This is a genomic window from Pseudomonas sp. YA1 (genome assembly GCF_058680555.1).
Map to the genome: position 1 here is coordinate 277,223 of NZ_JBZWBG010000004.1, position 55,979 is coordinate 333,201.

Here is a 55,979-nt window from a genome sequence, read left to right on the forward strand (position 1 = left end):
CGCCGTTCGCCCGTCATCCCGAGGTGACGTTGCGCCACCTGCTGAACTGGTCTTCCGGGCTGGACTGGCAGGAGGACTACGAGTTCGCGCCATTGAAATCCTCCGTGGTGGCGATGCTCTACACCCGTGGGCGTGACGACATGGCCGGCTTCGTCGCCGAGACCCCGCAGGCCCGGCCGCCGGGCCGGCGTTTCCGCTACTCCAGCGGCGACAGCAACGTGCTGGCGGCGGCCCTCCACGGCATGCTCGGCGCGGACTATGCCGAGTACCCCTGGCGCGCGCTGTTCGAGCCGCTGGGCATCCGTTCGGCGGTATGGGAGCGAGACGCCGCCGGCACGTTCGTCGGCTCGTCGTACGTCTACATGAGCGCCCGCGACCTGGCGCGCGTCGGCCTGCTGATGCAGCGCCACGGGCGCTGGCGCGAGCGGCAACTGCTGCCGCTGGCATGGGTCGAGTTCAACCTGACGCCCTTCGCCCGCTACCGGCCGAGTGCGGAAGAGGAGGGCGAGGCGGTACCGGGCGGCCAGTGGTGGTTGAACCGTGCGGTGAAAGGCGCGCCGGCGCCCTGGCCGGACGTCGCCGAGACCGCCTTCGCCGCGCTCGGCCACTGGGGCCAGGCGCTCTACGTGCTGCCCGAGGAGAAGCTGGTGATCGTGCGCTACGCCGACGACCGCGACGGGCGTTTCCGCCACAACGAATTCCTGCGCCTGGCACAGGCGGCGTTCGCCGGGGAGGCGCGGCCATGATCCGTCGCCATCCCTTGCTCTTCCTGTTCGTCCTGGGGCTGCTCGCCGCCCTCGCGTGGGCCTGGCAGAACCGCATCCACCTGGCGGCCTTTCCCGCCATCATCGGCGCCTACACGGCCAAGGAGTACTGCTCCTGCCGCTACGTGATGGGGAACTCCGCGGACTATTGCCGGGCCTATACCCAACAGTACGTGCCGATCAGCGGCTTCTTCGACGACGAAGCCCGCCGCCGGGTGACCGCCCGCGGCCTCGGCAGTACGCAGACGGCCGCCTGGCTGGGCCCGCGCGAGGGATGCCGGCTCATGCCCGAGGCGGACAGGCTGCCGGACTGACCGGCGGCGCATGTCGGGGCGCGGGGCGAGGGACGGCGCCGGCCCGAAGCCGGAGGTGGAATGCCTGTTGTATTGTGTGTCCTGTTGTTGCTCCTCAGCCCGCTGCTGTCGGCGGCGGAATGGCAACTGGAGCCGGATTACTCGCGGATCAGCTTCGTTTCCGTGAAACGCGCGAAGATGGCCGAGGTGCAGCGCTTCGACCGTCTCAGCGGCCAGATCGACAAGCAGGGCGTCGCGCGCATCGTGGTGCCGCTGGGCACCCTGGACAGCGGCCTGGCCCTGCGCGACGAGCGAATGAAGGACAACTTCTTCGAAACCTCGCGCTTCCCCGAGGCCACCGTGGAGAGCCGCCTGGACATGGCCGGCTTCGACGACCTGCGGGTCGGCCAGTCGCGGGTCGAGAAGCTCGACTTCACCCTCGACCTGCACGGCCAGCAGCGCCGCCTGAAGGCCGACGTGCTGGTCACCCGCCAGGGCGAAGGGCTGGTCCAGGTGGCGACCCTGGAGCCGGTGCTGCTGAAGCTGCTCGACTTCGACCTGGAAGAGAAGCTCAAGCCCTTGAAGGACATGGCCAATATTCCCTCGATCACTCCCGAGGTTCCGGTGTTCGCCGTGCTGAACTTCCGCGAAGTGCCGCCGGAACAGTTCTGACGCGCCGGCGGAGGGCGGCGCGGGCCTTGGGTTCCACCCAGTGGAACCGCCTTCCGTTGTCCTTCGCCGCGCGCCGCGCTTAGCTGTGACCACGCCCGGCCGGCCTTGCGTCCGGGCCTCCCGCCAACAAGACCGGAGCGCAATCCGGCCAGAGGAGAGACGGCATGGCTCGACATCGACACATCGTGGCCTGGCTCGAGGAGGTCGCCGACGACCTGCGTAGCCTGCGCCAGGACATCCACGCCCATCCCGAACTGGGCTTCGAGGAGCGACGCACCGCCGCGCTGGTCGCCGAATGCCTGCGCGGCTGGGGCTACGAAGTGCACGAAGGGATCGGCCGCACCGGCGTGGTCGGCGTCCTCCGCCAGGGCGACGGCACGCGGCGGCTCGGCCTGCGGGCGGACATGGATGCGCTGCCGATCGTCGAGGCCACGGGGCTCGGCTACAGCAGCTGCCACGGCGGGCGCATGCACGCCTGCGGCCACGACGGACACACCGCGATGCTGCTCGGCGCGGCACGCTACCTGGCGGCGACGCGGCGTTTCGACGGCACCCTGGTGCTGATCTTCCAGCCCGCGGAGGAGGGCCAGGGCGGCGCCGAGGCGATGCTCGCCGACGGGCTGCTGGAGCGCTTTCCCTGCGATGCGCTGTTCGGCATGCACAACATGCCGGGACTGGAGGCTGGGCACCTGGGCTTCCGCGCGGGACCGATGATGGCTTCCCAGGACCTGCTGAGCGTCACCCTGGAGGGCGTCGGTGGCCACGGTTCGATGCCGCACCTGAGCATCGATCCGCTGCTCGCCGCGTCGAGCGCGGTGATGGCCCTGCAGAGCGTGGTGGCGCGCAACGTCGATCCGCAGAAGGCCGCGGTGGTCACGGTCGGCGCATTGCAGGCCGGCGAGGCGGCCAACGTCATACCCCAGCGCGCCGTGCTGCGCCTGAGCCTGCGGGCGCTCGACGGCCAGGTGCGCGAGCAGGTGTTGCAGCGGGTTCGCCAGATCATCGAGTTGCAGGCCGCCAGCTATGGGTGCCAGGCCAGCATCGAGCACTATCCGGCCTATCCGGTGCTGGTCAACAGCGTCGAGGAAACCGAGTTCGCCCGCCAGGTCGGGGTCGAGCTGGCCGGCGCGGAGCAGGTCGACGGCGCCACGCCGAAGCTGATGGGCAGCGAGGACTTCGCCTGGATGCTACAGCGCTGCCCCGGCAGCTACCTGTTCATCGGCAACGGCAGAGGACGGCCGATGGTGCACAACCCGGCCTATGACTTCAACGACGACATCCTGGTCCGGGGCGCGGCCTATTGGGGCGCGCTCGCCGAGACCTGGCTGGCCGCCCCCCGGGGCGTCCGGCCTTGCGACTGACTGCCGCCATTAACGGCGCGGCCTGAGCCGCGCCGGCATTCCCCCGGTTACCAGGAGATTCCCATGCACGCTTGCCCGAGCGGTACCTCGCGTACCCGCCAGGTGGCGGCTGCCGTGATCGGCAACGCCCTGGAGTGGTACGACTTCATCGTCTACGGCTTCCTTTCCAGCCTGATCGCCAGGCTGTTCTTCCCCTCCGGCGACGAGTACACCTCGCTGCTGATGGCCCTGGCCACCTTCGGCGTCGGTTTCTTCATGCGTCCGGTCGGTGGGGTCCTGCTCGGCCTGTATGCCGACCGCAGGGGACGCAAGGCGGCGATGCAACTGATCATCCTGCTGATGACGCTGTCCATCGCGATGATCGCCTTCGCCCCGACCTACGCGGCGATCGGCGTCGGCGCGCCGTTGCTGATCGTGATCGCGCGAATGCTGCAGGGTTTCGCCACCGGCGGCGAGTACGCCAGCGCCACGGCTTTCCTGGTGGAAAGCGCGCCGCCGCACCGGCGCGGTCTCTACGGTTCCTGGCAATTGTTCGGCCAGTGCCTGGCGGTCTTCGCCGGTGCGGGGATGGGCGCGCTGGTCACCCATTGCCTGGACGCCGAGTCCCTGGAGAGCTGGGGCTGGCGGGTGCCGTTCCTGTTCGGTCTGCTGATCGGTCCGGTGGGATTGTGGATCCGCCGCTACATGGGCGAGACCGAGGCCTTCCTCGAAGCCATCCGGGAGCCCGGCGAGCGCCAGGGGCTGCTCGGCGTGCTGCGCGAATACCGGCGCAGCGTGCTGGTGAGCATGGGCCTGACGGTGATCGGCACGGTGTCCTTCTACGTGGTGCTGGTGAACATGCCGACCTTCGCCCACAAGCAGTTGGGCCTGCCGCTGGACGAGGTGTTCATGGTGCAGATGGCGGCGGTGGCGCTGATGACCCTGGTGATCCCGTTGGCCGGCGGACTCTCCGACCGGGTCGGGCGGCGCCCGGTGCTGTTGGTCGCGACCCTGGCCTTCATGCTCATGGTCTATCCGCTGTTCGCTTGGGTCGCCGCGGCGCCGAGCCTGGGGCGCCTGCTGCTGATGCAACTGTTGCTGTGCACGGCGATCGGCGGCTTCTTCGGCCCGGCGCCGACCGCGGTGGCCGAGCAGTTTCCGGTGCGGGTGCGTTCCACCGGCCTGGCGGTGGCGTATAACCTGGCGGTGATGCTGTTCGGCGGTTTCGCTCCGTTCATCGTCACCTGGCTCACCGAGGTCGGCGGCTCGCCAGTGGCGCCGGCGTTCTACGTGCTCGGCGCGGCCTTCCTCGGGCTGCTCGCCACCCTCTATCTGCGGGAGGGCGCGACGCCCGCCCCGCGCCCCCGTGAACCGGCCCTGGGCAAGCCGGCAAGGAGTCTGTGAATGAGCGCCACCCGCCATCGAAGCGACGGCCACGAGGAAATCGTCGCGCTTGACGCGCTGCCGCTGTCCGCGGCGATCCGCCGACGCGAACTGTCCTGCCGCGAGGTCATGCAGGCCTACCTGGCGCAGATCGAACGGTTCAACCCGCGGGTCAACGCCATCGTCTCGCTGCAGGCGGAAAGCCGTCTGCTCGCCCAGGCCGACGAGCGCGACCGGCAACTGGCGCGCGGCGAATGGCTGGGCTGGATGCACGGCATGCCGCAGGCGATCAAGGACCTCGCCGCCACCTCCGGCATTCCTACCACCCTGGGTTCGCCGCTGTTCGCCGGGCAGGTGCCGGAGCACGACGCCATCGTCGTCGAGCGGGTGAAGAGCAGCGGTGCGATCGTCATCGGCAAGACCAACGTACCGGAGTTCGGGCTCGGCTCGCAGACCTACAACCCGCTGTTCGGCACCACCCGCAATGCCTACGATCCGGCGCGGATCGCCGGCGGCAGCAGCGGTGGGGCGGCGGTGGCGCTGGCGCTGCGCATGCTGCCGGTGGCCGACGGCAGCGACATGATGGGTTCGCTGCGCAACCCCGCCGCCTACAACAACGTCTACGGCTTCCGCCCGTCCCAGGGACGGGTGCCGCACGGCCCGCAAGCGGAACTGTTCGTCCAGCAACTGGCCACCGAAGGCCCGATGGGGCGCAGCGTGGCCGACCTGGCCCGGCTGCTGGCCACCCAGGCCGGCTACGATCCGCGCTGTCCGCTGTCGTTGCGCGACGATCCGCGCAGGTTCGCCGACGACCTCAGGCGCGATTTCCGCGGAGCCCGGCTCGGCTGGCTCGGCGACTACGCCGGCTACCTGCCGATGGAGGAGGGCGTGCTGGAGCTTTGCGAAGCCGCGCTGGGCGATTTCGCCGAGCTGGGCTGCGACGTCGAGGCGTGCCTGCCGGACTATCCCCTGGAGCGCCTGTGGCGCACCTGGCTGGTCCATCGCCAGTGGCTGGTGCAGGGCTCGCTTGGCGAGCTTTACGCCGATCCCGCACGGCGCGTCCGGCTCAAGCCGGAGGCGCAGTGGGAAGTGGAGTCCGGGCTCGGCCTCGGCGCCGCCGAGGTCTATCGCGCCTCGCTGGATCGCAGCGACTGGTATCGGGCGCTGGCGCGTCTGTTCGAACGTTACGATTTCCTCTTGCTGCCCAGCGCCCAGGTGTTTCCTTTCGATGCAGAAACGGCGTGGCCGCGGCAGGTCGCCGGGCGACCGATGGACACCTATCACCGCTGGATGGAGGTGGTGATCGGCCCGACCCTGGCCGGTTTGCCGGCGATCAGCGTACCGATCGGCTTCGGCGCGGCGGGCCTGCCGATGGGATTGCAGATCATCGGCCCGGCGCAGGCCGACCTGGCGGTGCTGCAACTGGCCCATGCCCACGAGGGCCTGACCCGTTGGGTCAGCCGCCGTCCGCCGGCGATGCTCGAGGCTCCAGGGGGCATCGACTAGGCCGCGGAGCAACGCTGGCGTATTCGCAGATTCTTCCTACATGACCTGGGCCTGCATCTTGCTTTGCCATAACGGTCTGTCGACGGTGGAGGTGTCGTCATGCCGGAAAGAGAAGAGGCGGGAACCGTGCGTTCGGTGGAGCGGGCGCTGGCGATCCTCGATCTGCTGGGCCAGCACCAGGCGCTGGGGCTCGAGGAACTGCATTACCTGACCGAGCTGCCCAAGGCCACGGTGTCGCGGCTGCTGCATACCCTGCTGGAGCAGGGCTGGCTGTACCGCGGCTTGACCGACCGGCGCTACCGGCTGCGTTCCACCCGCCTCTACGGTGACGCCGCCGAGCGCTTCCGCTGCCAGGTGGTGGAGCGTTCCGCGCCGCTGCTGGTGGAGTTGAGCGAGCGCACCGGGCTGGTCGCCGATTTGTCGATTCTCGACGGCGACCGCCTGCTGGTGGCGGAAAGCTCGGTGCCCGGCGTCCTGCGCAAGCGCTACCCGGCCAACCGGCTGGTGGTCGGCCAGCACGCCAGCCTGTTCCATTCGGCCATGGGCAAAGCCTGCCTGGGCGAACTGGCAGACAGCGAGGTGCGCCGCCTGGCGCGCCAGCACCAGGTGGACGAGGACCTCTGGTTGCGCACCCGCGAGCAGGCCCACGGCCAGGGCTACGGCGAGCGTACCGAGGGACACTGGGAGTATCCGGTGCGCCTGCCGTTCCTGATCCGCGCGGTGGCCTTGCCGGTACGCGCCCAGGGTCGCCTGCTCGGCAGCGTGGCGCTGCACTGGCCGCGCGACCAGGATTGCGTCGAACGGGTGCGCCGCCGGCACCTGGGAACCCTGGCCGATACCGTCAGTCAGTTGCAGCACGCGCTCGACTGACGCGGGAGTTTGCCTGCTCCCAGGCGGCCGGTTTAAGGTGGCGCCGGACGCAAAGGGAGCCCGCATGCACAAGTTGATCTGCCTCGGCCTGGCCCTCCTGGCCTTGCCGGTCCAGGCCGCCTGGTACCTGGACTACGAGTCGTCGCGACTCAGTTTCATCTCCACCAAGAACGCTACCCTTTCGGAAGTCGGCCGTTTCCTGGTCATGCACGGCAAGGTCGACGACAAGGGCCAGGCGCGCCTGCGCGTCGAGCTGGACTCGGTGAGCACCGACATCCCGCTGCGCGACGAACGCATCCGCGAGCATCTGTTCGAGACCAAGCGCTTCGCCGAGGCGGAGATCACCGCCCAGCTCGACCTGGCGCCGATCGTCGAGCTGGCCGACGGCGTGCAACTGGAAATGCGCCAGCCGGTGACCGTCAGTCTGCATGGCAAGCGCAAGAGCTACGCCAGCGACCTGTTGGTGACCCGCCTGGACGAGCATCGCTTCCAGGTGGTGACCCTGTCGCCGCTGGTGCTGGACGCCGCCGACTTCGACCTCGCCCCCGGCATCGAGACCCTGCGCAAGCTGGCCGGCGCCGGCAGCATCGGGCTCTCGGTGCCGGTCGGCGCCGTGCTGATCTTCACTTCGCGGTGAGCGGCCCGGTCTTTCCCTGGCGCAGCGACAACCGCTTCGCCCTGCTCAATGACGGCGTGCGGTTCTTCCCGCGCATGCTGCTGGCCATCGAGGCGGCGCAGCGGAGCATCGAGCTGGAGCTGTACCTGGTGGAAGACGGGCATTGCGCCGAACTGTTTCTCGTCGCCCTGCTGGATGCCCGCCGTCGGGGCGTCGCCGTGCGCTGCCTGTTCGACGGCTTCGGCTGCCTCGGCCTGGGCAGCGCCTGGATCCAGCGCCTGCGCGAGGCCGGCGGCGAACTGCGGCTGTACAACCCGCTGCGCTGGAAGCTGACCGGCGGCAATCTCTACCGCGACCATCGCAAGCTGCTGCTGGTGGACGGGCGCCTCGGCTATGTCGGCGGCGCCGGGATCACCGACGAATTCTGGGAACCGGTCAGCGACGTCAGTGCCTGGCGCGAGGTGATGGTCGAGATGGACGGCCCGGTGGTGGCGGACTGGGCCGCGCTGTTCGAGCGGCAATGGCTGGCCTGTCTCGAAGAGAAAGCCTGGAAGCCCCGTGAGAGCATGACCCTTACCCGTCTTCCGCCGCAGCCGGGGGCGGCCCGCGGGTTGGGCCGGGTGGCCTACGCCGATGCCCGCCAGCACCGCGACATCCTGCAATCGCTGGTCCGCGCGCTAAACGGCTCGCGCCGGCGGATCTGGCTGGCGACGCCGTACTTCCTGCCGACCTGGAAGGTTCGCCGGGCCCTGCGCAAGGCCGCCCAGCGCGGCGTGGAGGTGCGCCTGCTGCTGGCCGGGCGGCTCACCGACCACGCCCCGGTGCGCTATGCCGGGCAGCGCTACTACCCGCGCCTGCTGCGCGCCGGCGTGCGCATCCACGAATACCAGCCGCGCTTCCTGCACCTGAAGATGGTCATGGTCGACGATTGGGTGAGCGTCGGCTCCTGCAACTTCGACCATTGGAATCTACGCTTCAACCTCGACGCCAATCTCGAGGCCCTCGACCCGGACTTCACCAACGAGGCGGCGGCGAGCCTGTTGGCGGACTTCGCCGATAGCCGCGAGGTGACCCTGGCGATGTGGCGCGCGCGGCCCCTGTGGATGCGCCTGCACCAGCGCCTGTGGGGTTGGCTGGACCGGGTGGTGGTGAATTTCCTCGACCGCCGGCGCTAGGCAGCGGCCGTTCGTAGTCGCTGGCCGGCCCGGTGAAACTTGCCAGGGAGCTTGCGGGTCTACCCGGGACCGCCCATTACAATGACAAAGGAGAGATGCGTGGCAACGCCCGACTCCAAGGAACGTTTCATCGGACTGGAATGGTTGCGCTTCCTGCTCGGCCTGTACGTGGTGGTGTACCACACCCTGCATACCTATCCGAAAGAGCAGAAGTTTCCCGGTCTCGATGAACTCACCAGCCTGGGGTTCTTTGCCACCAGCACCTTCTTCGTGCTCTCCGGCTTCCTCCTGGCCCATGTCTACGCGCGCAGCGGCCGGTTGCGCGAAAACGCCCGCAGCTTCTGGACCAAGCGACTGTCCAATCTCTATCCGCTGCACCTGTTCTCCCTGCTGCTGTCGATCCTGGTGCTGCTGGCCCTCAGCCACCTGGGAATCGGTCCCGAGCTGGACAAGGCCACCCCGCGCTTCGTCATCTACGACACCAACGAAGTGCTCGGCCGCACCCACCCGGAACTCTTCCTGCACTGGATGAGCAACACCGAACTGTTCGTCAACAGCATCCTGCAGATCCTCCTGCTGCAGGCCTGGAATCCCTATTACCTGACCTTCAACGCGCCGTTGTGGTCGCTGTCGACGCTGATGTTCTTCTACCTGGCGTTTCCCTTCGTCGCCCCGCGGCTGATGCGCAGCCGGCACAAGTGGAAGGTGCTGGCGCTGGTCTGGCTGGTCTACCTGATCCCGCCGGTGCTGGTGGTAGCCAGCGAGAGCTACGGGATCCCCTGGACCGGCCTGCTGCACCGCAATCCGTTGCTGCGCCTGCCGGAATTCCTTGGCGGCATCCTGGCCTACGGGTTGTTCCGCGGCTACCGCGACCGCGGCATGGTGCCGGGACGCGGCCTGCTGGCCGGGCTGGTGGCGCTGGTGGTGGCGGCCTTCCTGGTGGCCGACTACCTGTTCACCCAGGGCGCCAAGCATTGGTACTTCCTGCTGCACAACGGCCTGCTGCTGCCGGCCCAGTTGCTGCTGGTGTGCCTTTGCGCGCTGCCCGCCGACCCGAAGAGCGCTTTCGTCCGCCACTGGTCGCCGCGCCTGGGGGCCGCCTCGCTGTCGCTGTTCGCCCTGCATGTGCCGATGTTCACCCTGTTCTCCCGTAGCGAGCGCCTTATCGCCGTGCCGGGGCGTTGTCTCGACGACTGGCGCGCCTGCACCGAGGCGGCGGCCGCGCTGCCATCGTCGCTGCTCTACTACCCGCTGTTCCTGGTCCTGCTGGTGGCGTTCTGCGTACTGTTCCAGGAGCGCGGCGTGGTGCCGGTGCGCAAGTGGCTGGTGCGCCGGCTGATGCCGGCGCCGGCGCTGGCCAAGGTGCCGCGCCCGGCCTGAGGCCGTTCTCCCGGCGAACCGGACTTTCGACGGGTGGCAGGCCCGGCCCGGCTGGTTATGCTGCGCGGATAACCATAAGAAGAGGGATGGAGCATGCTGCGCAGCCTGTCGCTGGCCCTGTCGATCGTCGCGAGCCTGGTCGGCTGCAGCACGCCCGGCGCGTTCTTCGGTGCGGTGGACGGACCGGCCTTCGTCGCCCATCCGAGCGCCGATGCCAGCCACGCCACCGTCTACCTCTACCGTCCGCGGAGCCAGTGGGCGGACGAGGAACTCGAGGCGCCGGGGATCTTCCTCAACAACGAATTGATCGGCAGCCTGCCGAGCAACGGCTACCTGGCGTTCGAGTTCGAGACCGGCAGCTACAAGCTGGAAATGCGCCGGCCGCTGGCGGGCAGCTTCTGGACCCTGTTCGCCGACGGTCCGATGGATTTCACCCGCATCGCCAGCTTCATGCTCGAGGCCAGGGCCGGCTCGGTCTACTACCTGCGCTACGACGAACTCAACCCGCCACCGAAGAGCGAGCACCCGGCGGGTGAGGGCGATGGCCCGCTGCAATTGGTGGCGGCCGATCTCGGCGCTGCGGAAATCGGCGCTACCCACCAGGTTCAGGAGCCCATGCAGTTCGCCGCCAGCGGCTACCGGAAACGCGTGCAGCGCTCGTTCTGGGAAGGCGTCGGGCGGGCCCTGGACAAGATCGGCATCTGAACCCGGCACGCGTGTAGTAACCGTCTATTACCCGCGTCCCCCTGCGGATTGGCTACCTTAGGTGCATCCCCGGTATGACCGGGCCCTGCCCGAAGGAGTGCGCGTGATGGCTGCGAAGAAGATCCTGATGCTGGTCGGCGACTATGCCGAAGACTACGAAACCATGGTCCCGTTCCAGGCCCTGCAGATGGTGGGCCACCAGGTGCATGCGGTGTGTCCGGACAAGCGGGCCGGGCAAAGCGTGCGCACCGCCATCCACGATTTCGAAGGCGACCAGACCTACAGCGAGAAGCCGGGCCACAACTTCACCCTCAATGCCGACTTTGCCCAGGCCCGCGCCGAGGATTACGATGCCCTGCTGATCCCCGGCGGCCGCGCCCCCGAATACCTGCGCCTGAACGAGCAGGTGCTGGCTCTGGTGCGTGCCTTCGACGCCGCGCGCAAGCCGATCGCCGCGGTCTGCCATGGCGCCCAGCTGCTGGCCGCCGCCGGCGTCCTGCAAGGGCGGGCGTGCAGCGCCTATCCGGCCTGCGCCCCGGAGGTGCGGCTGGCCGGCGGCGAGTACGTCGACATTCCGTCGGACCAGGCCCACGTCGACGGCCACCTGGTCACTGCGCCGGCCTGGCCGGCGCATCCGGCGTGGCTGGCGCGCTTCCTCGAGGTGCTCGGCACCCGTATCAGCCACTGAGACCCAGGAGACCCCCGCGCATGTGCGAACTCTATGTGAAAGCCGACCCGATCCTCTATGAATCGCGCTCGCGTTCCTTGCGCATCCGCGGGGTGGTGACCACCCTGCGCCTGGAGAACCAGTTCTGGGACATCCTCCGGGAAATCGCCGAAGGCGAGGGCCTGAGCACTAACCAGTTGATCACCAAGCTCTACGAGGAAGTGATGGACTATCGCGGCGAGGTGCTCAACTTCGCCTCCTTCCTGCGTGTCAGTTGCACCCGCTACCTGGCGCAGCGGCGCGAGAAAGTCGCCGAGCTGAGCCTGGTCGGCCAGCGCGCCCAGGCCTGAGGCGAGGGAAGACGCGACCGGGGTGAAGCGTTTAGGCTGGTCGCACTTCCTCCCCCGATCCGGCGTCGCCTCGTGAAATACTCCCTGCCCACCACGGCCACCGCGCCGTTCTGTCCCTCGGCGGTCAGCCACAGCGTGGCGGTGCCGGCCGACGCCTCGCCGCTGCGCAAGCTGGCGCTGTTCGTCGGCCCCGGCCTGCTGGTCTCGGTCGGCTACATGGACCCCGGCAACTGGGCCACCGCCATCGAGGCGGGCTCGCGCTTCGGCTACGCGCTGCTGTTCGTGGTGGTGCTGGCGAGCTTTTCCGGGATGCTCCTGCAAAGCCTCTGTTCGCGCCTGGGGATCGCCACCGGCCGCGACCTCGCGCAGCTCTCCCGGGAGCGCTACCGCCCTGGCGTGGCGCGTGGCCAATGGCTGCTGGCGGAACTGTCGATCGTCGCCACCGACCTTGCCGAGGTGCTCGGCGCGGCGCTGGCCTTCCACCTGCTGCTGGGAGTCTCGATTACCACCGGGGTGGTCCTCACCGCCTTCGATACCCTGATCGTGCTGGCCCTGCAGGGCGCCAACTTCCGCCGCCTGGAGGCCATAGTGCTGGGGCTGATCGCGACCATCGGCGCGTGTTTCTTCGTCGAACTGGTGCTGATCGGCCCCTACTGGCCGGATGTCGCCGCCGGCCTGCGGCCATCCTGGGACACCCTGAGCAGCCAGGAGCCGCTGTACCTGGCGATCGGCATCCTCGGCGCGACGGTGATGCCGCACAACCTCTACCTGCATTCGTCCGTGGTGCAGACCCGGGTCAGCGGCGACGACGCGGCGAGCAAACGCTCGGCGATCCGCTTTTCCCGGCTCGACACCATCGGCTCGCTGTCCCTGGCGCTGCTGGTCAATGCGGCGATCCTGATCCTCGCCGCCGCGGCTTTCCACGGCAGCGGCCACACCGAGGTGGTGGAGATCCAGGACGCCTACCACCTGCTCGACCCGCTGGTGGGCGGCGCCCTGGCCAGCTTCCTGTTCGGCTTCGCCCTGCTGGCGGCGGGGCAAAGCTCGACCTTCACCGGCACCATTGCCGGGCAGGTGGTGATGGAGGGTTTCCTCCGGGCGAAGATTCCCTGCTGGCAGCGGCGCCTGATCACCCGGGGCCTGGCCCTGGTGCCGGCCTTGATCGGCGTGCTCTGGCTGGGCGAAGGCGCGGTAGGCAAGCTGCTGGTGCTCAGCCAGGTGGTGCTCAGCCTGCAATTGCCGTTCGCCCTGTGGCCGCTGATTCGCTTCAGCAGCGACCGGAACCTGATGGGGGAGTTCGTCAACCCGCGCTGGATCAGCGCGCTGGCCTGGTCGTTGTTCGGCCTGATCTCGGCGGCGAACCTGACCTTGCTGTATTTCTGGTTCGGCTGAACCAAGGCGCCTGCGGCGCTGCCAGCCCAGGCTCCGGCCAGTGGCCGTACGAAAAAGCCCGGCGCGGGGCCGGGCTTTTCCAGGGACGGAGCAGGCTTACTTGACCTCGACCGCCAGGCTTTCGGCGATCTTCTTCTGCCAGACCGCTGGGCCGGTGATGTGCACCGACTCGCCGTTGGTGTCAACCGCGACGGTGACCGGCATGTCCTTCACCTCGAACTCGTAGATCGCTTCCATGCCCAGTTCGGCGAAGGCCAGCACCTTGGACTTCTTGATCGCCTGGGCGACCAGGTAGGCGGCGCCGCCGACGGCCATCAGGTATACCGCCTTGTTGTCCTTGATCGCCTCGATGGCGATGGGACCGCGCTCGGACTTGCCGATCATGCCCAGCAGGCCGGTCTGTTCGAGGATCTGGCGGGTGAACTTGTCCATCCGGGTGGCGGTGGTGGGACCGGCCGGGCCGACCACCTCGTCGCCGACCGGATCGACCGGGCCGACGTAATAGATGAAGCGGCCTTTCAGGTCCACCGGCAGCGTTTCGCCCTTGTTCAGCATGTCGACCATGCGCTTGTGCGCGGCGTCGCGGCCGGTGAGCATCTTGCCGTTGAGCAGCAGGGTCTCGCCCGGTTTCCAGCTTTGCACCTCTTCCGGGGTGATCTTGTCCAGGTCGACGCGGCGCGCGGACGGGCCGGCTTCCCAGACGATCTCCGGATAGGCGTCGAGCGACGGCGCTTCCAGTTCGGCGGGGCCGGAGCCGTCGAGCACGAAGTGGGCGTGGCGGGTCGCGGCGCAGTTGGGGATCATGCACACCGGCAGCGAGGCGGCGTGGGTCGGGTAGTCCATGATCTTGACGTCGAGCACGGTGGTCAGGCCGCCCAGGCCCTGGGCACCGATGCCCAGCTGGTTGACCTTCTCGAACAGCTCCAGGCGCAGTTCCTCGATGCGGTTCTGCGGGCCGCGGGCCTTCAGTTCGTGGATGTCGATCGGGTCCATGAGGACTTCCTTCGCCATCACCGCTGCTTTCTCCGCGGTGCCGCCGATGCCGATGCCGAGCATGCCCGGCGGGCACCAGCCGGCGCCCATGGTCGGTACGGTCTTCAGCACCCAGTCGACGATCGAGTCGGACGGGTTGAGCATGGCCATCTTCGACTTGTTCTCCGAGCCGCCGCCCTTGGCCGCGACATCGACTTCGACCTTGTCGCCGGGAACGATGGAGTAGTGGATCACCGCCGGCGTGTTGTCCTTGGTGTTCTTCCGCGCGCCGGCCGGGTCGGCCAGGATCGAGGCGCGCAGGACGTTCTCCGGCAGGTTGTAGGCGCGGCGCACGCCTTCGTTGATCATATCGTCGACGCTCATGGTAGCGCCGTCCCAGCGCACGTCCATGCCGACCCGGACGAACACGGTGACGATCCCGGTGTCCTGGCAGATCGGGCGGTGGCCGGTGGCGCACATGCGCGAGTTGATCAGGATCTGCGCCATGGAGTCGCGGGCAGCCGGCGATTCTTCGCGCAGGTAGGCCTCATGCATGGCCTGGATGAAATCGACCGGGTGGTAGTAGGAGATGAACTGCAGGGCATCGGCGACGCTCTGGATCAGGTCGTCTTGCTTGATCACGGCCATGGAGCACGGTCCTCTTCAGGCGGGTAATTCGGATGCGGGGCAGGGTCACGGAGCCGGCCGCAGCCGAGGAGCGCGCCGGTCAGGCACCGGCGCAAAAAAGGCGCGACAGTATAGCCGTTCCGGCGAGACGGGCGCACGCGCCGACGATCAGACCTTGGTCGGCCAGCCGGCTGGTCGGCCGATAAATCCGCGGTCCGCTAGCTGGCAGTTCGTTCGACTAGGCAACCCGCAGGGGGCAGGGTACATTGCGGCCAGGTGCCATTACGGGACGGAGCCCATGCGCACAGACAAGCCTCCTCTGAAACAGCGTGCGCTGCAAAAGCTCTTGCTCCGCCGGTTCGGCATGGCCGCAGGCACCTACCTGCTCGGCCTGGTCCTGCTCTGGCTGGCGCTACTCAGCGGCTTCTACCGCGCAGCGCCGACCACCGCGGCGGCCAGCACCACCCTGGTGGTGGCTTGCCAACTGGCCTTCCTCTGGCTGTTCGCCAGCGGTCGCAACCTGCGTTACGCCGATCCCAGCCTGACCGAGCCGCAGGTGCTGGTGGCGATCGCCTGGCTGACCTATTTCCTCTATCACGTCGACAGCCTGCGCGGCACCTTCATGGTGTTCTACGTGCTGGCCCTGCTGTTCGGCGTGTTCCAACTGCCGCCGCGGGTCTTCGCCCGCTGTGCGGCGCTGGCGTTCATCGCTTTTTCCGGCATCTACCTGGTAGAGGCCTTGCAGCAGCGTCTCGAGCTGCCGGGCCGGGCTGCATTGCAGGTGCTCGTGATGTTCATCGTAATGGTCTGGCTGAGCCTGTTCGCCAGCTACATACAGGCGATGCGGCAACGCATGCGCCAGCGCCGCTATGCCTTGCAGGCGCACCAGGACACGCTGCGCGGCATGATGCGCCAACTGGAAGACCTGGTGGCCACCGACGAACTCACCGGGCTGTTCAACCGCCGGCATTTCATGCGCCTGGCCAGTCGGGCGCTGGAAGACCTGCTGCCGAACCGGCAGCACGGCCTGGCGCTGATCGACCTCGATCACTTCAAGCGGATCAACGACCGCCACGGCCACGCCGCCGGCGATCGGGTCCTGCAGACCTTCGCCGCGGTGGCGCGTTCCTGTCTGCGCGATGGCGACGTCCTGGCCCGTTACGGCGGCGAGGAGTTCGTCCTGCTGCTGCCCCACGCCGACGCGGAGCAGCTGGAAAGCTGTTGCGAACGCCTGCGCCTGGCGTTCGAACAGGCGGAACCGGTCGGGGTCACGGTGGATACCCTGAGCCTTTCGGTGGGCATGACCCTGCTGTATGCCGACGACGATCTCGACGAGGCCTTGCAGCGGGCCGACCAGGCGCTCTACCGTGCCAAGCGTGGCGGACGAAACCGCTGCGACGCCACCTGGGAGGTCACCAGTGCCTGACATACGGGTCGGCGAGCGACGCCTTGCCGTCGCCGCCGGCAGCAACCTGCTGGATGCGCTGCTCGCCGGCGGCATCGCCGTGCCCCATAGCTGCCGCGCCGGCAGTTGCCACGCCTGCCTGGTGCATTGCCTGCAGGGCGAGGTGGAAGACACCCTCCCGGAGGCGCTCGATCCGGTACGGCGCGAAGCGGGCTGGCGGCTGGCCTGTCAGTGCCGGGTGCTCGGCGACCTCGTGTTGCAGCCTTTCGATCCTGAGCACGACGGGCTGCCGGCCAGGGTCGTCGCCTGCCACTGGCTGGGCGATGTGCTGCGCCTGCGCCTGGAGCCGGAGCGGCCCTTGCGCTATCGCGCCGGGCAGCACCTGCTGCTGTGGAGCGACGATGGCGTGGCGCGTCCCTATTCGCTGGCCAGCCTGCCCCACGAGGACCCGTGGCTGGAGTTCCACATCGACTGTAGCGCCCCCGGCGCGTTCTGCGACCGCGCCCGGCGCCTGGCGCCTGGCGCGCTCCTGCGCCTGGGCGAACTGCGCGGCGGGGCGCTGCGCTACGAACCCGACTGGCAGGAGCGACCGCTGTTGCTGATGGCCGCCGGCACCGGGCTGGCGCCGCTCTGGGGGATACTTCGCGAGGCCTTGCGCGCGGAACACCAGGCGCCGATCCAGTTGCTGCACCTGGCGCGCGACCACTACCTGGCGAGCGAGTTGGCGGAGTTGGCCGGGCGCCATCCGCAACTGCGCGTCAACCTGGTGTCGGCGGCGCAGTTGCCCTCTGCCTTGGCCGATCTCCGCCTTGTTCCGCGGCGCAGCATGGCCTTACTCTGCGGCCAACCCGCCAGCGTCGAACGCTTCGCCCGGCATCTCTACCTGGCCGGCGTACCGCGTAGCCAGACCCTGGCGGACCTGTTCCTGCCCCACGCCTGACGCGGCGCCGGTGGCGGTGCCTTGCAGCCATTGCCGCGGCCTTGCGCCGCATCCCTGGAGTGACGATGAGCGAGCTGATTCGGGTCGAACGCGAAACGGGGCTGCTGACCCTGCGCCTGGACCGCCAGGACAAGAAGAACGCGCTGACCCGCGCGATGTACAGCCGGATGGCCGAGGCGCTGCTGGAGGCGCAGGCCGATACGGCTGTGCGGGTGGTGCTGATCACTGGCGGCGACGCCTGCTTCACCAGCGGCAACGACATCCTCGACTTCCTCGAGCAACCGCCATCCCTGCGCGACAGCCCGGTCGGCCGCTTCATGAGCGCCCTGCTGGAATTCCCCAAGCCGGTGATCGCCGCGGTGAACGGACCGGCGGTGGGTATCGGCACCACCCTGCTGCTGCATTGCGACCTGGTTTTCGTCGGTCGCAATGCGCGATTGAAGATGCCGTTCGTCAACCTCGGCCTGACACCGGAGTTCGGCTCGAGCCTGATCCTGCCGCGCATGCTCGGTCATGCCAAGGCTGCGGAATTGCTGATGCTCGGCCAGGACTTCAGCGGCGAGCAGGCGGCGGCCTGGGGCCTGGCCAATGCGGCGCTGGAGGATGGCGCCACGGTGCTGGAGCACGCCCGCGATGCGGCCCGGCGCTTCCTGCACCTGGCGCCCTCGGCGGTAGTGGAGAGCAAGCGCCTGATGAAAGCGCCGTTTATCGAGGAGCTTCGCCGGGTGATCGCCGAGGAAGGCGATATCTTCAGTACCCGTCTGCGCTCGCCCGAGGCGATCGAGGCGCTCAGCGCCTTCATGCACCGGCGCCAGCCGGATTTCTCCAGGTTCGCCTGAGTGGGCCAGCGGAGCGCCGATCCGCCGCGACGCGGCTGAAACGGCGGATAACCGCGTGGCGGTTATTCGCCCTACACCACGTTGGGTTAGCGGGGTGCCGGTCCGTAGGGCGGATAACGCCCCAGGCGTTATCCGCCGCGACGTGCGCTTATACCAGCAGGTCGCCGACGTGCAGCACCTTCATGGTGTTGGTGCCGCCCTGGGCGGTGTAGCTGTCGCCCTTGGTCAGGATCACCCAGTCGCCCTTGGTCACCACGCCGCGCTTGAGCAACTCGTCGACCGCGGCCTGGCTGACTTTCTCCGCCGGCAGCGCCGCCGGGTCGAAGGGGACGGTTTCCACGCCGCGGAACATCGCCACGCGAGCCTGGGTCTCGCGGTGCGGGGAGTAGGCGTAGATCGGTACCGACGAGCGGATGCGCGACATGATCAGCGGGGTGAAGCCGCTTTCGGTCAGGCAGATGATCGCCTTGATCCCCGGGAAGTGGTTGGCCGTGTACATCGACGCCAGGGCGATGCTCTCGTCGCAGCGGTCGAAGGTCTGGCCGAGGCGGTGGCTGGATTTCTGGCTGGTCGGGTGCTTCTCGGCGCCCTGGCAGACGCGGGCCATGGCTTGCACCGCTTCCACCGGGTACTCGCCGGCGGCGCTTTCCGCCGAGAGCATCACCGCGTCGGTGTAGTCGAGCACGGCGTTGGCCACGTCGGAGACTTCCGCGCGGGTCGGCATCGGGCTGTGGATCATCGACTCCATCATCTGGGTCGCGGTGATCACCACTTTATTGTTGCGGCGGGCGTGCAGGATGATCTTCTTCTGGATGCCGACCAGCTCGGCATCGCCGATTTCCACGCCGAGGTCGCCACGGGCCACCATCACCGCGTCGCTGGCACGAATCAGGCCGTCGAGGGCGTCGTCGTCGGCGACCGCCTCGGCGCGCTCGATCTTGGCCACCAGCCAGGCCTTGCCACCGGCCTCGGTGAGCAGGCGGCGGGCGTATTCCATGTCCTTGGCGTCGCGCGGGAAGGAAACGGCCACGTAGTCCAGGTCCATGTCCGCGGCCAGCTTGATGTCGGCCTTGTCCTTGTCGGTCAGCGCCGGCGCGGTGAGACCGCCGCCGCGGCGGTTGATGCCCTTGTGGTCGGACAGCGGGCCGCCGATCAGCACCCGGCAGCGCAGTTCGTCGGCGGCGACTTCCTCGACCACCATCACCACCCGGCCGTCGTCCAGCAGCAGTTCATCGCCGACCCCGCAGTCCTTCACCAGGTCCGGGTAGTCGATGCCGACCACTTCCTGGGTACCGGCGTCGCGGGCGTGGCTGGTGGAGAAGCGGAACTTGTCGCCGACCTGCAATTCGATGCGCTTGTTGGCGAACTTGGCGATGCGGATCTTCGGTCCTTGCAGGTCGCCGAGCAGGGCGACGAAGCGGCCGTGCTTGGCCGCCAGTTCGCGCACCAGCCTGGCGCGGGCGCGGTGTTCATCGGGGGTGCCGTGGGAGAAGTTGAGGCGGGCGACGTCGATCCCGGCCAGGATCAGTTGCTCCAGCACTTCCGGGGAATTGCTGGCTGGGCCGAGGGTGGCGACGATTTTGGTGCGGCGAACGGACATGCAAAGGACTCCTTGGATAACGCTGGCGTGCAGGCTACCACCGGCGAGGCTCGGCGGCGACTGCGGAGTCATACTATCTGCATCAGATGTCATTTGTCGGTTTGAGCACCAGCAGGTCGCATTCCACCTCCTCCAGGACGCGTTCGGCGGTCTGCCCGATCAGCGCGTTGTCCAGGTGCCCCCGGGCGACCGCGCCCATCAGCAACAGGTCGATGTCGTTGGCCCGGACGAAGTCGGGGATCGCCTGCTCGGCATAGCCGGCCAGCAGGTGGCGGCGCTCCGCGGCGATCTCCGGGTAGGCCGCCAGCAGGTCGTCGAAGGCCTGGCGGTGACGTTCCTCATGTTGCAGCACGAAACGCTCGTAGCCGGCGAGCATTTCCGCGTCGAACAGCAGGCTGCGCGGCATCGCCGCGTGGGTATGCAGGTAGTCGGCGCGCAGCCCCAGGCTGGCTTCGAGCTGGCGGGCGGCGGCGATCAGCCGGTGATCGAGGGCGGCCGGCTTGTCGCTGGCATGCAGTGGGTCGAGCGCCGCGCACAGGCGCTGGCCGCGCCAGGCGTCGTGATGGACCAGCCAGAGCGGCTGCGGGCAGTGGCGGATCAATTGCCAGTCGCTGTTGCCCAGTAGCAGGCGGCGCAGCAGGTTGTGCTTGCGGGTGCTCTTGAGGACCAGGTCGGGCCGGGTTTCGCCGACCCGTTGCAGGACCATCCGGTCCAGCGGCTTGCCCCACTGGGCCTCGACCTGAGTGCGGATGCCGGCCTGCTGCAGCGGCATGGAAAGCTGCTCCAGCCAGGTGACCCGTTCGTCCAGGTAAAGGTCGCGGGCACGCTGCAGCGAGTGACTGTCGAAGAACAGCCCGCCGTCCAGCGCCGGGTTGAAGTCGCACAGCAGCAACTCGACGCTGGCGCCGCTGCGTTCGGCGATCCACTGGGCACGGGTAAGGGCCGGCTGTTCGTCGCTGCTCGGATCGACGACCACCAGCAGGTTATGCAGGTTCATGGCAACGCTCCTGGCACTGGGCGGGAATGCCATTGCAGACCAGGCGCCGCGACGGGCGCTTGATCTGGGTCAGTCCGGCGGGGATCAGCGCGGTTGCACGTTGAGCGCCTGGTCGAGGTGCCGGCTGGCCTTGTTCGACAATTCGCCTTCAGGATAGTCGAGCAACTGGCGGCGCAGGTATTCGATGGCCTTGTCGCGGTTCGGGTGCGGGTTGTCCGGCGCCAGGTACATCAGGCCGAGCTGGTAGAGGGCCTTTTCCTTTATACCGGCAGGAATCGCCGGATCGTTGACCGCCAGCAGGTAGAGTTCGGCGGCTTCGTCGACGCGATCCTTGAGCACCGCGCGGCGCGACAGCAGGGTCATGTCCGGGTCGAGGCTGGTCTTGTAGAGGTCGAGGTTCTGCTGCGGCTTCCAGGTGGCGAGCAATTCGCGGGCGCTCTTCTGCACCGGCTCCCTGGCTCGCTGGCGCATCGCCAGCAGGCGCGCCTGGGCATGCTCGGCGGCGTGGGTGCCGGGGAACTCGCGGACCACGCGCTGGAAGTAGTCGGTGGCCTTGGCGTCGTCGCGCTGGTCGTTGTAGCGGCTCATGTAGATCAGGCCGATCTGGTACAGCGAGATACCGCGCACCTCGGCGCTGTAGCGGCTATTGTCGTAGCCGGTGAGGTAGAGCTTCTCCGCCTCGGCGCTCCTGTTGTCGCGGATCGCCATGGCGCTGTAGGTCAGCAGGTCGCCTTCCTCCTCGATGGCGGCGGTCATGCGGTTGCTCTTCATCTGCTTGTATTCGGCGACTTCGCCAGTGGTCACCTGGGCGACGAACAGCGGCGTGGTCGGCGAGCAGGCGGCCAGCAGCGACAGCAATGGGAGCAGGACGAGACGGCGGGCGAAGCGCATGGCATCTCCTTGGCGCCAGGGCGAGAGCCACCCCAGTCTAGTCAGGCCCTTCAGTCACGCCAATACGCGCCGATACAGTTCCCAACGGAGGATATGCCTATGCGAAGCTTGATCGTTGCCTGCCTGGCGCTGAGTGCCACCGGTTGTAACAGCTGGTCGCTGAACAGCGACCTGAACGGGGCCTACCGCGCCTACGACAAAGGCGATTGCGCACAGGTGATGCTCGACCTGTCGCGGGCCGAACGGCGGATTCGCGCGCGGCCCTACCTGCAGCCGGAAATCTCGCTGCTGCGCGGCCAGTGCCTGGAACGCCAGAGCCTGTTCGTCGACGCGGCGCAGACCTACCACTTCATCATCGCCCGTTACCCCACCAGCGAATATGCCTACCGTGCCAAGGCGCGGCTGGAGACCTTGCGTCAGCTGGGCCGGCTGAACGAGACGCCGGCCTCGGCCAGCGCCGTGCCGACCCGCCTGTAGGCGGCCGGGAGACTGGACGGGCGTTCAGGCTGACCGTCGGTCGCATGGGACCCCGGTCGATCCGGTAAGCTTCGTCCTGGATTTCACGGAGGAGGTTCGCATGCGTGCCCTGTGGTTCTGTGTCGCCCTGATGCCCGTGCTGGCACAGGCGGACATCTATCGCTGGACCGATGCCCAGGGCAAGGTACACTTCTCCGCCACGCCACCGGCCGGCGCGCAACGCGTCGAAGTCAGGCCGCAGGTGGTGGAACGTGACGCCGCGACCCGCCAGCGCGAGCAGCGCACCCAGGAGTATTTCGATGCTCGTCGCGAGGAACGCACCGCCGCCGCCGAACGCGCCGGCCAGCGCCAGGCTGCGCTGGCCGAGGAATGCGGGCGCTTGCGGCAACAGTTGTCCCAGCTCGAACGCGGCGGCCGCTTCTATCGGCAGGACGCCGGCGGCGGGCCGGTTTACCTGAGCGATGCCGAGCTGGACGCCATTCGTCGCGAACTGGCCTCGCGGGAGTCCGAACGCTGCCGCTGAGCTTGTTCCCCGAGCGCCGGCATCGTCATACTGGACTGCAAATCATAGCGAAATGCCATTATGGGTCTTCAACGACATATCCAGCGCCATCAGTTGCCCAGCTACCTGAAGGTGTTCAATCGCATCACCGACAAGCCGATGGGCTACATCGGCAACGTCTCCGAGGACGGCCTGCTGCTGATCAGCCAACTGCCGATGCTGGTCGGCGCGCGTTTCGAACTGCGCCTGAAGGTTCCGGGACTGGGCGGTCGCCCGCAATGCGTCGATTTTTCCGCCGACTGCCGGTGGACCTGCGAGGACGTCACGCCCGGTCATTTCGATTCCGGCTTCCACCTGCTGGCGCCGCCCGCCGAATTCCTCGAACTGGTGGAGGCGCTGCGCCGCTACTTCAGTTTCCCCCGCCAGCCGCAGTCGGTCTGATCCGTCAAAGCACGCCGGCGCGCTTCCAGCCCAGGTAGCGGCTGATCAGCTCCGGCCCGAGTTCGCTGGGACGCGCATCGAGCACTGGCACGCCGTGGGCCGCGAGCTTCTCGTGGAGGCCGTTGCGCGCATTCAGGTAGTCGATGGTGCCGGTGTAGGCGAGCGCCTGCTCGTAGCGGGCGACCGGCTCCTGGCGCAGGGTGTCGAGCACTTCCTCGCGCAGGCTGGCGACCAGCACCCGGTGCTGGCGGCCCAGGCGTTTCACCGCGCCGAGCAGTTCTTCGTCGTCCTCGTCGCGCAGGTTGGTCACCAGGATCACCAGGGCCCGCCGCCGCTGGCGGGACAGCACCGCCTGCACGGCTTCCGGGAAGTCGGCGGGACGCTGGCTGGTCTGCAGGTCGTAGACGGTGTTGAGCAGCGCGCCGAGCTGGGCGCTGCCCTTGCCCGGCGGGAGGTGCCGGCGGTCGTCGCCGGCGAAGGTCATGGCGCCCACCGCATCGCCCTGGCGCAGGGCCACGTAGGCCAGCAGCAGGCTGGCGTTGAGGGCATGGTCGAAGTGCGACAGGTCGCCGTCCTGGCTGCGCATGCGGCGGCCGCAGTCGAGCAGGAAGAGGATCTGCTGGTCGCGTTCGTCCTGGTATTCGCGGGCGATCGGCGTGCGTTTGCGAGCGGTGGCCTTCCAGTCGATCTGGCGCAGGGTGTCGCCGTCGCGGAATTCGCGCAACTGGTGGAACTCCAGGCCGAGGCCGCGGCGCTGGCCGCCGCGTACGCCGATCTGGTTGAGCCAGTGGTCGACCGCCATCAGTTCGGCGCCGTAGAGGCGGGCGAAGTCCGGGTAGACGCGGGTCTCGCCGCGTGCTTCCAGGTAGCGGCGCTGCCGCCACAGGCGCAGCGGGCTGGGCAGTTCCAGCTCGCAGCGGGGAAACACGAAGTGACCGCGGTTCAGCGGCCGCACCCGGTAGCCGACCTCGGTGCTTTCGCCCGGGCGCAGTTCGACCTCCTGCGGCAGGTACTCGAAATCCATGCCGGCCGGCAGGTGATCGAACAGGGTCAGGCGAACCGGACGCCGATAGGTGTGCTGCAGATGCAGGCGCACTTCGCTCCAGCGCCCCAGCGGCAGGTTGCCGCTGAGCTGGCGGCTCAGCTTCGGCACCGCCTGGCGGCGCGCCCACAGGGCGTCCAGCAGGCCGAGCAGGAGCAGCGCGGCGAGCGCCGCCCACCAGAATGTATGCAGTTGCGCAGGCAACCGCTGGCCGAGCGCCGACAGGCTGCCCAGGCCGATGGCCAGCAGCAGGAGCGCGGCGAACAGCGCCAGCAGGGCGCGCGATGGCTTCATACGCGGGGGGCCGGTACCTGGTCGAGCAACTGTTGCAGGACCTGGTCCACCGACAGCCCCTCGATGTCCAGCTCCGGAGACAGCCGGACCCGATGGCGCAGGACCGCCAGGGCACAGCCCTTGATGTCGTCCGGCACCACGAACTCGCCGCCGCGCAGCAGCGCCCGCGCCCGGCCGCAACGGACCAGGGCGATCGACGCGCGAGGTCCGGCGCCGAGGGCCAGGCCCGGCCAGTTGCGGGTGGTGCGGGCCAGGCGCACGGCATAGTCGAGGACCTGGTCGTCGATCGGCAGGTCGCTGGCGATCCGCTGCAGGGCGAGAACGTCCTTGTCCTTCAGCAGCGGCCGCAGGTTGGCCACGTCGAGCATGTCGCTGCGCGCGGAGCGGGTCACCTGGCGCACCAGGGTCTGTTCCTCGGCTTCGGCCGGGTAATCGATGCGCAGCTTGAGCATGAAGCGGTCGAGTTCGGCTTCCGGCAGCGGATAGGTGCCTTCCTGCTCGATCGGGTTCTGCGTCGCCAGCACCATGAACGGCTGCGGCACCGGCAGGGCGCGTCCTTCCAGGGTGACCTGGCGCTCCTGCATCACTTCCAGCAGGGCGGCCTGGGTCTTGGCCGGCGCGCGGTTGATCTCGTCCGCCAGCAGCAGGTGGGTGAACACCGGCCCCTTGCGCAGCTTGAACTGCTCGCTGGCGAGGTCGTATACGGCGTGGCCGGTGACGTCGCTGGGCATCAGGTCGGGGGTGAACTGGATGCGCGCGAAGCCGCCGTCGAAGCAGCGCGCCAGGGCGCGTACCAGCAGGGTCTTGCCGAGCCCCGGCACGCCTTCCACCAACACGTGGCCGCCGGCGAGCAACGCGGTGAGCACATCGTCGATCACCGCGCCCTGGCCGATCAGGGCTTTCTGCAGTTCGCTGCGCAGGGCCTGGGCCAGCTGGCTGGCGCGCTGGCGCTGGAGCGCCGGGTTGGGCGTGGTGCTCGGTTGTTCGGGCGTCTGTTCGCTCATAGGGCATTCCTGAGGCTTTGCAGGTGGGCGACCTGGCGGGTGAAGTCGGCAGCGGAAAGGCGCTGCGCCGGATATGGGCGCATGGCCTGGCTGATGGCGCTGGGTGGCAGGCGGGTCATGCGCCCGAGGATCTGCCATTGCTCGGCGACGCCGAGCTGTTCGAAACCGGGGTGGCGACGCCGCGCCCTGCGCAGGATGTCGCGTTGCAGACCGTGCAGCAAGGCGACGTGGCCGCGCTGGCGGAGGAGGAAGTCGGCGCCGGCGCGCAGGTGTTCCTCCAGTTGCCGGCGCGAACGGCTGGCCACCGGCTGCAAGGGACCCTGGCGCAGCCCTGCGCGCCACAGGCCAGCGAGCAACAGCAGCAGCGCTGCCGCCAGGGCCTCGGGGAAGTGGCGGGCGAGCAGGGTGGCGAGGCTGTCGCGTTCGGCGCGGTAGAGCAGGGTCACCTGGTTGTCCTGGGTCAGGTACCAGAGCAGCCAGGCGTTGTCGTACTGCTCGATGTTGCGGTTCTGCCAGATCCAGGCGTCGGTGAGCACCGTGACCAGGCCCTTGCCGTGCTGCATCTGCAACAGGTGGGTGGCGTCGCCGCTGTTGGCCCAGGCGTAGGCGTGGTTCTGCGGATCGTAGAGGTGGTAGTCGGGATCGAAGCCGATGTAGGCCGGCGAGCGCTCGTTTTCCAGGTACAGGCGGGTCAGTGCGGAATAGTCCGGCACGCTGTCGGCGGGCTCTTCTTCCTCGCCGGCGGCTTCCTCCGGCGGCGTTTCGGTCGCATGGTCGTCGACGCTACCTTCGTCGGCGTCGGCGGTTTCCTCGCTGGCCCGGTCCTGGCTGTCGTCGAAGTCCTCGGTCAGGTACTGGCGGATATCCAGGCTGTCGAGCAGCAGGTCGCCGCTCTTCTTCTCGTCCTCGTCCCACAGGCGTTCGGCGATCAGCACCAGATGCCCGCCCTGCTCGCTCCATTGCAGCAGGCGGCGCGCCTGGCCGGGAGTCATGCCGGAGCGGCTGCCGAGCAGGAGCAGGGTATGCCCGGAGGGCGGCAGTTCCTTGAGGACCTCAAGGCCGTCGGCGCGGCTCACCGTGACCCCCTGCTTGCGCAGGAACAGTTCGGCGGCCAGGTAGGGATTGCGCCGGGCCTCCGGCGATGGGCCGAGGTCGATCGTCTCCGTATAGGGTTGCAGGCGGCTGGCCAGGAAGATCGCCAGCAGCCCGGCCAGCAGCAGGAGCACGGCAAGCAACAGGAAGCGCGCGCGCCGGCTCATCATGGCTTGGCTCCCGCGGCGAAAAGGCTGCGCCAGCCATCGCAGAGGCGCTGGCGAGCGTCGTCGGCCGGCAGCCGGTGGCCGTAGGCGAGCGCCTGCCATTGGGCGGTCAGCAGTTGGCTGTAGTGCAGCAGCGGCCGTTGTTGCTCCAGTCCTTCGACCAGGCGCAGGACCTCGCCCTCGGTATGGGAGCCCTTCAACGGCAGGCGGTAGTCATGCAGCAGTCGGCTGAGCAGCCCGCGGTAGAGCAGGCCGAGGGCTTCCCGTGGTTTCTCGTTCCAGAGCCGTTCGGCGTTGCCGGCGATGTCGTCGGGCAGGCTTTCCGGACTGAGATCGAGGCCGAACATCACCGTCGGCGCTTCGCGGCGGGCCCGTTGCGGCAAGCCCAGGTTGCCGACGAACAGGCGCAGCCATTCACGGTAGCGCCAGACCAGCAGGAACACCGCGCTGAACAGCAGCGCCCAGAGCAGCACTTCGATGACCTGCGCCGCGTGACGGAACGGCACCCAGTTGGCCAGGGCCTCGAAGAATGCCTTGAGCCGCTCTTCGTCCTCCTTGCGGCTGTCCTTTTTCTCGGTCTTGTCGCCGAAGCGCCAGCCCGTAACGGTCTCGCTGTTCTTGAACGGCGCGCCGTCGACGATCGCCCGGATCTGCTTGCCGGCCTGTTCGCTGTTGAGTTTCTGCCGCAGCAGGCGGGCCTGCTCGGGCGGCAGCTCGGCGTCGCCGGCGCTGGCGGCGGCCGCCGGCTCGGCGTAGGCGGAAGGGGCGGGCAGACAGGCCAGCGAAGCGGCCAGGCCGAGCAGCAGGACATAGGCGCTGCCGACCAGACGCTGGCGCAGGCGGCGGAACACCAGCTCGATGTCCCAGGCCTCCAGTTCGGTGCGCCGGTTCAGGTAGAGGGTGAAGCCGCAGGCCACGTAGATCGGCTCCCAGACTACCAGCACCAGGACGTAGAGCAGGTTCGAGAGGTGCTCCAGCCAGAGCCACTCGCCGGCTTCCGGGTCGAGCAGGCTCTGCCAGTTCCAGTCGATCTCGTTCTGCGCCGGGATCAGCAGGTAGAGAAGCATGGCGAAGCCGGCCCAGAGCGCCATTTCCAGGTGCACGCCGACCACGGTCAGCCAGGTCGCGCCGCCGGCGTTGCGCTGGGACAATACGATCAGGCGCTGGCTGCGGGGCTCCCCGGCGAGCCCTTCCAGTTGCAGGACCGGCAGGTCGAAGCTGCGCGTCGGACTGAAGCGGCGCCACAGCAGGCTGGCCGGCAACTGTTTCCTCAGCAGGGCGGGATAGGCGCGCAGGGCCTGCTTCAGGGTTGGCGTATCACCGAACAGGGCGTGCGAGAGAATGTACAGCGGCAGCCGTTCGAAGGCCGGCTTGAGCCACCAGAAGATCAGGATCGCCAGGGTCGGATGCTGCCACAGCAGGAGGCTGAGCACGGCGAACAGCGGCAGGGTCAGCAACGCCCAGCTGCCCATCAGCAGGCGCGCATGGCGATGCGCCAGGAGGATGCCGAGGTCGAGCGCTTCCCAGGCGCTGCGCGGTCGAATCGCCACGCTGGCGTCAGTCAGGCGCATGGCGGCTCCGTCCGGCGAACAGGAAGTAGCTGCCGACCAGCAGCCAGAGGACCGCGCCGACCGCGTACTTCACCCGCGGCTCGAAATGACTGATGGAAGACCAATAGGCCTCGGTGAAGGCCGCCAGCAGCAACAGCACGATCACCCCGGCGATCAGTTGCACGCTGCGCCGGGCGGCCAGCCGCAGGGCTTCGCCGCGGGTCAGGCGACCTGGCGCGAGCAGCGCCCAGCCGAGCTTGAGGCCGGCGGCGCCGGCGAAGGTGATGGCGGTCAGTTCGAACGCGCCGTGGCCGATGACGAAGGGCCAGAAGGTCTGCACGTAGCCGATCTGCGTCAGGTGGCCGGCCACCGAACCGATCATCAGGCCATTGAACAGCAGGAAGAACAGGCTGCCGAGTCCCAGCAGCACGCCGCTGGCGAAGGTCTGAAAGGCGATGCCGATGTTGTTCATGATGTAGAAGCCGAACATTTCCCAGTCGTCGCTGGTGTCGCGTGCCCCCAACGGACCCAGGCGGGTGGTTTCCGGGGCGTACATAGACTCCATCTCGCTGACCTTGTCCGGGCTGACCACGCTGTAGATCAGGTCGGGAAAGTGATAGACCAGCAGCCCCATGAGCAGGGCGCTGCCGTAGAACAGCAGGCTGGCCACGGCGATGCTGCGCCATTCCTCGCGGACCAGGCGCGGCAGGCCGGCGAGCAGGAAACCGAGGATGCGGCTGCCGAGCTGGCTGCGGTGCCGGTAGAACTGCTGGTGGCCGCGCATCGCCAGTTGCTGCAACTGGTCGATCAGGTGACTGCTGTAGCCGCGCTCCTGGGCCAGCGCCAGTTGTTGGCAGAGGCGCCGGTAATCGGCGGCGAAGTCGTCGCTGGAGCCTTCCAGCTTCTTGCCTTTCTCGAGGAAGGCGAGGCGTTTGTCGAAGCGTTGCCAGGCGGCCTGGTGGCGCTGTTCGAAGAGGCTCTGTTTCATGCGCTCTCCTGGCGCAGGCCGAGAAAGCCGCGGGCGATGCCGTTGATCTCGGCCTGGGCGCGTACCGGCTCGACGCCCAGCGGTTCGGCGAGAATGCCCGCCAGTTCCTCGCGGCGTGCCGAGGAAAGCGCCGCGCCGCGTTCGGCGAAGCCGAGGAAAGCGCGCTGTTCTTCCAGGCTCATGGGGAAGGGCGGCAGTTGCGGCTCGACGTCAGGCAGGCTGGGCCGGCTCAGTTCGGGTTCGCGGTAGACCACCAGGGTGCCGGCGGCGATGTCGCCCAGGCGCTTGAAGGCCGGATGGTTCAGGCAACAGAGCAGACCGAGGGCGTAGCCGAAGGGCAGGATGTCGGCGAAGCGCAGCAGGTTGCGCAGCAGCGACGCGGCCCAGCCCACCGGAGTGCCGTCGTCGTGGACGACGCGCAGTCCCATCATCTGCTTGCCGGGCGAGCGGCCCTGGTTGAGCACCTCGAAGAGGACCATGTACCACCAGGTCATGACGAAGGTCAGCAGCAGGCCGAGGCCGGCGCCGAGCTTGCCGAGGAACGCCAGGCCGAGCATCAGCACCAGCATGATCAGGCCGCGGATGCAGAGGTCGATGGTATAGGCCAGGGCCCGGGGGACGACGCCGGCGGGGCGCAGGAGCAGGTCGATGCCTTCCGGCGTTTCCACGTGGTAGTGGGTGTCGAGGACCTCGGCGCCTGGCCGGGAGGTGGGCGCGACGAGGCGGGCGGCTGCGTTCGGTGGCATCGGGGGGCCGTGTCGGGGAAAGTCAGATGCTAGCCAGCGTGGCGTCATCAGGCAACCGGGCCGCCGCGACGGCCCGGTCTGCACCTCAGTTGCCCAGCGGGCGAACGCCGAAGATGGTGCGGTAGAGAATACCCATGGAAACGACGAACAGCGGGCCGGTCCAGATCAGGCCGATGAACAGCGGGATCATGCTCACCAGCATCAGCAGGCTCAGCACCAGCAACAGGCCGAACACCTTGAACCAGTGGCGGCTGATGGCCTTGCGCGAGGTTTCCAGGGCCTGCCAGGGCGTCAGGCCGCGCTCGGCCACCAGCGGCAGGGCGAGCATGTAGGCGACGCTCAGGTAGAGGCCGGGGATGATCAGCAGGAAGAAGCCGACGTAGACCATCAGCATCATCAGCAGGCCGGTGAGCAGCAGCGGCACCAGCATGCCGAAGTAGTTGAACATTTCGTTGAAGGTCGCCGGCTGGTCGGCGGCGCGGCGGATGCCGATCATGGTCAGGCCGGTGAAGAACGGGTAGCCCACCGCCGTGGCGACCAGGCTGGCGATCATCTGGCCGACCGCGAAGGCGATGGGATCGGCCTCGCTCATCAGGCCGATACCGCCGAAGAGCAGGGTGAGGATGAAGGTGATGGTCTGGATCACCACGCTGTAGACCACGAAGGCGCCGATCAGGATGCCTTTGACGCCCTTGATCTTGGCCCAGGCTTCGCTGATTACGTCGCCGATGCGGAAGTCGTAGTCGCCGATGACCGGCGGCACCGCCTGGGTCGGTTGCAGGGCGCTGGCGGGGGTGGCGTAGGGATTGCTGGTGTCGTTCATGGTGCTGTCCTTGTCAGTGAAACGGGCATCCGTGCGAGCGGAATGCTAGCGAGGGCGGAGGGGACAACGCAAGGTTCGGATGGCAGATATGCGCACTGACGCGCCCTGGCGGGCCGTGCCTACGGTGCTTTCCGTGAGTTCGTTGGAAAACCTGGAAATCCCCGAAGTGGGTCGCGAGCTTCGCGGCAGTCACTGGTAGACTGCCCGGTGCCGCCAGAAAGGGAATGACCGTGAACGCGAGTATTTTTTGGTACGACTACGAAACCACCGGCATCGACCCTCGCCGCGACCGGCCGTTGCAGATCGCCGGGATCCGCACGGACGAGGCGCTGAACGAGATCGGCGAGCCGATGAACCTGTATTGCCGTCCCAGCGACGATATCCTGCCCCACCCTATGGCTTGCCTGATCACCGGCATCACTCCCCAGCGGCTGGCCGAGCGGGGGCTGTCCGAGGCCGACTTCATGACCCGGGTACACGCCCAGCTGGCGCAGCCGGCGACCTGCGTGGCCGGCTACAACTCCCTGCGCTTCGACGACGAAGTGACGCGCTACAGCCTGTACCGCAACTTCTTCGATCCCTACGCACGCGAGTGGCAAGGCGGCAATAGCCGCTGGGACCTGATCGACATGGTCCGTACCGCCTATGCCCTGCGCCCGGAGGGCATCCAGTGGCCGCAGCTGGACGGCCGGCTGTCGCTGAAGCTGGAAATGCTCACCGCGGCGAACGGCCTGGAGCATGGGCAGGCCCACGACGCGCTTTCCGATGTTCGCGCCACCATTGCCCTGGCCCGCCTGATCCGTCAGCGCCAGCCGCGCCTGTACGATTACCTCTACCAGTTGCGCAGTAAGCACAAGGTGCTCGACCAGGCGCGCCTGCTGCAGCCGCTGGTGCATGTCTCCGGACGCTTTTCCGCGGAGCGCCATTTCCTCTCGGTGGTCCTGCCGCTGGCCTGGCACCCGCGCAACCGCAATGCTCTGATCGTCTGCGACCTCTGCGCCGATCCCGCGCCGCTGCTGGAGTTGTCGGCCGAGGACTTGCGCAGGCGCCTGTATACCCGTCGCGACGAACTGGCCGAGGGCGAGTTGCCGGTGCCGCTGAAGCAGATCCAGGTCAACCGTTGCCCGGTGGTGGCGCCGCTGTCGGTATTGCGCGCCGAGGATCGCCAGCGAACCGGCATCGAACTCGAGGAGTGCCAGCGAAAAGCCGAGTTGTTGCGCCAGCATCAAACCGTCTGGGCGGACAAACTGACAGCGCTATATGGCGAAGAAAGTTTCTCCGCCAGCGACGACCCCGAGCAACAGTTGTATGACGGATTTATTGGCGATCGGGATCGACGCCTTTGTGAACAGCTGCGCCTTGCCGAACCGGAGCAATTGGCCAAAGAACAATGGCCCTTCGACGATGCCCGCTTGCAGGAGTTGTTCTTCCGCTATCGTGCGCGAAATTTCCCGGAAACTTTAAATGTGGCCGAGCGCCAACAATGGGAAAGCTTCTGCCGCAATCGTTTGTCCCATGAAGAATACGGCGCACCGAATACTTTGCCGGCCTTCGAGGCGGCGCTGGAGGCTTGTCGGCAAGAGCAGGGCGGCACATTGCCGGCGGTACTTGCGGCCTGGCGCGATTACGCCGCGGAACTGCGTCAACGCTATTCGCTGGAGACTTGAGGACGCAGGCAGAGGAGTCGGTACGATACGGCGGAAATGAAAAACGCCAGCACTGGGCTGGCGTTCTTCGTGGAACTGACTGGTTTAGCCGAGCAGGGTGGCCCAGCTCTCGACGGCCTCGGGGCCCCACTTGGCTTTCCACTCTTTCAAAGTCTTGTGGTTGCCGCCCTTGGTCTCGATGACTTCGCCGGTGTGCGGGTTCTTGTACTGCTTGACCTTGCGCGCGCGCTTGCCGGCAGGCGCCTTGGCGGTGCGGGTGCTCTTGCCGATCTTGGCGTCCGGATCGAGCAGGGAAATCACGTCACGCAGGGACTTCTGGTAAGTGCCCATCAGCGTGCGCAGCTTCTCTTCGAATTCCAGTTCTTTTTTCAGTTTGTCGTCTTGTTCCAGGGACTTCAGGCGCTCCTGAAGTTCCTTGATGGCTTCTTCCGTGGCGCGATATTCGTTGATCAGGGACATGTCAGGTACCTTGTCTGTGCTGAGTGGCGGTGGCGGGCATGTAAGTAGACTCAATAATAGTCAGGGCGAAACTGTAAGTAAACCGCGATGAAAACTTTTCTCGATGAAATTCAAAGTAATTAATTCCGCATCGGGATTGCCCTGTTGTACGGGTTTATTCTCTCGCGCAACAGCCTGTCGAAAGGCCTTCGCCGAGGCTGAACTTTTCCCGCCATGCCGCTAGAATGGCGGCCTTTCGCGATGTTTCTGGAGTATACCCATGCGCACTTTTCGGCTGGTGATCGCCTGTCCCGACGGGGTCGGGATCGTTGCCAAGGTGAGTAACTTCCTGGCCACCTACAATGGCTGGATCACCGAAGCCAGCCATCATTCCGACAACGATAACGGCTGGTTCTTCATGCGCCACGAGATCCGTGCCGACTCTCTGCCGTTCGACCTGGATGGCTTCCGCCAGGCTTTCGCCCCGATCGCCCGCGAATTCTCCATGGAATGGCGGATCACCGATTCCGAGGTGAAGAAGCGCGTGGTGCTGATGGCCAGCAAGGAGTCCCATTGCCTGGCCGATCTGCTGCACCGCTGGCACAGCGGCGAACTGGACTGCGAGATTCCCTGCGTGATCGCCAACCACGACGACCTGCGCAGCATGGTCGAGTGGCACGGTATCCCGTATTTCCACGTTCCCGTCGATCCGCAGGACAAGCAGCCGGCTTTCGATGAAGTTTCCCGGCTGATCGACGAACATGGCGCCGACTGCATCGTCCTGGCTCGCTACATGCAGATCCTGCCGCCGGACCTGTGCCGCAAGTACGCCCACCAGGTGATCAACATCCACCACAGCTTCCTGCCGTCCTTCATCGGCGCCAAGCCGTATCACCAGGCGTCGAAGCGCGGGGTCAAGCTGATCGGCGCGACCAGCCACTACGTGACCGAGGAACTGGATGCCGGTCCGATCATCGAGCAGGACGTGGTGCGGGTCACTCACCGCGACAATGTCGAAGACATGGTGCGGCTGGGCAAGGACGTGGAAAAGCTGGTGCTCGCGCGCGGACTGCGCTATCACCTGGAGGACCGCGTACTGGTACACGGCAACAAGACGGTGGTGTTCGACTGAGCCGGCTCCCCTGGAATGCCGGCCGGGGCCGGCACCCGGAGGAACGAACATGAGCGATCCCAGGTCGGCGGGCACCGCCAGCCCGCCACCGACCCTCGGCGAGGGTTGCACCAGCCGTTACGACATCGACGCCCTCGGCGACGAGGACGGAACCGAGTTTCCCGGCGCGGCCGAACTCTGGCGGCGTATCCAGGAGAGCGCCAGCGAGACGGGCGAGGCTGACGCCGAGGATGCGCTCAGGAAGAAGCCTCGCGACTGCTGATCAGCTTCTTCAGCAGCGGGCGTCCGGCGAGCACGGCGAACACCGGGCCGCCGGCGACGAGGTAGAAATAGAAGGTCACCGCTCGCCAGATGACGATGGCCGCCGCCGCCGTCGACTTGCCGATCATGGGGGCCAGCAGGGCCGCCGAGGTCAGCTCGGTGCCGCCGGCGCCGCCGGGGATCAGCGAGAGCTGTCCGGCGCTGAGCGAGACCATCTGGATCAGGAAGGTCCAGGCCCACTGGATATCCACTCCCAGGCCGCGCAGGGTCAGATCGAGCACGCTGAAGCGCAGTAGCCAGTGCGTACTGCTGAGAAGGAAGACCGCCAGCAGGCGTCGTTTCGGCAGGCGCAGGCTGTCGTGCAGGGCAATGCGGAAATGCAGGATCTTGCGGCCCCAGTGCAGGCGCTTGCGCGATGACACGCCGAGCCGCGCCAGAACCCGCCCGTTGAAGCGGATCACCTGGTGCAGGTAGCGGATCAGCATTACCGCGCCGACGAACAGGCCGACCAGGAATACCGCGCTGAAGATCAGGCTCGATTCCATGTTCGGGCTCAGCGAATGGCTGAGGGCATAGATCAGGATCGCGCCGAGGGCGCAGAGGAAGAACGTCAGGTCGGCCAACTGGTCGACCGCGAACACCGCGCTGGTCTGTGCCGGGCGCAGGCCGCGCCGGGCCAGCAGCGCCATCAGGGTCAACGGCCCGCCGCTGCCGCCCGGAGTGGCGCAGAAAGCGAATTCGCTGGCCATGATGATGCCGACGCTCTGCAACTGCCCGAGCTTGCCGGCGCGCCCGGCGAGCAGCAGCCGCAGGCGCAGGCCGTTGATGAACCAGCAGACCACGATCATGCCGAACATCAGCAGCAGGCTGTCCAGCGGGAAGGCGCGCAAGCGCGAGAACATGTCGCTGCCGCCGAGCACCAGCGGAATCAGCGAGGCACCGATCAAACCGAACAGCAGTAACCAGCCTCGACTCATGCCGCGTGGTCCAGGGCGAGGCGGCGCTCCAGCCAGTCGATCTTGGTCAGCGGCTGGCGCCCCTCGGACAGTAGGGTGCGCAGGGTACGCAGCCAGTATTCGCGGGAAAAGCGATGGCGCATGTCGACCGGATGGAGTCCGAGGCGGATCACCGGCGCTGCGCGCCAGGCCCGCCGGCGCTGCTCGCTGAGCGCCCAGGAGAGGCCGCGACGCCAGGCACTGCGCGCGCTCCAGACCAGACCGGGGGCCTCGATCGGTTGCAGGTGGGGAAGCCGATACAGGTTGGACGGGTCGCTGGTGTAGCGCAGTCCGCTCTCGCCGAGCGCCTGGCGGGTGCCGGCGCTCATCAGCCAGGCCGGCGCGACGAAACCGTGCAGCGGCCATCCGCGGCGGCGGAACAGTTCGATGCCGGCGGCCAGGCGGGCCTTGGCCTCGGCGTGGTCGAGGGCATAGAACTCTCCCTCCCAGGTGTAGATGCGACGCATGAAGTATTGCCCTGGAGTACGCGGTGGTGGGGCGTCATCGTAGTGATAGAAGCCGTGGAGAGCCAGTTCGTCACCCCGGGTTACCCGCCGCGAGAGCAGTTCGCAGAACTTTTCGTCGGCTTCCAGCGGGTTGCGATGGTGGAAGTCGGGCACTACCAGCCAGGTCATGGGGACCTGGCCGAGCGCGTCCACGGCCTCGACGAAGGGCCGGTAGTCCGGCCAGGTTTCCGGGGCCACGTCGTGCAACACCAGCAGCAGGCTGCGTTCAGCCATAGCGCGGGAACCTCGCCTCGCTGTCGCCGAGTACCGCGTGGTAGTGCAGGAGCAGGCCGGCGACCACCGCGTCCCAGGCATGCTGGCGCTCGACGTGACGGCGGGCGCGCTGGCCGCGCAGCTCGACGTCGTGGCTGAACAGTTCGCGCACCGCGCAGGCCATGGCGTCGCCGTTGTTCGGCGCGCAGAGCACGCCGCAACGCTCCGGGACTATTTCCGCCAGTGCCCCGGCGCGCACCGCCACCACCGGAATGCCGCTGGCCATCGCTTCGAGTGCGACCAGGCCGAAGGTCTCCTGGTCGCCGGCGTGCAGCAGCGCGTCGCTGCTCGCCAGCAGGCGGGCGACTTCGCGGCTGTCGCAGAAATGGTCGACCACGCTGGTGTTGCGTGGTACCCGGGTCGGCATGTTGGAACCCACCAGCAACAGGTGATAGCCGTCGCCGAGGCGCTGGATGGCGTCGAGCAGTACCGGCAGGTTCTTTTCCCGCGAACCGCGCCCGGCGAACACCAGCAGGCGGGTTTCCTCGTCCAGGCCGAGTTCCTGGCGCAGCCCCGGATCGCGGTTGCTCGGATGGAAGGTGACCAGGTCGACGCCCAGCGGTTGTACATGCACGTCGGCGACGCCCAGGCGCATCAGCTTTTCCGCCATCACCCGGCTGGGGGCCAGGACCCGGTCGAAGTGGCCGTACAGCTTGCTGACGTAGTTGTCCGCGTTGGTGCCGAGCCAGGCGCCCATGCGATTGCTCACCAGCAGCGGCAGGTCGGAGTGGTAGAAGCCGATCACCGGCACGTCCAGCCGACGCCGTGCGTCGAGCGCCGCCCAGGCGGTGAGGTAGGGGTCGCCGACCTCGATCAGGTCCGGTTGCAGATTGCGCAGCACCTTGCGCCAGGGGCCGCGACGGAGAGGGAAGCGGTAGCCATTGCCGAATGGCAGCGGCGGCGCCGGCACCTCGTGGATGCCGTTCGCCTGGCGATAGCCGGCGCCGGGAACCAGCACGCTGTGGCGAATGCCGGGATAGTGCCAGAGATGGCGATGCTTGGCTTCGAGATAGGTGCGTACCCCCCCGCTGGCAGGCGCGTAGAACATGGTCATATCGGCGATGTGCACGATGGGCCTTCCTCCGTTGAGCTTGTTCCTTCTGCCACTCAGTGGACCACCGGCGCCGGCAGTCGTTCGAACGGTGTGCGGGAGCCATGGGTAGCTTCAAGTCTAGGAAAGAAAGCGCGAGCCGGCGCGTTCGGGGCAGCCAGCGCGGGAATAGGTCGCAGAGGGAGCGGGCGGAGAGGAAGGCATGCCTCGGGAGGCATCCTGGCAGGATAAGGGTGAACAACGCCGTTGGCGTTGTTCACCCTACGAATGGCCGGGGGCAGGGCGGATAGCCGCGGCGCGATTATCCGCCGGTTCGGCTACGGCTCGGGCAGTGCTCAGATCTTGAAGCTGTCCACCAGCTGGCGCAGGCGCCCGGCCTGGGTTTCCAGCTCGCCGCAGGCGCGCAGGGTGGCCTGGAGGTTCTCCACGCCTTCCTGGTTGAGGGTGTTGATCTCGGTGATGTCCATGTTCAGCGAATCGACCACCGCGGTCTGCTCCTCGGTGGCGGTGGCCACCGACTGGTTCATCCCATCGATCTCGGCGATCCGTCCGGTGACGCTGCTCAGGCGTTCGCCGGCACGGTTGGCGATCTCCACGCTTTCAAGGCTGTAGCGCTGACTCTCGGTCATGGTGCTGACCGCTTCCTGGGCGCCGATCTGCAGTTCCTCGATCATCTTCTGGATCTGCTGGGCCGACTCCTGGGCGCGGTGGGCCAGGTTGCGCACCTCGTCGGCGACCACCGCGAAGCCGCGTCCGGCCTCGCCGGCGCGGGCGGCTTCGATGGCGGCGTTGAGGGCGAGCAGGTTGGTCTGCTCGGAGATGCCCTTGATCACTTCGAGGATCTGGCCGATGTTCACCGTGCGGCTGTTGAGGGCCTCGATGTTGGCGCAGGAGGCGCTGATCTTCTCGGAAAGCTCGTTCATCGCGCGGATGGTCTGCTCGACCACCTGCTTGCCGTCCTCGGCCTGGTGGTTGGCGTCGGAAGCATGGTGCGAGGCATCGGCGGCGTTGCGGGCGATTTCCTGGGCGGCGGCGCCGAGTTCGTTGATCGCCGCGGCGACGCTGTTGGTGCGGTTGGACTGCTCGTCGGAGTTGGCCATCGAGGAGTTCGAGGCGTTCACCACCAGTTGCGCCACGTCGTGCAGTTGGCGAGCGGTGCCGGCGACCTCGCGGATCGATTCGTGGATACGCTCGACGAAGCGGTTGAAGGAAATGGCCAGGACCCCGAATTCATCGTTGCTGGTGACCTTCAGGCGCTTGGTCAGGTCGCCTTCGCCCTGGGCGATGTCCTGCATGGCGCGGCCCATGTCGGTGAGCGGTTGCATCAGCACGCGGATCAGCATGCCGAGGAGGAGGACGATGGCGACCACCGCGATCAGCGCGGCGACGATCGCCGAGGTACGCAGCTTGGTGAGCATGGCATAGGCCTTGTCCTTGTCCACCGAGATGCCGATGTACCAGTCCAGGCCGGACAGGCCCTTGACCGGAGAGAAACTGAGGATCCGGGTGTTGCCGTGCAGCTCGGCCTCGCTGAAGCCGCTGCCGATCTTCGGCGTGTTGCGTGGGTAGACGTCGCTGAGGCTCTTCATGACCTGGTCCTTGTCCGGATGGACGAGGATCTTGCCGTCGCCGCTGACCAGGAAGGCGTAGCCCATGCCGCCGAAGTCCAGCGAGTTGATGATCTTCACCACCGTCTGCAGGCTGAGGTCGCCGCCGACCACGCCGAACGGCTGGCCGCCCTGGCGCGCCGGGCTGGCGATGGTCAGTACCAGCTCGTGGATGGCCGGCTCCATGTAGGGTTCGGTGAGGGTGGTCTGGCCGGCGCTGGTGGCGGCGTTGTACCAGGGGCGGCGGCGCGGGTCGTAGTCGGCCGGCAGGTCGCTGGTGGGGCGCGCGGTGTAGGTGCCGTCGGTCTGCCCCAGGTAGGTGAAGAGGAAGGTCGAGCCCAGCAGCGGCTGTTCCAGCAGGGCCTGGGTGGTCTCCGGGCTGTGGTTGCGGGCCAGGGTCTGGGCCAGGTTCTCGATCAGCAGGATGCGCCCGCTCAGCCAGTTCTGCACGTTGCTGGCGGTGATCTCGCCCATTTCGTGCAGGTAGTCCTCCAGGTCCTCGCGGATCGAGGTGCGCTGCAGGGAGTCGTTGTAGAGGGTGAAGAGGGAGAAGGTCGCGATCACCACCAGCGCGGCGGCGAGCAGGATCTTGTGACTGAACTTGAGACTTTTGATCATGGTTTCTTGCATCCGGGAGGCGCGGGCGCGCTGTCGTGAACAGCCCCAGTTGGATCGCAACTGCAAGGCTTGCCGTGTCTGTCGGCGGCAAGCCCGGAAGCTTTAGCGCAATGGATGAATGGTTTCACCGAATGCGACCTGGAGAACGAAAAAAGCGCCCGCGGGCGCTCTTCATCGGTAGGCCGGATAAACGCTTCGCGGTTATCCGGCCGGTTCGGCTACGACAGGCAGGGCTCAGATCTTGAAGCTGTCCACCAGTTGGCGCAGGCGCCCGGCCTGGGTTTCCAGCTCGCCGCAGGCGCGCAGGGTGGCCTGGAGGTTCTCCACGCCTTCCTGGTTGAGGGTGTTGATCTCGGTGATGTCCATGTTCAGCGAATCGACCACCGCGGTCTGCTCCTCGGTGGCGGTGGCCACCGATTGGTTCATCCCGTCGATCTCGCCGATCCGCCGGGTCACGCTGCTCAGGCTTTCGCCGGCACGGTTGGCGATCTCCACGCTCTCCAGGCTGTAGCGCTGGCTTTCGGTCATGGTGGCCACCGCCTCGCGGGCGCCGACTTGCAGCTCTTCGATCATCTTCTGGATCTGCTGGGCCGATTCCTGGGCGCGATGGGCCAGGTTGCGCACCTCGTCGGCGACCACCGCGAAGCCGCGCCCGGCCTCGCCGGCGCGGGCGGCTTCGATGGCGGCGTTGAGGGCGAGCAGGTTGGTCTGCTCGGAGATGCCCTTGATCACTTCGAGGATCTGGCCGATGTTCACCGTGCGGCTGTTGAGGGCCTCGATGTTGGCGCAGGAGGCGCTGATCTTCTCGGAAAGCTCGTTCATCGCGCGGATGGTCTGCTCGACCACCTGCTTGCCGTCTTCGGCCTGGTGGTTGGCGTCGGACGCATGGTGCGAGGCATCGGCGGCGTTGCGGGCGATTTCCTGGGCGGCGGCGCCGAGTTCGTTGATCGCCGCGGCGACGCTGTTGGTGCGGTTGGACTGCTCGTCGGAGTTGGCCATCGAAGAGTTCGAGGCGTTCACCACCAGTTGCGAGACGTCGTGCAGTTTGTGCGCGGTCCCGGCGACTTCCCGGATCGAGCGATGGATCCGCTCGACGAACTGGTTGAAGGCATCGCCGAGCACGCCGAATTCATCGCGGCTGGTCACGGCGAGGCGCTTGGTCAGGTCGCCCTCGCCCTGGGCGATGTCCTGCATGGCACGGCCCATCAGGTGCAGCGGCTGCATCAGCAGGCGGATCAGCAGGCCGAGCAGGACCAGGATGGCGACGATGGAGATCAGCGCGGCGGCGATGGCCGAGACGCGGAACTTGCTGAGCATGGCGTAGGCCTTGTCCTTGTCGATGGACAGCGCCAGGTACCAGGTCACCGAAGGCAGGCCCTTGATCGGGGTAAAGGCGAGGATGCGGGTATGCCCGTGCAATTCGGCCTCGCTGAAACCGGTGGCGATCTTCGGCGTGTTCTGCGGGTAGACCTCGCTCAGGGTCTTCATCACCTGCTCTTTGTCCGGGTGCACCAGGATCTTGCCGTCGCCGCTGACCAGGAAGGCGTAGCCCATGCCGCTGAAGTCCAGCGAATTGATGATCTGTACCAGGGTCTTCAGGCTGAGGTCGCCGCCCACCACGCCGAGGGTGTTGCCGGCGGCCTTCACCGGCGTCGCCGCGGTGATGATCAGTTCCTGGGTGGCGGCGTCGACGTAGGGCTCGGTCAGGGTCAGGCCGCCGGCCGCTACGGCGTCCTTGTACCAGGGCCGGCTGCGCGGATCGTAGCCGGCCGGCATCGGGCTGTCCGGGCGCATGGTGAAGACGCCGTCCTGCTGGCCGAGGTAGGTGAAGCTGAAGGTCGAGGTCAGGGCCGGCTGTTCGAGCAGGGCGCTGACGGCTTCCGGGCTGTGGTCGCGGGCCAGGGTCTGGGCGGTCTGCTCGACCAGCAACAGACGGCCGCCGAGCCAGTTCTGGATGTTGCTGGAGGTCACGTCACCCATTTCCCGCAGGTAGCTTTCGAGGTCCTCGCGGATCGCGTTGCGCTGCAGGTAATCGTTGTAGAGGGTGAACAGTGCGAAAGCGGCGAACACCACGAGGGAGGCCGCGAGGAGGATCTTGTGGCTGAACTTCAGACTTTTGATCATGTTGTATTGCGTCCAGGAGTATGTAGCGCCAGTCTTTGACCAGACCCCTGCGACCGTTCCGCGGGCGCAGGGGCTTTCCGTACGCCTTGCAGCGTCGGGCGGGTCGCGCGGGTGGGTAGTCCGTCGACCCAGGCACGGCCTTGTGCCACGAAGCCACGGTTCCCTGGGTGGCTCCGAAGAATGCGTGATACGGATACGATGGCGATTTTTCCTGTCTCAGCAAGGCCCGAAGGTCTTCGCTGAAGCTGGACGGCCAGATCGGGTCGATGCGCTGGCCCGACGCCCTTCGCGGGAATCCGCGCATATTGGTACGCGGGTTCCGCTGGAAGCCCCGTTGTACAAGGGCTTTCCCTTACTGTCGGCACAGCGTGCCGGAGCTTTAGTCCCGAGGATGAATGGATGTCGCAAGCGAATGAGTTGTTGATCGGCGCTGGCCCCGATGGCCAGCCGGTAGGGCAGGCCTGGCGCCTGGCCAACCGTCATGGATTGATCGCCGGCGCCACCGGTACCGGCAAGACGGTGACCTTGCAGCACCTCGCCGAATCCTTCAGCGATGCCGGTGTCGCGGTATTCGCCGCCGACATCAAGGGCGACCTGTGCGGCATCGCCGCGCCGGGCAACCCGCAGGGCAAGGTCGCCGAACGCATCGCCAGCATGCCGTGGCTGAACTACCAGCCGAAGGCCTACCCGACCACGCTCTGGGACATCGCCGGGAAGACCGGCCACCCGTTGCGCACCACCATCAGCGAGATGGGCCCGCTGCTGCTGGCCAACCTCCTGGAGTTGACCGATAGCCAGCAGGCCGCGCTGTTCGCCGCCTTCCAGGTGGCCGACCGGGAAGGCCTGCTGCTACTCGACCTGAAGGACCTGAAGGCGCTGCTCAACCACCTGAAGGACAATCCGGAGATCCTCGGCGAGGACCGGGCGCTGTTCACCGGCGCTTCCGGGCAGGCGCTGCTGCGCCGCCTGGCCACCCTGGAGCAGCAGGGTGCCGAGGCCTTCTTCGGCGAGCCTGCCCTGCAACTGGAAGACATCCTCCGCCCCGAGCCGGACGGGCGCGGGCGCATCCACCTGCTCGACGCCAGCCGCCTGGTGCACGAGGCGCCGAAGGTCTACGCGACTTTCCTGCTCTGGCTGCTGGCCGAGCTGTTCGAGCAACTGCCGGAGCGCGGCGATGCCGACAAGCCGGTGCTGGCACTGTTCTTCGACGAGGCCCACCTGCTGTTCAACGGCACGCCGAAAGCCTTGCGCGACCGCCTGGAACAGGTGGTCCGGCTGATCCGCTCGAAAGGCGTCGGGGTGTACTTCGTCACCCAGTCCCCGGGCGACCTGCCGGACGATGTCCTGGCCCAGCTCGGCCTGCGTATCCAGCATGGCCTGCGCGCCTTCACCGCCAAGGAGCAGAAATCGCTGCGCGCGGTGGCCGATGGTTTCCGCCCGAACCCGGCATTCGACACCCTGGGGGTGCTGACCGAACTGGGTATCGGCGAGGCGCTGGTCGGCACCCTGGAGGAAAAGGGCACGCCGGCCATGGTCCAGCGCGTCGCGGTGGCGCCGCCCTATTCGCGGATCGGCCCGCTGAGCGACAGCGAGCGCGCCGAACTGGTCCAGCGGTCGCCGTTGAAGGGCCGCTACGACCAGCCGATCGATCGCGAGTCGGCCTACGAGGTGCTGGCGAACAAGGCGGGCGCCAAGCCCGAGGTCCAGGGCCAGGCGCCTGCACAGCAGGAAAGCGCGTCCGGCGTCGGCGGCATGGCCGGGCAGATTCTCGGTAGCCTGCTGTCCAATTCGACGGTGAAGAGCGCCATGCGCCAGGCGGCCAACCAGTTGAGCCGGGAGCTGGTGCGTGGCCTGCTCGGCTCGTTGATGGGCGGGAAGAAGCGGCGCTGAGCGCCAGGCCATGAAAAAGGCGCCCGCGGGCGCCTTTTTCATGGGGGCTGGATGATCGCCAGCTAACCGCTTCGCGGTTAGCTGGCCTGTGGGACGGACGGGCTCAGATCTTGAAGCTGTCCACCAGATGCCGCAGGCGCCCGGCCTGGGCTTCCAGCTCGCCGCAGGCGCGCAGGGTGGCCTGGAGGTTCTCCACGCCTTCCTGGTTGAGGGTGTTGATCTCGGTGATGTCCATGTTCAGCGAGTCGACCACCGCGGTCTGTTCCTCGGTGGCGGTGGCCACCGACTGGTTCATGCTGTCGATCTCGCCGATCCGGCTGGTCACGCTACCCAGGCGTTCGCCGGCACGGTTGGCGATCTCCACGCTCTCCAGGCTGTAGCGCTGGCTTTCGGTCATGGTGGCCACCGCCTCGCGGGCGCCGACTTGCAGCTCTTCGATCATCTTCTGGATCTGCTGGGCCGACTCCTGGGCGCGATGGGCCAGGTTGCGCACCTCGTCGGCGACCACCGCGAAGCCGCGTCCGGCCTCGCCGGCGCGGGCGGCTTCGATGGCGGCGTTGAGGGCGAGCAGGTTGGTCTGCTCGGAGATGCCCTTGATCACCTCGAGGATCTGGCCGATGTTCACCGTGCGGCTGTTGAGGGCCTCGATATTGGTGCAGGAGGCGCTGATCTTCTCGGAAAGCTCGTTCATCGCGCGGATGGTCTGCTCGACCACCTGTTTGCCGTCCTCGGCCTGGTGGTTGGCGTCGGACGCATGGTGCGAGGCATCGGCGGCGTTGCGGGCGATTTCCTGGGCGGCGGCGCCGAGTTCGTTGATCGCCGCGGCGACGCTGTTGGTACGGTTGGACTGCTCGTCGGAGTTGGCCATCGAGGAGTTCGAGGCGTTCACCACCAGTTGCGCCACGTCGTGCAGTTGACGGGCGGTGCCGGCGACCTCGCGGATCGACTCGTGGATGCGCTCGACGAAGCGGTTGAAGGCATTGGCCAACGTACCGAATTCATCGTTGCTGGTGACCTTCAGGCGCTTGGTCAGGTCGCCCTCGCCCTGGGCGATGTCCTGCATGGCGCGGCCCATGTCGGTGAGCGGTTGCATCAGTACGCGGATCAGCATGCCGAGGAGAAGCATGATGCCGACCACCGCGATCAGCGTGGCGACGATCGCCGAAGTGCGGAATTCGCTGAGCATCGAATAGGCGGTGTCGCGGTCGAGGACCAGGGCGACGTACCAGGTCACGCCGGGCAGTCCCTTCACCGGGGTGAAGGAAACGAACTGGCTGCGGCCGTCGAGTTCCACCTCGTGGACCCCGGGGTCGATGTTCGGTGCACCCTTGGGATAGGCTTCGGCGAGGGTCTTCAGGACCAGCCCGGAGTCGGGGTGGAGGAGGATCTTGCCGGCGTCGCTGACCAGGAAGGCGTAGCCGGCACCGTCGAACTTCAGGGAATTGAGGATCGCGGTCAGGGTCTCCAGCTTCATGTCGCCGGCGGCGACGCCCAGCAGTTGACCGGCGTGCCGCACCGGCAGCGACATGGCGAGGATCTGCTCGCCGGTGCCGGCATCGACGAAGGGTTCGGTGACGATCAGCCGGTCGGCCGCCAGCGCGTCCTTGTACCAGGCACGGGTACGTGGGTCGTAACCTTCCGGCATGGCGTCGTAGGGGCGCATGGTGAAGGCGCCGCTGGCCGCCTCGCCAAGATAGACCGACGCGAAATTGCGGCTGAAGACGGGCTGTTCCAGTTGCCTTGCGATATTCGCCTCGTCGGGCTGCTCGAGCAGCGCCAGTTGCGAGGCCAGGCCTTCCACCAGGTGCATGCGGCCTTCCAGCCAGCTCTGGATGTTGCTGGCGGTCAGGGTGCCGATTTCCCCGAGGTAGTTTTCCGTGTCCGTGCGCACGGCCTCGCGCTGTCGGTAATCGTTGTAGAGGATGAAGCAGGTGAAGGCGAAAACCACCACCAATGCGGCGGCGAGAAGGATTTTCTTGGCAAACGACAGCGAGCGAAGCATGAGCGATGCGTCCTGGCAAAAGCCTCAAGAAGGGCGGGGAGCCCAGGCCACCAGGTAGGGAGCTTGCGGGGGAAAGCCATGATCCAGCGCCTGAACGGCCGGCTTTGTAGCACAGTGCCAGCATAAAGGCAAAATAGTGGCGCCATGAAAATGGCGCCACTGGAGGGAAATCGCTCTGGAAGAGGACGTCAGTCCGGAGCCAGTCCGCCGACTTTGGTGCCGACGCCGTCGAAGAAGGCTTTCAGACCGCCGACGATACCGCTGTCCGTGGGACTCAATACGGCAATCAGAGCCACCGCGATCAAACCGGCGATAACCGCGTATTCGATGGCGTTTGCCCCTTCTTCGTCCGCCAGGAATGCGCGAACTTTGCAATACACGAACAGGGTCAGGTTCTTCATTCTTGTTTGCTCCTCGAACGCGGCAATCACCGAGACAGAGCCCTGCCTCCACGCTGAGGCTAGGCCGATGATGGCGTTTTGCAACAACTAAATGGCATTAGTAGGAGTGGATTAGTCGCAAGGTTATATGGCGGGTTACAAGGCTTGGACTACATCTAATGACAAATTGACATTGATTATCCCGAGTCTAGATTCAGGCCTATCGTCGCAAGTTCGAAGTTATGAACTTTGGTTCTTGAATAACGACTGTCGCCAGTCGATAACCCCAATGTACCTGCCATGGAAAGCCAGTCCCGGAGTATGGCCATGACACGGACAGCGAGACGCCCGTTTTTCTTTTCCGATCATCGGCGATCGCCGGTGATTTTCCGTTCATCGACCTGTCCGGACGCATAGCAGGGGTCTGCCCATGAATAGCAAGGTGCTGATGGCCCTGGCCGGCCTGCTGCTGCTCGGTGCGGTGCTGCTCGGATACCTCGGCGTATCCATCGGCCGCGCGCCATCGAACGCGCATGCTCCATCCGTGGCGCCGGCTTCGGCGGCGGTGGACGCTTCGCTGGAAAAGCTCGAACGCAAGCCGGTGCTGGTGGCCAGTCGCGATCTCCCGGCGCTGGCGGTGATCGGCAAGGACGACCTGAGCGTCGAGCTGTTGCGGACCGCACCGGTCGGTAGCTACGACAGGCCCGAGGCGTTGCTCGGCAAGCGGGTCTGGGTCGCGGTGCCGGCCGGCAGCATTCTTTCCGCCGCGACCCTCGAACCCGGCGGTCCGCTGGCCCGGACCATCCGTCCGGACGAGCGGGCGATGGCGATCGCTGTGGACGAAGTGGTCGGCGGCGGCGGCTTCGTCCTGCCCGGCGACTATGTCGACGTGATGCTCTTCGTGCGTGACGAGCGGGACGGCGAATCGACCCCGCTGGCGCAACTGGTGTTGCCCGGCGTCCGGGTACTGACCTACGGCGAGCGGATCGCCGTGGGCAGCGATGGGCAGGACCGCTCGAACCAGGAAAAGGACCCGCGTCCGCCGCGTACCGCGGTGCTGGCGGTACCGGAGGACGGCGTGGCGCGGCTGATGCTGGCGAGCCAGGCCGGTTCGCTGCGCCTGGCCATCCGCAGCAAGGACGAAGAACTCTACCGCAGGGAGCAGGAAGGCGCGCTGCTGCAAGCGTCGCTGGGCGCGCCGAGCGCGGCGCTGAGCCTCGACCAACTGCTGGAGCGCCGCAAACCGACGGCGCCGAGCGTGCGCAGCGCGGCTCCGCGCGTGCCGGTGGCCAACGGGGTCACGGTCTACCGTGGCAGCGCCATGACCCATGAAGCGCCTTGAGGGGAGCCGGCATATGCATCGGAGCACCGGGATAGGCGTGTCGCGCTGGCTGGGAGGGCTGCTGGGGGTGGCGTTGGCGCTGCCGGCACTGGCTTTGCCGCAGGGCTGCATCGAGTTGCTGGCGCAGGCGCCGCGGGTCGACGTCGTCCAGGGACAACAGCGTGACCTGCGCCTGGCGGTGCCGATCGAACGGCTGGCCATCGGCGATCCGAAGATCGCCGACGTACAGTTGCTGGATCGTCGCGGCTTCCTGGTCACCGGCAAGGAACAGGGCTCCACCAGCCTGCTGATCTGGACCGGCTGCAGTCCCGAGCCGTTGCGCAGCCTGGTGGAGGTCGAGGGACGCGGTAGCGTCGATACCCGCGGTGCTCCAGCGTTCACCGCCGGCGCCGCGGAGGAGCTACCGAACCAGGTGCAGACCGATATCCGCTTCGTCGAGGTCAGCCGCAGCAAGCTGAAGCAGGCCAGCACCTCGTTCGTCCGGCGCGGCGGCAACCTCTGGGTGCTCGGTGCGCCGGGCAGCCTCGGCGACATCAAGGTCAATGCCGACGGCAGCGGCCTGGGCGGCACCTTCGGCACCGGCAGCTCGGGATTCAACCTGATCTTCGGCGGCGGCAAGTGGTTGAGCTTCATGAATGCCCTGGAGGGCAGCGGCTTCGCCTATACCCTGGCGCGCCCGAGCCTGGTGGCGATGAGCGGGCAGAGCGCGTCGTTCCTCGCCGGCGGCGAGTTTCCGATCCCGGTGCCGAACGGCACCAACGACAACGTCACCATCGAATACAAGGAGTTCGGCATCCGCCTGACCCTCACCCCGACGGTGATGAACAACCGCCGCATCGCTCTCAAGGTGGCGCCGGAGGTCAGCGAACTGGACTACAGCGCCGGCATCCAGAGCGGCGGGGTGGCGGTGCCGGCACTGCGCGTCCGGCGCACCGACACCAGCGTGATGCTGGCCGATGGCGAGAGTTTCGTGATCAGCGGGCTGACCAGCAGCAACTCGGTGAGCAACGTCGACAAGTTTCCCTGGCTGGGCGACATCCCGATCCTCGGTGCGTTCTTCCGCTCGACCAAGCTGGACAAGGACGACCGCGAGCTGCTGATGATCGTCACCCCGCACCTGGTCCAGCCGCTGGCCGCCGACGCACAGTTGCCGGACCTGCCCGGCGAGGGCTTGCGGCACTACGATCCGGGGTTCTCGCGCCTGTACTTCCTCGAGCGCGGCGAGTACGACGGCCAGCAGAACGACACCGGCCTGTCGGATTAGGAGGCGCGCATGAACCAGAACTTCGTGGCGCTGACCCAGCATCCCGGCGAACTCGACTGGCTGCAGAACAGCCTGGCGTCCGCCGGCCAGGTGGTGCCGGCAGGCAGCGCCAGCCTGGAGGAGCTGCTGGCGCTGCTCGACGTCACCGCCGCCGGGGTGCTGTTCATCAGCCTCGGCAAGAGCAACCTGGTGTCCCAGGGCGCGCTGGTCGAGGGATTGGTATCGGCGCGGCCGATGCTCTCGGTGGTGGCCATCGGCGACGGCCTGGACAACCAGTTGGTGCTGGCGGCGATGCGCGCCGGCGCGCGCGACTTCATCACCTACGGCGCCCGCGCCAGCGAGCTGACCGGGCTGATCCGGCGCCTCGGCGGACGCCTGCCCAGCGTGCCGGTGAGCGCGGCGCGCCAGGGCGAGCTGCTGACCCTGGTCAGCGCCCGACCGGACGCCGACGGCGCCTTCGTCGCCTTGCACCTGGCCAAGGCGTTGCAGGAGCAGACGCCGAACCAGGTCCTGCTGCTGGACGTCGGCCAGCCCACCGGCGAGGCGCTGGCGATCCTCGGCCTGGACTCGGCCTTCACCTTCAGCGACGCCTTGCGCAACCTGCGGCGCCTCGACCAGACCCTGATCGACAGCGCCTTCACCCGCCTCGACAGCGGCCTGCGGATACTCAGCCTGACCGACGAGCCCGGCGTGCTGGAGCGAGTCACCACCGCCGAACTCTATCTGTTGCTGGGCAACCTGCGCGGGGCGTTCAGCCATGTGGTGGTCAACCTCACCGGGCTGCCCGAGGGCGAGCTGAGCAACCAGTTGCTGGTGCAGGCCAACCGCGTGCTGTGGATGGTCGACCAGAGCGTGCCGTCCTGCAAGAAGGGCCTGGAGCGCCTGCGCCGCCTGCGCGAGCGCAACCTGCCGTTGCCCTCCATCGAGTTGCTGATCGAGCGCTACCTGCCCAATGTGGCGCCGGACCAGCAGGCCCTCAGCCGGATGTTCGACCTCGATCTGTTCGGTGTCCTGCCGTTGTCCCCGGAATCGCGCCTGCGCGCGAAGAACCTCGGCAAGAGCCTGTTCGAGGTGGCGCCGCGCGACCCATTGGCGGCCAAGCTGCGGCAACTGGCGGACAGCCTGTGCGTGACACGCGGCGAGCGCCGTTCGCTGCTGTCCTGGCTCGGCCGGGCCAAGGCGGCGCTGCTATGAGCACGGGATTCGGCGCGCGTCCTGACGGCGGTGCCTTCCACTACCGCCAGGAGCAGGACATCCAGGCGCTGAAGCTGCGCCTGCACCGCTACATCATCGACGAGATCGACGAAGACGGCATGAACCTGCTGGAGGGCGCGCGCTCCGCCGTGGTCCAGTACGTCTCGGAAAAGGTCTGCGAATACGGCTCGCGCCATCAACTGGCGATCTCCCGCTACGAACTGGACCGCCTGGCCGAAGAGGTGGTCGACGAACTCACCGGCTTCGGCCCGCTGGAGATCCTCCTGCGCGATCCCGGCGTCTCGGAAATCCTCGTCAACGGACCGGGCCGGGTGTTCGTCGAGCGGGAAGGGCGGCTCTACCAGAGCGACCTGCGCTTCATCGACGACCACCATGTACTGCGGGTGATCCAGCGTATCCTCGCGCCCCTCGGCCGACGCCTGGACGAGTCCAGCCCGATGGTCGACGCGCGCCTGCCGGACGGCAGCCGGGTCAACGCGATCATTCCCCCGGTGGCGCTGGACGGGCCGTGCATCTCGATCCGCAAGTTCAGCCAGGAGCTGCTGCGCAGTGCCGACCTGCTGGCCTACCAGAGCGTCGACGAAGCCTTGCTCGAGTTCCTCCGCCAGGCGGTCTCGCGCCGCTGCAACATCCTCATCAGCGGCGGCACCGGCACCGGCAAGACCACCTTGCTCAACGTCATCAGCGGCTTCATCGACGAACGCGAGCGGATCGTCACCATCGAGGACACCGCCGAGCTGCAACTCGGCCACGACCACGTGGTGCGCCTGGAGACCCGTCCGCCGAACGCCGAGGGCTACGGCGAGGTGACTGCCCGCGACCTGATCCGCAACGCCCTGCGGATGCGCCCGGACCGGATCATCCTCGGCGAGATCCGCGGCGTCGAGGTACTCGACGTGCTGCAGGCGATGAACACCGGCCACGACGGCTCGATGAGCACGGTGCACGCCAACTCGGCGATGGATTCCCTGCTGCGCATGGAGATGCTGGTCGGCCTGACCGGCAACAGGCTGCCGGAGCAGACCTTGCGCCTGATGATCTGCGCCGCGCTGGACGTGGTGGTGCAGATCACCCGCCTGGCCAGCGGTCGGCGTTGCATCAGCGAAGTGCTGGAGGTGCTGGAGGTGCGCGACGGCGTGTACGTCACCAACACCCTGTTCAGTCTCGACCGGCGCGGCAGCGGGCAGTTCGTCCGCCAGGCCGCGCCGGTCGGGCAGAAATTCCGCCAGGCGCTGCTGTGAACGGCGCGCAACTGCTGGTGCTGTTCAGCGGCGTGCTGGCTTTCGCCGCGCTGGCCCTGGCGTTCATGGGCTGGCGCGCCGGGCGCAACGAGCAGGTGGTTGAACGGCTGCTGGGACGCCAGGAGGCGGTCGCGGTGCGGCCGCGCAGCAGTCACTGGCTGGCTCGCCAGATGCGTCGCGCCGGTATCCAGCGCCCGCGTCCGTGGTTGTTCGGGGCGGCAGTGCTCGCGCTGCTGCTGGTCTGGAGCGGATTGCGCCTGTTCGGCATCGTCGGCGCGCTAGGCGGCCTGCTACTGGCGGCGCTGTCCTGCCGTGTCGCCCTGGGCATGCTCTACCAGCGCCGCCTGAAGCGAATGATCCGGCAGATGCCGCGCTTTCTCGACCAGGTGGTGCGCAGCCTGCACGCCGGGCGCACGCTGGGCGACGCGCTGATGCAGGCGGTGGAGAACGCCGAGGAGCCGCTGCGCGACATCTTCACCCTGGCACGCAACCACGTGCTTCTCGGCATCCACCTGCCGGAGGCGTTGCAGGAAGTCGCCGAACTCTACGAGGTGGAGGAACTGCGCATCCTCGCCCTGGGTGTCTCGGTCAACCACCGTTATGGCGGCAATACCAGCGACCTGCTGGACAGCATCGTCAAGCTCATCCACGAGCGCGAGAAGCTCAGCCGGCAGTTGCACGCGATGACCGGCGAGACACGGATCAGCGCCTATGTCCTGGCCGGCGTGCCGAGCGCCCTGGGCGGCTACATCCTGGCGAGCAACCCGGGCTATCTGCTGAACATGTGGGCCGACGGCACCGGGCGTTTCCTGCTGCTGGCCTCGCTCGGGCTGCAACTGCTCGGCTGCTATGCGCTGTGGCGCATGCTCAAGAGCGTCTAGGAGGTGGCCATGCAGGCACAGTGGCTGATTTTCGCGGCGCTCCTGATGGCGGTCGGCGGTGCCTTGTTGCTGTTGCTCCAGGCGCGCAACGGCAGCCGCGAGCAGCGCCTGATCGAGAGGCGCCTGGGAGCGCTGGCCAACCCTGGCGGCTCGACCAGGTGGCTGGCCGGCATGACCGAGCGGATGGACGACAGCTTCTGGGTGCGGCGCCTGCAACTGATGGACAGCGAGGCTCGCCAGTTGCTGCAACAGGCCGGCTGGCACGAGAGTCGCTACCGGACCCTGTACCTGATCTCGGTGTTCCTCACGCCGCTGTTGTTCGTTCTCCTGGTCTTGCTGGTCAAGCTGCTGCGCGCCGAGAGCGAGGCGTCCTATGCGGTGCCGCTGCTGTTCGCCGCCGGTATCGGTTTCCTCCTGCCCAAGCAGGTGCTCAAGCACTTCGCCAAGGCGCGCCGGGCGCTGATCGCCGACGAGATGATCCTGTTCGTGCAACTGATCCGCATCCTCTTCGACGCCGGCCTGACCGTGGAGCAGACGCTGCGCGTGGTCTGCCTGGAAGGCCGCGGGATCACCCCGCAACTGGCCCGCGAGCTGGACCTGGCGCTGACCCGTGCCGACAACGGCATCGACCTGGCGGAAGAGCTGGAGGCGCTTGCCCGGCGCCTGCAGGTGGACCCGCTGAACGACTGCTGCGGCGTGCTACGGCAGATGTTGCGCCAGGGCGGCAGTGCGCGCAGCACCCTGCTGACGCTCAAGCAACTGTTCGAAGACCGGCGCCTGACCACCTTGCAGGAACGCATCGGCAAGCTGTCGGCGAAGATGAGCCTGGTGATGATGGTGCTGCTGTTCCCGGCGCTGCTGATCGTCCTCGCCGGTCCGGGCGTCATCGCCATCACCAAGGCCTTGGGAGGACTGGGATGAAAGCACTGATCGGTATCGGCCTGTGCGCCGCCCTGCTCGGCGGTTGCGCCGCGCTGCCGGGGCGGGACGGCCCACGGGAGTGTTCGCAGCAGCTCGGCCAGGAGCAGGAACTGCAGATGAACATGGTCCGCGACATGATCCGCGAGGGCCGCCTGCATGCGGCCCTGGCCAACCTGGAAAGCATGCCGCCGGGGTTGCTCGACGTGCGCGAGGAAAGGGCGCTGATCCTGCGCCGGATCGGCGACCCGCGGGCCAGGGCCGAGTACCAGGCCCTGCTGGAAACCTGCAAGGCAGCCGAGGCGCACCACGGCCTCGGCCTGCTCGCCCTGCGCAATGGCGACAGCGCCCGGGCGGTCCTCGAGCTGCGCGAGGCGGCGCGCCTGCGGCCGACCGAGAGCCGCTTCCGCAACGACCTGGGGGTCGCCCTGCTCAAGCGCGGCGACCGTGTCGGCGCGCGCTTCGAATTCATCACTGCGCTGGAGTTGCAGCAGGGCGGCAAGCTACCGGCGACCAACCTGCTCGGCCTGCTGTACCTGCAAGGCGACCGGGAAGATGCGCAGCGCCTGATCGAGCGTTTGCAGCTGGATGCCCGGGACATCCGCGCGGCCGAGGCGCGGGCGCGCAGCTGGGGTGCCGTACCGACACCCGGCGCAGCGCCGGCAAGCGACGACCCGCTGGCGGAACTGCCGGCGGAGGCGAATATACATACCGCGATGGCCAACGAGGCGCCCTGAGCCGGCGCCGGAGAGGTGAACCATGCACGAGCGAATCCTGTTCGGCGTCTTGCTGCTCCTGTCCGGCCCGGCCTGGGCCGCGGACACTCCGGTGGTCCGTCCCGCCGCGCCAGCGACGGCCGAACCGCAGACCGCCACCCGCGCCTGGCTGGCCATCCAGGCGAGCGGCCGGGCCGCCAGCCCGGTTCGGCAAAGCGCGACCGCCGCCGAGCGCCAGCGTGCCTACCAGCGCTACCTGAAAAGCTATGAGCACGAGATTCCCGAGTACCTGCTGGAAGATCGCGGCTTCGGCGAGAGCAAGAACTGACGGTTCCTGGCGGAGGGGCAGGGCATGAACGGATGGCCTGCAAGACAGCGTGGGGCGATCGGCATCCTGGCGGCGACCACCCTGCTGCTGGCCTTGATCTGCCTGTTGCTGGTGGTGGATACCGGGCGGCTCTACCTGGAGCAGCGCAACCTGCAGCGAGTGGCGGACGTGGCGGCGCTGGAGAGTGCCTCCCAGGGAGCCTTGTGCGGCGACCAGAGTTCTGCCCAGGCGACGTCTTTCGCCAAGGCCAGCGCGATGCTCAACGGGTTCGATGCGGACGCCGCCGGCTCCAGCCTGTCGGCGGAGGTCGGCGGCGTGCTGAGTGCCGGCGGCCTGCGCAGTTTCATAGCCAGCGCGTCGAACGCGGCTGCCGCCAACGAGGCGGTGCACGTCGAGGTGACCAAGAGCGTTCCCGGCAGCCTGGTCGCCAACCTCGGGGGACTGTTCGGCGGCGGCAATGCCAACGTCGATCTCCGCGCAGAGGCCGTGGCGCGACGCCTGCCGAACGCCACGATTTCCGCAGGCACGGGGCTGGCCAGCGTGAACAGTGGCCAATCGGCGTTGCTCAACCCCATCCTGAGCGGATTGCTGGGCACCCAGATCGATCTCTCGGCGGCGGCCTACAACGGTATCGCCGACGCGAAGCTCAGTGTGCTGGACATTCTCGGCCCGAATGGAATGGGCTTGGTCGGGGTCGATACCAGCCTGGGGACCATCGAACAGTTGTTGAATACCAACGTCGGCTTGCAGCAGGTACTCGCCGCCAGCGTGAACGTCCTGGCGAAGAACGGCGTAGCCTCGGTCGAGGCCCTGAGAACGCAATTGGTGGGGGTAAAGTCGGCCACGTTGAAACTGGGAGACTTGCTGGGGCTGAGCGCCGGCGAGGTGAACAGCATGTCGCAGCTGGATACGGCGATCAATGCGCTGGATCTCATCATGGCGGTTGCCCAGGTCGCCAACAAGAATTCCGCGGTCGCCGTGAACCTGGGCATCCCCGGATTGGCCAACGCACGGCTCACGGTCGTAGAGCCGAAGAGGATCGTCTCCGGGCCGCCAGGGCAGGATGAGAGCGGCGCCTGGCGCACGGAGGTGCGCCAGTCCCAGGTACGACTTACGGCGGACATCGATTCCGGGTTCCTGTCCATTCTCGCCACCACGAAACTGCAACTGGCCATCGAAGGCGCGTCGGGAGCCGTCTGGCTGAAAAGCATGGCCTGTACCCGCCCGGATACCGCGTTGGACTTCGGTTGGAGAAGCAGCGGAGCGACGATAAAGATCGGCAGTCCGGCCAACATCGATCAGGTCGGCTCGATTCTGGTGCTTGGCGGCTTGGTGCGATTGGATCTCAAGCTCGATACCTCGATCGCCGGCAGCTCGGGCGATACGCGATTCAACGTGAAAGCCGACGGTTCCGATCTCGTCCAGAGCCGCAGGTTGCCGGAAAGCGGCTTTCTCGCCAGTACCCTGAAAACCAGCATCAACGTCAATCCCGTGGTGCTCGGACTGTGCTTGCCTTTGCTGTGCGGCTCGACGGCGCTCACCGACCTCATCGTGAATTCCGTGGTGGCACCTCTGGTCGATGGGCTGCTGACGCCGATCCTGAATCTGGTCCTGCCCTTGCTGGGGGTACAACTTGGATACATCGACGCGGAGATTCTGAAGGTCGATGTCGGCAGGGCGGAACTGCTGATCTAGCAGGTCCGCCGGGCCATCGCGCCTGTCAGTGCACCACCGCTCCGCTGCCCTGCTGCATCGCCGCAGGCGACAGGGCCAGCGCCAGCTGTGTGCGGTTGTGCATATGCATCAGGCGCAGCACCTGGGAGACGTACAGCTTCACCGTGTTCTCGGTGATGCCCAGTTCGTAGGCGATCTGGTAGTTGGTCAGGCCCTTGCTCACCAGCCGCGCCACCGCCTGCTGGCGGGGCGACAGCTTGCCGAACAGCGGATTGCTCGGGGACACCTGGCTTTCCGCGACCGACGCCGGCGGCGCGGACGGCTGGCTGTCTTCGCTCTTGAGGGCACTCGGCTGGCTGTTGCCGTGTACCTCGTACTTGATCTTGTGGATATCGCGGTAGATCGAGTTCAGCGATTCGGCGAGGTATTCCAGGCGCTGGTTGACGTGGCTCAGGCTCAACTGGCTGCGGACGCGCTCGTGCAGGCGGTTCTCCAGGCGTTCGAGGCCATGCAGCAGTTCCTGCGGCGCCACCGGTTTCTGGTAGTAGTCGGCGGCGCCGACCCGCATGGCCTCGATCACTTCCTGGCGGCCATCGTGACCGGTGAGGATGATCGATTCGAAGAACCTGCCGTTGCCGGCGACTTCCTTGAGGCTCTCGATCAGGCGGATACCGTTGTCCTGCCCCAGGTAGAGGTCGCAGATGACCAGGCCGATGTTCGGGTCGGCCTGGAAGCTGGCGATCGCCGACTCCCGGTGGGTGCTGGTTACGCAACGGTAGCCACTGTTTTCCAGCAGTTCGCGGAGTTCCGAGGTCACCTGGGGTTCATCATCGATGATCAAGACGCTGAAATGCCGCGAGGCCGGTTTGTCCATGGTCATACGCTCCATTCGCTTATTGTGTTTTTAACAGGGGGACGTGCATTGGAATGCAGCCATACCGAATGG

Annotated in this window: 52 protein-coding genes and 1 pseudogene (1 of these 53 cut by a window edge); 33 read left to right on the forward strand and 20 right to left on the reverse strand. The window is 67.2% G+C overall.

The genetic code is table 11. The features are described from left to right. From AC4OR5_RS07670 to AC4OR5_RS07735, 14 genes and pseudogenes are all read left to right on the forward strand, one after another. A protein-coding gene (locus tag AC4OR5_RS07670; protein WP_003163006.1) for a serine hydrolase domain-containing protein crosses the window boundary here: on the forward strand, positions 1–746 show its 3' portion. The gene continues 370 nt to the left of window position 1, outside the view; only the last 746 of its 1,116 coding nucleotides appear in the window; the start codon falls outside the window, past its left edge; the stop codon is at positions 744–746. Next, positions 743–1,078 carry a hypothetical protein gene (locus tag AC4OR5_RS07675; protein ID WP_003093963.1) on the forward strand — a complete coding sequence of 112 codons (336 nt, stop codon included), beginning with the start codon at positions 743–745 and terminating at the stop codon, positions 1,076–1,078. The genes AC4OR5_RS07670 and AC4OR5_RS07675 overlap by 4 nt, the downstream gene beginning before the upstream one ends. A 60-nt stretch (positions 1,079–1,138) precedes the next feature. Beyond that, complete coding sequence (locus AC4OR5_RS07680) at positions 1,139–1,729, forward strand: YceI family protein (RefSeq protein ID WP_003093959.1); 591 nt, start codon at positions 1,139–1,141, stop codon at positions 1,727–1,729. 164 nt (positions 1,730–1,893) lie between these two features. After that, positions 1,894–3,116: pseudogene (locus tag AC4OR5_RS07685) on the forward strand (M20 aminoacylase family protein). Positions 3,117–3,153: 37 nt separating this feature from the next. After that, a complete protein-coding gene (locus AC4OR5_RS07690; RefSeq protein ID WP_003101135.1) occupies positions 3,154–4,473 on the forward strand; it encodes a citrate-proton symporter in 1,320 nt (439 codons plus the stop codon). Further along, positions 4,474–5,958: an amidase gene (locus AC4OR5_RS07695; protein ID WP_031639927.1), complete on the forward strand. Its 1,485-nt coding sequence runs from the start codon at positions 4,474–4,476 to the stop codon at positions 5,956–5,958. A 99-nt stretch (positions 5,959–6,057) separates the two neighbouring features. Then, the gene (locus AC4OR5_RS07700; protein ID WP_003093951.1) at positions 6,058–6,828 is read left to right on the forward strand and encodes an IclR family transcriptional regulator; all 771 of its coding nucleotides are present in this window, start codon (positions 6,058–6,060) and stop codon (positions 6,826–6,828) included. 64 nt (positions 6,829–6,892) lie between these two features. Then, positions 6,893–7,465 carry a YceI family protein gene (locus AC4OR5_RS07705; protein ID WP_003093949.1) on the forward strand — a complete coding sequence of 191 codons (573 nt, stop codon included), beginning with the start codon at positions 6,893–6,895 and terminating at the stop codon, positions 7,463–7,465. Positions 7,466–7,539: 74 nt separating this feature from the next. Continuing rightward, on the forward strand, positions 7,540–8,619 hold the full coding sequence (locus tag AC4OR5_RS07710; protein ID WP_003141234.1) for a phospholipase D-like domain-containing protein: 1,080 nt from the start codon (positions 7,540–7,542) through the stop codon (positions 8,617–8,619). 99 nt (positions 8,620–8,718) lie between these two features. Continuing rightward, complete coding sequence (locus AC4OR5_RS07715; protein WP_058161137.1) at positions 8,719–9,999, forward strand: acyltransferase family protein; 1,281 nt, start codon at positions 8,719–8,721, stop codon at positions 9,997–9,999. 93 nt (positions 10,000–10,092) lie between these two features. Further along, on the forward strand, positions 10,093–10,704 hold the full coding sequence (locus AC4OR5_RS07720; RefSeq protein WP_003101143.1) for a DUF2846 domain-containing protein: 612 nt from the start codon (positions 10,093–10,095) through the stop codon (positions 10,702–10,704). 103 nt (positions 10,705–10,807) lie between these two features. Then, positions 10,808–11,392, forward strand: a complete 585-nt coding sequence (locus AC4OR5_RS07725; RefSeq protein ID WP_019485779.1) for a DJ-1/PfpI family protein — start codon at positions 10,808–10,810, stop codon at positions 11,390–11,392. Between the two features lie 20 nt (positions 11,393–11,412). Then, positions 11,413–11,721, forward strand: coding sequence for a ribbon-helix-helix domain-containing protein (locus tag AC4OR5_RS07730; RefSeq protein ID WP_003093942.1), 309 nt, complete (start codon positions 11,413–11,415; stop codon positions 11,719–11,721). An 84-nt stretch (positions 11,722–11,805) separates the two neighbouring features. Continuing rightward, positions 11,806–13,113 (forward strand): Nramp family divalent metal transporter, encoded by a 1,308-nt coding sequence (locus AC4OR5_RS07735; protein ID WP_073647341.1) that lies wholly within the window; start codon positions 11,806–11,808, stop codon positions 13,111–13,113. Positions 13,114–13,209: 96 nt separating this feature from the next. On the opposite strand, the gene AC4OR5_RS07740 is transcribed toward AC4OR5_RS07735, so the two are convergent. Then, positions 13,210–14,733 carry a fumarate hydratase gene (locus tag AC4OR5_RS07740; RefSeq protein WP_003093938.1) on the reverse strand — a complete coding sequence of 508 codons (1,524 nt, stop codon included), beginning with the start codon at positions 14,731–14,733 and terminating at the stop codon, positions 13,210–13,212. A 277-nt stretch (positions 14,734–15,010) separates the two neighbouring features. Between AC4OR5_RS07740 and AC4OR5_RS07745 the strand changes: the two genes are divergently transcribed. From AC4OR5_RS07745 to AC4OR5_RS07755, 3 genes are all read left to right on the forward strand, one after another. Further along, positions 15,011–16,138: a GGDEF domain-containing protein gene (locus AC4OR5_RS07745; protein WP_003093937.1), complete on the forward strand. Its 1,128-nt coding sequence runs from the start codon at positions 15,011–15,013 to the stop codon at positions 16,136–16,138. Further along, positions 16,131–17,057, forward strand: coding sequence for an iron-sulfur-binding ferredoxin reductase (locus AC4OR5_RS07750; RefSeq protein ID WP_058161139.1), 927 nt, complete (start codon positions 16,131–16,133; stop codon positions 17,055–17,057). Before AC4OR5_RS07745 ends, AC4OR5_RS07750 begins: the two co-directional genes overlap by 8 nt. Positions 17,058–17,122: 65 nt before the next feature. After that, positions 17,123–17,896, forward strand: coding sequence for an enoyl-CoA hydratase (locus tag AC4OR5_RS07755; protein ID WP_003093932.1), 774 nt, complete (start codon positions 17,123–17,125; stop codon positions 17,894–17,896). A gap of 148 nt (positions 17,897–18,044) precedes the next feature. On the opposite strand, the gene pyk is transcribed toward AC4OR5_RS07755, so the two are convergent. The 3 genes from pyk to AC4OR5_RS07770 all read right to left on the reverse strand — a co-directional run bounded on the left by pyk (position 18,045) and on the right by AC4OR5_RS07770 (position 21,384). Continuing rightward, entirely contained in the window at positions 18,045–19,496 is a 1,452-nt protein-coding gene (gene pyk, locus AC4OR5_RS07760) for a pyruvate kinase (RefSeq protein ID WP_023126525.1), read from the reverse strand. Positions 19,497–19,578: 82 nt separating this feature from the next. Then, a complete protein-coding gene (locus AC4OR5_RS07765; protein ID WP_003093926.1) occupies positions 19,579–20,493 on the reverse strand; it encodes a universal stress protein in 915 nt (304 codons plus the stop codon). 84 nt (positions 20,494–20,577) lie between these two features. Then, positions 20,578–21,384, reverse strand: coding sequence for a tol-pal system YbgF family protein (locus AC4OR5_RS07770; protein WP_003093924.1), 807 nt, complete (start codon positions 21,382–21,384; stop codon positions 20,578–20,580). A gap of 93 nt (positions 21,385–21,477) precedes the next feature. Here AC4OR5_RS07770 and AC4OR5_RS07775 point away from each other — a divergent pair, with 93 nt between their 5' ends. The 3 genes from AC4OR5_RS07775 to AC4OR5_RS07785 all read left to right on the forward strand — a co-directional run bounded on the left by AC4OR5_RS07775 (position 21,478) and on the right by AC4OR5_RS07785 (position 22,804). Further along, a complete protein-coding gene (locus AC4OR5_RS07775; RefSeq protein ID WP_003141224.1) occupies positions 21,478–21,861 on the forward strand; it encodes a tetratricopeptide repeat protein in 384 nt (127 codons plus the stop codon). A gap of 100 nt (positions 21,862–21,961) precedes the next feature. Further along, complete coding sequence (locus tag AC4OR5_RS07780; RefSeq protein ID WP_003093901.1) at positions 21,962–22,384, forward strand: DUF4124 domain-containing protein; 423 nt, start codon at positions 21,962–21,964, stop codon at positions 22,382–22,384. A 60-nt stretch (positions 22,385–22,444) separates the two neighbouring features. After that, on the forward strand, positions 22,445–22,804 hold the full coding sequence (locus AC4OR5_RS07785) for a PilZ domain-containing protein (protein ID WP_023107782.1): 360 nt from the start codon (positions 22,445–22,447) through the stop codon (positions 22,802–22,804). A 4-nt stretch (positions 22,805–22,808) separates the two neighbouring features. Here the strand turns inward: AC4OR5_RS07785 and AC4OR5_RS07790 are convergent, their stop codons facing one another. From AC4OR5_RS07790 to AC4OR5_RS07820, 7 genes are read right to left on the reverse strand one after another with little or no spacing between them, the layout of a single operon-like run. Beyond that, positions 22,809–24,140, reverse strand: coding sequence for a DUF58 domain-containing protein (locus AC4OR5_RS07790; protein ID WP_003110040.1), 1,332 nt, complete (start codon positions 24,138–24,140; stop codon positions 22,809–22,811). After that, the gene (locus AC4OR5_RS07795; protein ID WP_003141222.1) at positions 24,137–25,144 is read right to left on the reverse strand and encodes an AAA family ATPase; all 1,008 of its coding nucleotides are present in this window, start codon (positions 25,142–25,144) and stop codon (positions 24,137–24,139) included. Before AC4OR5_RS07795 ends, AC4OR5_RS07790 begins: the two co-directional genes overlap by 4 nt. Then, the gene (locus tag AC4OR5_RS07800; protein WP_058161141.1) at positions 25,141–26,406 is read right to left on the reverse strand and encodes a DUF4350 domain-containing protein; all 1,266 of its coding nucleotides are present in this window, start codon (positions 26,404–26,406) and stop codon (positions 25,141–25,143) included. The genes AC4OR5_RS07795 and AC4OR5_RS07800 overlap by 4 nt, the downstream gene beginning before the upstream one ends. After that, positions 26,403–27,974: a DUF4129 domain-containing protein gene (locus tag AC4OR5_RS07805; RefSeq protein ID WP_058161143.1), complete on the reverse strand. Its 1,572-nt coding sequence runs from the start codon at positions 27,972–27,974 to the stop codon at positions 26,403–26,405. The genes AC4OR5_RS07800 and AC4OR5_RS07805 overlap by 4 nt, the downstream gene beginning before the upstream one ends. Then, positions 27,961–28,941: a stage II sporulation protein M gene (locus tag AC4OR5_RS07810; RefSeq protein WP_003134640.1), complete on the reverse strand. Its 981-nt coding sequence runs from the start codon at positions 28,939–28,941 to the stop codon at positions 27,961–27,963. The genes AC4OR5_RS07805 and AC4OR5_RS07810 overlap by 14 nt, the downstream gene beginning before the upstream one ends. Then, positions 28,938–29,735, reverse strand: a complete 798-nt coding sequence (locus tag AC4OR5_RS07815) for an RDD family protein (RefSeq protein ID WP_003120853.1) — start codon at positions 29,733–29,735, stop codon at positions 28,938–28,940. Before AC4OR5_RS07815 ends, AC4OR5_RS07810 begins: the two co-directional genes overlap by 4 nt. 37 nt (positions 29,736–29,772) lie before the next feature. Further along, complete coding sequence (locus AC4OR5_RS07820; protein ID WP_003101171.1) at positions 29,773–30,510, reverse strand: hypothetical protein; 738 nt, start codon at positions 30,508–30,510, stop codon at positions 29,773–29,775. A gap of 224 nt (positions 30,511–30,734) precedes the next feature. Here AC4OR5_RS07820 and sbcB point away from each other — a divergent pair, with 224 nt between their 5' ends. Continuing rightward, positions 30,735–32,177, forward strand: a complete 1,443-nt coding sequence (sbcB, locus tag AC4OR5_RS07825; RefSeq protein WP_058161145.1) for an exodeoxyribonuclease I — start codon at positions 30,735–30,737, stop codon at positions 32,175–32,177. 84 nt (positions 32,178–32,261) lie between these two features. Here sbcB and mvaT read toward each other — a convergent pair whose 3' ends face one another. After that, on the reverse strand, positions 32,262–32,636 hold the full coding sequence (gene mvaT / locus AC4OR5_RS07830; RefSeq protein ID WP_003093888.1) for a histone-like nucleoid-structuring protein MvaT: 375 nt from the start codon (positions 32,634–32,636) through the stop codon (positions 32,262–32,264). A 259-nt stretch (positions 32,637–32,895) separates the two neighbouring features. Between mvaT and purU the strand changes: the two genes are divergently transcribed. Beyond that, positions 32,896–33,747 carry a formyltetrahydrofolate deformylase gene (gene purU, locus AC4OR5_RS07835; RefSeq protein ID WP_003101174.1) on the forward strand — a complete coding sequence of 284 codons (852 nt, stop codon included), beginning with the start codon at positions 32,896–32,898 and terminating at the stop codon, positions 33,745–33,747. 49 nt (positions 33,748–33,796) lie between these two features. Beyond that, positions 33,797–34,009 (forward strand): hypothetical protein, encoded by a 213-nt coding sequence (locus AC4OR5_RS07840; RefSeq protein WP_023436359.1) that lies wholly within the window; start codon positions 33,797–33,799, stop codon positions 34,007–34,009. Here the strand turns inward: AC4OR5_RS07840 and gpgF are convergent. The 5 genes from gpgF to pctA form a co-directional block, all read right to left on the reverse strand. After that, positions 33,984–34,985, reverse strand: a complete 1,002-nt coding sequence (gene gpgF, locus AC4OR5_RS07845) for a glucosaminyl phosphatidylglycerol flippase (RefSeq protein ID WP_003093885.1) — start codon at positions 34,983–34,985, stop codon at positions 33,984–33,986. The genes AC4OR5_RS07840 and gpgF overlap by 26 nt on opposite strands. Continuing rightward, complete coding sequence (gpgD, locus tag AC4OR5_RS07850) at positions 34,982–35,743, reverse strand: N-acetylglucosaminyl phosphatidylglycerol deacetylase (RefSeq protein ID WP_058134690.1); 762 nt, start codon at positions 35,741–35,743, stop codon at positions 34,982–34,984. Before gpgD ends, gpgF begins: the two co-directional genes overlap by 4 nt. Then, complete coding sequence (gpgS, locus tag AC4OR5_RS07855; RefSeq protein ID WP_003110035.1) at positions 35,736–36,851, reverse strand: N-acetylglucosaminyl phosphatidylglycerol synthase; 1,116 nt, start codon at positions 36,849–36,851, stop codon at positions 35,736–35,738. The genes gpgD and gpgS overlap by 8 nt, the downstream gene beginning before the upstream one ends. A gap of 317 nt (positions 36,852–37,168) precedes the next feature. Continuing rightward, positions 37,169–39,058: a methyl-accepting chemotaxis protein PctB gene (gene pctB, locus AC4OR5_RS07860; RefSeq protein ID WP_058161146.1), complete on the reverse strand. Its 1,890-nt coding sequence runs from the start codon at positions 39,056–39,058 to the stop codon at positions 37,169–37,171. A 234-nt stretch (positions 39,059–39,292) separates the two neighbouring features. Beyond that, positions 39,293–41,182, reverse strand: coding sequence for a methyl-accepting chemotaxis protein PctA (gene pctA / locus AC4OR5_RS07865; RefSeq protein ID WP_009878054.1), 1,890 nt, complete (start codon positions 41,180–41,182; stop codon positions 39,293–39,295). A 399-nt stretch (positions 41,183–41,581) separates the two neighbouring features. Here pctA and AC4OR5_RS07870 point away from each other — a divergent pair, with 399 nt between their 5' ends. Beyond that, positions 41,582–43,072, forward strand: a complete 1,491-nt coding sequence (locus tag AC4OR5_RS07870) for a helicase HerA-like domain-containing protein (RefSeq protein ID WP_003112061.1) — start codon at positions 41,582–41,584, stop codon at positions 43,070–43,072. Between the two features lie 103 nt (positions 43,073–43,175). On the opposite strand, the gene pctC is transcribed toward AC4OR5_RS07870, so the two are convergent. Together pctC and flp are read right to left on the reverse strand one after the other, a co-directional pair. Beyond that, the gene (gene pctC / locus AC4OR5_RS07875) at positions 43,176–45,074 is read right to left on the reverse strand and encodes a methyl-accepting chemotaxis protein PctC (RefSeq protein WP_058156976.1); all 1,899 of its coding nucleotides are present in this window, start codon (positions 45,072–45,074) and stop codon (positions 43,176–43,178) included. Between the two features lie 188 nt (positions 45,075–45,262). After that, positions 45,263–45,475, reverse strand: coding sequence for a type 4b pilus Flp major pilin (gene flp / locus AC4OR5_RS07880; RefSeq protein WP_003093864.1), 213 nt, complete (start codon positions 45,473–45,475; stop codon positions 45,263–45,265). Positions 45,476–45,884: 409 nt separating this feature from the next. On the opposite strand from flp, the gene rcpC reads away from it, so the two are divergent. From rcpC to tadG, 9 genes are read left to right on the forward strand one after another with little or no spacing between them, the layout of a single operon-like run. Continuing rightward, a complete protein-coding gene (gene rcpC, locus AC4OR5_RS07885; protein ID WP_003134589.1) occupies positions 45,885–46,796 on the forward strand; it encodes a type 4b pilus Flp biogenesis protein RcpC in 912 nt (303 codons plus the stop codon). Positions 46,797–46,809: 13 nt separating this feature from the next. Beyond that, a complete protein-coding gene (rcpA, locus tag AC4OR5_RS07890) occupies positions 46,810–48,060 on the forward strand; it encodes a type 4b pilus Flp secretin RcpA (RefSeq protein ID WP_003110119.1) in 1,251 nt (416 codons plus the stop codon). A gap of 9 nt (positions 48,061–48,069) precedes the next feature. Next, a complete protein-coding gene (gene tadZ / locus AC4OR5_RS07895) occupies positions 48,070–49,254 on the forward strand; it encodes a type 4b pilus Flp biogenesis protein TadZ (protein ID WP_003093855.1) in 1,185 nt (394 codons plus the stop codon). Next, a complete protein-coding gene (gene tadA, locus AC4OR5_RS07900) occupies positions 49,251–50,516 on the forward strand; it encodes a type 4b pilus Flp biogenesis ATPase TadA (protein WP_003093851.1) in 1,266 nt (421 codons plus the stop codon). Before tadZ ends, tadA begins: the two co-directional genes overlap by 4 nt. Then, complete coding sequence (tadB, locus tag AC4OR5_RS07905) at positions 50,513–51,397, forward strand: type 4b pilus Flp biogenesis protein TadB (RefSeq protein WP_058152920.1); 885 nt, start codon at positions 50,513–50,515, stop codon at positions 51,395–51,397. Before tadA ends, tadB begins: the two co-directional genes overlap by 4 nt. A 9-nt stretch (positions 51,398–51,406) precedes the next feature. Then, complete coding sequence (gene tadC / locus AC4OR5_RS07910) at positions 51,407–52,318, forward strand: type 4b pilus Flp biogenesis protein TadC (RefSeq protein ID WP_003103955.1); 912 nt, start codon at positions 51,407–51,409, stop codon at positions 52,316–52,318. Beyond that, positions 52,315–53,052: a type 4b pilus Flp biogenesis protein TadD gene (gene tadD, locus AC4OR5_RS07915; protein ID WP_023126515.1), complete on the forward strand. Its 738-nt coding sequence runs from the start codon at positions 52,315–52,317 to the stop codon at positions 53,050–53,052. Before tadC ends, tadD begins: the two co-directional genes overlap by 4 nt. A 22-nt stretch (positions 53,053–53,074) precedes the next feature. Beyond that, positions 53,075–53,359, forward strand: a complete 285-nt coding sequence (locus tag AC4OR5_RS07920) for a DUF3613 domain-containing protein (RefSeq protein ID WP_023084708.1) — start codon at positions 53,075–53,077, stop codon at positions 53,357–53,359. 24 nt (positions 53,360–53,383) lie between these two features. Next, complete coding sequence (tadG, locus tag AC4OR5_RS07925) at positions 53,384–55,054, forward strand: type 4b pilus Flp biogenesis protein TadG (protein ID WP_003093832.1); 1,671 nt, start codon at positions 53,384–53,386, stop codon at positions 55,052–55,054. Between the two features lie 25 nt (positions 55,055–55,079). Here tadG and pprB read toward each other — a convergent pair whose 3' ends face one another. Continuing rightward, positions 55,080–55,907, reverse strand: coding sequence for a two-component response regulator PprB (gene pprB, locus AC4OR5_RS07930; protein WP_003103959.1), 828 nt, complete (start codon positions 55,905–55,907; stop codon positions 55,080–55,082). Positions 55,908–55,979: the final 72 nt, after the last annotated feature.

Bases quoted from the DNA above. Each gene is read 5' to 3' on its own strand.
- AC4OR5_RS07675 (WP_003093963.1), top strand. From the start codon at position 743: ATGATCCGTCGCCATCCCTTGCTCTTCCTGTTCGTCCTGGGGCTGCTC.
- AC4OR5_RS07680 (WP_003093959.1), top strand. From the start codon at position 1,139: ATGCCTGTTGTATTGTGTGTCCTGTTGTTGCTCCTCAGCCCGCTGCTG.
- AC4OR5_RS07690 (WP_003101135.1), top strand. From the start codon at position 3,154: ATGCACGCTTGCCCGAGCGGTACCTCGCGTACCCGCCAGGTGGCGGCT.
- AC4OR5_RS07695 (WP_031639927.1), top strand. From the start codon at position 4,474: ATGAGCGCCACCCGCCATCGAAGCGACGGCCACGAGGAAATCGTCGCG.
- AC4OR5_RS07700 (WP_003093951.1), top strand. From the start codon at position 6,058: ATGCCGGAAAGAGAAGAGGCGGGAACCGTGCGTTCGGTGGAGCGGGCG.
- AC4OR5_RS07705 (WP_003093949.1), top strand. From the start codon at position 6,893: ATGCACAAGTTGATCTGCCTCGGCCTGGCCCTCCTGGCCTTGCCGGTC.
- AC4OR5_RS07710 (WP_003141234.1), top strand. From the start codon at position 7,540: ATGCTGCTGGCCATCGAGGCGGCGCAGCGGAGCATCGAGCTGGAGCTG.
- AC4OR5_RS07720 (WP_003101143.1), top strand. From the start codon at position 10,093: ATGCTGCGCAGCCTGTCGCTGGCCCTGTCGATCGTCGCGAGCCTGGTC.
- AC4OR5_RS07730 (WP_003093942.1), top strand. From the start codon at position 11,413: ATGTGCGAACTCTATGTGAAAGCCGACCCGATCCTCTATGAATCGCGC.
- AC4OR5_RS07740 (WP_003093938.1), bottom strand. From the start codon at position 14,733: ATGGCCGTGATCAAGCAAGACGACCTGATCCAGAGCGTCGCCGATGCC.
- AC4OR5_RS07745 (WP_003093937.1), top strand. From the start codon at position 15,011: ATGCGCACAGACAAGCCTCCTCTGAAACAGCGTGCGCTGCAAAAGCTC.
- AC4OR5_RS07755 (WP_003093932.1), top strand. From the start codon at position 17,123: ATGAGCGAGCTGATTCGGGTCGAACGCGAAACGGGGCTGCTGACCCTG.
- pyk (WP_023126525.1), bottom strand. From the start codon at position 19,496: ATGTCCGTTCGCCGCACCAAAATCGTCGCCACCCTCGGCCCAGCCAGC.
- AC4OR5_RS07765 (WP_003093926.1), bottom strand. From the start codon at position 20,493: ATGAACCTGCATAACCTGCTGGTGGTCGTCGATCCGAGCAGCGACGAA.
- AC4OR5_RS07770 (WP_003093924.1), bottom strand. From the start codon at position 21,384: ATGCGCTTCGCCCGCCGTCTCGTCCTGCTCCCATTGCTGTCGCTGCTG.
- AC4OR5_RS07775 (WP_003141224.1), top strand. From the start codon at position 21,478: ATGCCTATGCGAAGCTTGATCGTTGCCTGCCTGGCGCTGAGTGCCACC.
- AC4OR5_RS07780 (WP_003093901.1), top strand. From the start codon at position 21,962: ATGCGTGCCCTGTGGTTCTGTGTCGCCCTGATGCCCGTGCTGGCACAG.
- AC4OR5_RS07785 (WP_023107782.1), top strand. From the start codon at position 22,445: ATGGGTCTTCAACGACATATCCAGCGCCATCAGTTGCCCAGCTACCTG.
- AC4OR5_RS07790 (WP_003110040.1), bottom strand. From the start codon at position 24,140: ATGAAGCCATCGCGCGCCCTGCTGGCGCTGTTCGCCGCGCTCCTGCTG.
- AC4OR5_RS07795 (WP_003141222.1), bottom strand. From the start codon at position 25,144: ATGAGCGAACAGACGCCCGAACAACCGAGCACCACGCCCAACCCGGCG.
- AC4OR5_RS07800 (WP_058161141.1), bottom strand. From the start codon at position 26,406: ATGATGAGCCGGCGCGCGCGCTTCCTGTTGCTTGCCGTGCTCCTGCTG.
- AC4OR5_RS07805 (WP_058161143.1), bottom strand. From the start codon at position 27,974: ATGCGCCTGACTGACGCCAGCGTGGCGATTCGACCGCGCAGCGCCTGG.
- AC4OR5_RS07810 (WP_003134640.1), bottom strand. From the start codon at position 28,941: ATGAAACAGAGCCTCTTCGAACAGCGCCACCAGGCCGCCTGGCAACGC.
- AC4OR5_RS07815 (WP_003120853.1), bottom strand. From the start codon at position 29,735: ATGACGCCACGCTGGCTAGCATCTGACTTTCCCCGACACGGCCCCCCG.
- AC4OR5_RS07820 (WP_003101171.1), bottom strand. From the start codon at position 30,510: ATGAACGACACCAGCAATCCCTACGCCACCCCCGCCAGCGCCCTGCAA.
- sbcB (WP_058161145.1), top strand. From the start codon at position 30,735: ATGACCGTGAACGCGAGTATTTTTTGGTACGACTACGAAACCACCGGC.
- mvaT (WP_003093888.1), bottom strand. From the start codon at position 32,636: ATGTCCCTGATCAACGAATATCGCGCCACGGAAGAAGCCATCAAGGAA.
- purU (WP_003101174.1), top strand. From the start codon at position 32,896: ATGCGCACTTTTCGGCTGGTGATCGCCTGTCCCGACGGGGTCGGGATC.
- AC4OR5_RS07840 (WP_023436359.1), top strand. From the start codon at position 33,797: ATGAGCGATCCCAGGTCGGCGGGCACCGCCAGCCCGCCACCGACCCTC.
- gpgF (WP_003093885.1), bottom strand. From the start codon at position 34,985: ATGAGTCGAGGCTGGTTACTGCTGTTCGGTTTGATCGGTGCCTCGCTG.
- gpgD (WP_058134690.1), bottom strand. From the start codon at position 35,743: ATGGCTGAACGCAGCCTGCTGCTGGTGTTGCACGACGTGGCCCCGGAA.
- pctB (WP_058161146.1), bottom strand. From the start codon at position 39,058: ATGATCAAAAGTCTCAAGTTCAGTCACAAGATCCTGCTCGCCGCCGCG.
- pctA (WP_009878054.1), bottom strand. From the start codon at position 41,182: ATGATCAAAAGTCTGAAGTTCAGCCACAAGATCCTCCTCGCGGCCTCC.
- AC4OR5_RS07870 (WP_003112061.1), top strand. From the start codon at position 41,582: ATGTCGCAAGCGAATGAGTTGTTGATCGGCGCTGGCCCCGATGGCCAG.
- pctC (WP_058156976.1), bottom strand. From the start codon at position 45,074: ATGCTTCGCTCGCTGTCGTTTGCCAAGAAAATCCTTCTCGCCGCCGCA.
- flp (WP_003093864.1), bottom strand. From the start codon at position 45,475: ATGAAGAACCTGACCCTGTTCGTGTATTGCAAAGTTCGCGCATTCCTG.
- rcpC (WP_003134589.1), top strand. From the start codon at position 45,885: ATGAATAGCAAGGTGCTGATGGCCCTGGCCGGCCTGCTGCTGCTCGGT.
- rcpA (WP_003110119.1), top strand. From the start codon at position 46,810: ATGCATCGGAGCACCGGGATAGGCGTGTCGCGCTGGCTGGGAGGGCTG.
- tadZ (WP_003093855.1), top strand. From the start codon at position 48,070: ATGAACCAGAACTTCGTGGCGCTGACCCAGCATCCCGGCGAACTCGAC.
- tadA (WP_003093851.1), top strand. From the start codon at position 49,251: ATGAGCACGGGATTCGGCGCGCGTCCTGACGGCGGTGCCTTCCACTAC.
- tadC (WP_003103955.1), top strand. From the start codon at position 51,407: ATGCAGGCACAGTGGCTGATTTTCGCGGCGCTCCTGATGGCGGTCGGC.
- tadD (WP_023126515.1), top strand. From the start codon at position 52,315: ATGAAAGCACTGATCGGTATCGGCCTGTGCGCCGCCCTGCTCGGCGGT.
- AC4OR5_RS07920 (WP_023084708.1), top strand. From the start codon at position 53,075: ATGCACGAGCGAATCCTGTTCGGCGTCTTGCTGCTCCTGTCCGGCCCG.
- tadG (WP_003093832.1), top strand. From the start codon at position 53,384: ATGAACGGATGGCCTGCAAGACAGCGTGGGGCGATCGGCATCCTGGCG.
- pprB (WP_003103959.1), bottom strand. From the start codon at position 55,907: ATGGACAAACCGGCCTCGCGGCATTTCAGCGTCTTGATCATCGATGAT.